This window comes from Amycolatopsis sp. NPDC058340 (genome assembly GCF_042723975.1).
Classification (GTDB): domain Bacteria; phylum Actinomycetota; class Actinomycetes; order Mycobacteriales; family Pseudonocardiaceae; genus Amycolatopsis.
On the sequence record NZ_JBHXIB010000016.1, the window covers coordinates 1 to 56,571 of the forward strand.

The 56,571-nt window shown below is 69.8% G+C and carries 49 protein-coding genes (1 of these 49 only partly in view); 20 read left to right on the forward strand and 29 right to left on the reverse strand.

Annotated elements, in window-relative coordinates:
• Positions 1-390: DUF222 domain-containing protein (locus ACFWIW_RS19815; protein ID WP_378369758.1), on the reverse strand; the 390-nt coding region annotated here is incomplete at its 3' end.
• Between the two features lie 155 nt (positions 391-545).
• The gene (locus ACFWIW_RS19820; protein ID WP_378369759.1) at positions 546-1,604 is read right to left on the reverse strand and encodes an FAD-dependent oxidoreductase; all 1,059 of its coding nucleotides are present in this window, start codon (positions 1,602-1,604) and stop codon (positions 546-548) included.
• Positions 1,605-1,685: 81 nt separating this feature from the next.
• Here ACFWIW_RS19820 and ACFWIW_RS19825 point away from each other — a divergent pair, with 81 nt between their 5' ends.
• Positions 1,686-2,249 (forward strand): TetR/AcrR family transcriptional regulator, encoded by a 564-nt coding sequence (locus ACFWIW_RS19825; protein WP_378369760.1) that lies wholly within the window; start codon positions 1,686-1,688, stop codon positions 2,247-2,249.
• Here the strand turns inward: ACFWIW_RS19825 and ACFWIW_RS19830 are convergent.
• The 6 genes from ACFWIW_RS19830 to ACFWIW_RS19855 form a co-directional block, all read right to left on the reverse strand.
• Positions 2,246-3,247, reverse strand: coding sequence for a TerC/Alx family metal homeostasis membrane protein (locus tag ACFWIW_RS19830; RefSeq protein ID WP_378369761.1), 1,002 nt, complete (start codon positions 3,245-3,247; stop codon positions 2,246-2,248). The genes ACFWIW_RS19825 and ACFWIW_RS19830 overlap by 4 nt on opposite strands.
• Positions 3,248-3,257: 10 nt before the next feature.
• Positions 3,258-4,172 carry a LysR family transcriptional regulator gene (locus ACFWIW_RS19835; RefSeq protein WP_378369762.1) on the reverse strand — a complete coding sequence of 305 codons (915 nt, stop codon included), beginning with the start codon at positions 4,170-4,172 and terminating at the stop codon, positions 3,258-3,260.
• The gene (locus ACFWIW_RS19840; RefSeq protein ID WP_240593031.1) at positions 4,169-5,350 is read right to left on the reverse strand and encodes a glycine C-acetyltransferase; all 1,182 of its coding nucleotides are present in this window, start codon (positions 5,348-5,350) and stop codon (positions 4,169-4,171) included. Before ACFWIW_RS19840 ends, ACFWIW_RS19835 begins: the two co-directional genes overlap by 4 nt.
• Positions 5,350-6,381 carry an L-threonine 3-dehydrogenase gene (gene tdh, locus ACFWIW_RS19845; RefSeq protein WP_378369763.1) on the reverse strand — a complete coding sequence of 344 codons (1,032 nt, stop codon included), beginning with the start codon at positions 6,379-6,381 and terminating at the stop codon, positions 5,350-5,352. The genes ACFWIW_RS19840 and tdh overlap by 1 nt, the downstream gene beginning before the upstream one ends.
• A gap of 70 nt (positions 6,382-6,451) precedes the next feature.
• On the reverse strand, positions 6,452-7,132 hold the full coding sequence (locus ACFWIW_RS19850; protein WP_378369764.1) for a GNAT family N-acetyltransferase: 681 nt from the start codon (positions 7,130-7,132) through the stop codon (positions 6,452-6,454).
• 55 nt (positions 7,133-7,187) lie between these two features.
• Positions 7,188-7,871 (reverse strand): TetR/AcrR family transcriptional regulator, encoded by a 684-nt coding sequence (locus tag ACFWIW_RS19855; RefSeq protein ID WP_378369765.1) that lies wholly within the window; start codon positions 7,869-7,871, stop codon positions 7,188-7,190.
• Between the two features lie 88 nt (positions 7,872-7,959).
• Between ACFWIW_RS19855 and ACFWIW_RS19860 the strand changes: the two genes are divergently transcribed.
• On the forward strand, positions 7,960-8,715 hold the full coding sequence (locus tag ACFWIW_RS19860) for a sigma-70 family RNA polymerase sigma factor (RefSeq protein WP_378369766.1): 756 nt from the start codon (positions 7,960-7,962) through the stop codon (positions 8,713-8,715).
• A 2-nt stretch (positions 8,716-8,717) separates the two neighbouring features.
• Here the strand turns inward: ACFWIW_RS19860 and ACFWIW_RS19865 are convergent, their stop codons facing one another.
• Positions 8,718-10,457 (reverse strand): ABC transporter ATP-binding protein, encoded by a 1,740-nt coding sequence (locus ACFWIW_RS19865; RefSeq protein ID WP_378369767.1) that lies wholly within the window; start codon positions 10,455-10,457, stop codon positions 8,718-8,720.
• A gap of 73 nt (positions 10,458-10,530) precedes the next feature.
• Between ACFWIW_RS19865 and ACFWIW_RS19870 the strand changes: the two genes are divergently transcribed.
• Together ACFWIW_RS19870 and ACFWIW_RS19875 are read left to right on the forward strand one after the other, a co-directional pair.
• Positions 10,531-11,100, forward strand: coding sequence for a TetR/AcrR family transcriptional regulator (locus tag ACFWIW_RS19870; RefSeq protein WP_378369768.1), 570 nt, complete (start codon positions 10,531-10,533; stop codon positions 11,098-11,100).
• A 52-nt stretch (positions 11,101-11,152) separates the two neighbouring features.
• Entirely contained in the window at positions 11,153-12,034 is an 882-nt protein-coding gene (locus tag ACFWIW_RS19875) for a CPBP family intramembrane glutamic endopeptidase (protein WP_378369769.1), read from the forward strand.
• Positions 12,035-12,098: 64 nt separating this feature from the next.
• Here the strand turns inward: ACFWIW_RS19875 and ACFWIW_RS19880 are convergent, their stop codons facing one another.
• Positions 12,099-13,148, reverse strand: coding sequence for an NAD(P)-dependent alcohol dehydrogenase (locus ACFWIW_RS19880; RefSeq protein WP_378369770.1), 1,050 nt, complete (start codon positions 13,146-13,148; stop codon positions 12,099-12,101).
• 88 nt (positions 13,149-13,236) lie between these two features.
• On the opposite strand from ACFWIW_RS19880, the gene ACFWIW_RS19885 reads away from it, so the two are divergent.
• On the forward strand, positions 13,237-13,839 hold the full coding sequence (locus ACFWIW_RS19885) for a TetR/AcrR family transcriptional regulator (RefSeq protein WP_378369771.1): 603 nt from the start codon (positions 13,237-13,239) through the stop codon (positions 13,837-13,839).
• 89 nt (positions 13,840-13,928) lie between these two features.
• Positions 13,929-15,284, forward strand: a complete 1,356-nt coding sequence (locus ACFWIW_RS19890) for an MFS transporter (RefSeq protein WP_378369772.1) — start codon at positions 13,929-13,931, stop codon at positions 15,282-15,284.
• Positions 15,285-15,290: 6 nt separating this feature from the next.
• On the opposite strand, the gene ACFWIW_RS19895 is transcribed toward ACFWIW_RS19890, so the two are convergent.
• The 6 genes from ACFWIW_RS19895 to ACFWIW_RS19920 form a co-directional block, all read right to left on the reverse strand.
• Positions 15,291-15,746 carry an ATP-binding protein gene (locus ACFWIW_RS19895; protein ID WP_378369773.1) on the reverse strand — a complete coding sequence of 152 codons (456 nt, stop codon included), beginning with the start codon at positions 15,744-15,746 and terminating at the stop codon, positions 15,291-15,293.
• A 100-nt stretch (positions 15,747-15,846) separates the two neighbouring features.
• Positions 15,847-16,458, reverse strand: a complete 612-nt coding sequence (locus ACFWIW_RS19900; protein WP_378369774.1) for a TetR/AcrR family transcriptional regulator — start codon at positions 16,456-16,458, stop codon at positions 15,847-15,849.
• Complete coding sequence (locus tag ACFWIW_RS19905) at positions 16,458-17,291, reverse strand: class I SAM-dependent methyltransferase (RefSeq protein ID WP_378369775.1); 834 nt, start codon at positions 17,289-17,291, stop codon at positions 16,458-16,460. Before ACFWIW_RS19905 ends, ACFWIW_RS19900 begins: the two co-directional genes overlap by 1 nt.
• A 72-nt stretch (positions 17,292-17,363) precedes the next feature.
• On the reverse strand, positions 17,364-18,194 hold the full coding sequence (locus ACFWIW_RS19910) for a hypothetical protein (protein WP_378369873.1): 831 nt from the start codon (positions 18,192-18,194) through the stop codon (positions 17,364-17,366).
• Complete coding sequence (locus ACFWIW_RS19915) at positions 18,151-19,521, reverse strand: sensor histidine kinase (protein ID WP_378369776.1); 1,371 nt, start codon at positions 19,519-19,521, stop codon at positions 18,151-18,153. The genes ACFWIW_RS19910 and ACFWIW_RS19915 overlap by 44 nt, the downstream gene beginning before the upstream one ends.
• A complete protein-coding gene (locus tag ACFWIW_RS19920; protein ID WP_378369777.1) occupies positions 19,518-20,189 on the reverse strand; it encodes a response regulator transcription factor in 672 nt (223 codons plus the stop codon). Before ACFWIW_RS19920 ends, ACFWIW_RS19915 begins: the two co-directional genes overlap by 4 nt.
• Positions 20,190-20,290: 101 nt before the next feature.
• Here ACFWIW_RS19920 and ACFWIW_RS19925 point away from each other — a divergent pair, with 101 nt between their 5' ends.
• Both ACFWIW_RS19925 and ACFWIW_RS19930 read left to right on the forward strand, forming a co-directional pair.
• Entirely contained in the window at positions 20,291-20,980 is a 690-nt protein-coding gene (locus tag ACFWIW_RS19925; RefSeq protein ID WP_378369874.1) for an ABC transporter ATP-binding protein, read from the forward strand.
• Entirely contained in the window at positions 20,980-23,391 is a 2,412-nt protein-coding gene (locus ACFWIW_RS19930) for an ABC transporter permease (RefSeq protein ID WP_378369778.1), read from the forward strand. Before ACFWIW_RS19925 ends, ACFWIW_RS19930 begins: the two co-directional genes overlap by 1 nt.
• 25 nt (positions 23,392-23,416) lie before the next feature.
• On the opposite strand, the gene ACFWIW_RS19935 is transcribed toward ACFWIW_RS19930, so the two are convergent.
• Complete coding sequence (locus ACFWIW_RS19935; protein WP_378369779.1) at positions 23,417-25,477, reverse strand: YhgE/Pip family protein; 2,061 nt, start codon at positions 25,475-25,477, stop codon at positions 23,417-23,419.
• Positions 25,477-28,173, reverse strand: coding sequence for an MMPL family transporter (locus ACFWIW_RS19940; RefSeq protein WP_378369780.1), 2,697 nt, complete (start codon positions 28,171-28,173; stop codon positions 25,477-25,479). Before ACFWIW_RS19940 ends, ACFWIW_RS19935 begins: the two co-directional genes overlap by 1 nt.
• A 116-nt stretch (positions 28,174-28,289) precedes the next feature.
• Here ACFWIW_RS19940 and ACFWIW_RS19945 point away from each other — a divergent pair, with 116 nt between their 5' ends.
• A complete protein-coding gene (locus ACFWIW_RS19945; RefSeq protein ID WP_378369781.1) occupies positions 28,290-28,943 on the forward strand; it encodes a TetR/AcrR family transcriptional regulator in 654 nt (217 codons plus the stop codon).
• A gap of 4 nt (positions 28,944-28,947) precedes the next feature.
• Here ACFWIW_RS19945 and ACFWIW_RS19950 read toward each other — a convergent pair whose 3' ends face one another.
• Positions 28,948-29,418 (reverse strand): hypothetical protein, encoded by a 471-nt coding sequence (locus ACFWIW_RS19950; protein ID WP_378369782.1) that lies wholly within the window; start codon positions 29,416-29,418, stop codon positions 28,948-28,950.
• Between the two features lie 218 nt (positions 29,419-29,636).
• Between ACFWIW_RS19950 and ACFWIW_RS19955 the strand changes: the two genes are divergently transcribed.
• Both ACFWIW_RS19955 and ACFWIW_RS19960 read left to right on the forward strand, forming a co-directional pair.
• Positions 29,637-30,377 carry a carbonic anhydrase family protein gene (locus tag ACFWIW_RS19955; RefSeq protein ID WP_378369783.1) on the forward strand — a complete coding sequence of 247 codons (741 nt, stop codon included), beginning with the start codon at positions 29,637-29,639 and terminating at the stop codon, positions 30,375-30,377.
• 136 nt (positions 30,378-30,513) lie between these two features.
• Positions 30,514-30,954: a hypothetical protein gene (locus ACFWIW_RS19960; RefSeq protein WP_378369784.1), complete on the forward strand. Its 441-nt coding sequence runs from the start codon at positions 30,514-30,516 to the stop codon at positions 30,952-30,954.
• On the opposite strand, the gene ACFWIW_RS19965 is transcribed toward ACFWIW_RS19960, so the two are convergent.
• The 4 genes from ACFWIW_RS19965 to ACFWIW_RS19980 all read right to left on the reverse strand — a co-directional run bounded on the left by ACFWIW_RS19965 (position 30,926) and on the right by ACFWIW_RS19980 (position 36,146).
• Positions 30,926-33,829: a BTAD domain-containing putative transcriptional regulator gene (locus ACFWIW_RS19965; protein ID WP_378369785.1), complete on the reverse strand. Its 2,904-nt coding sequence runs from the start codon at positions 33,827-33,829 to the stop codon at positions 30,926-30,928. The two genes, ACFWIW_RS19960 and ACFWIW_RS19965, sit on opposite strands and share 29 nt — an antisense overlap.
• Positions 33,829-34,491, reverse strand: a complete 663-nt coding sequence (locus ACFWIW_RS19970; RefSeq protein WP_378369786.1) for a response regulator — start codon at positions 34,489-34,491, stop codon at positions 33,829-33,831. The genes ACFWIW_RS19965 and ACFWIW_RS19970 overlap by 1 nt, the downstream gene beginning before the upstream one ends.
• On the reverse strand, positions 34,488-35,654 hold the full coding sequence (locus ACFWIW_RS19975; protein WP_378369787.1) for a sensor histidine kinase: 1,167 nt from the start codon (positions 35,652-35,654) through the stop codon (positions 34,488-34,490). The genes ACFWIW_RS19970 and ACFWIW_RS19975 overlap by 4 nt, the downstream gene beginning before the upstream one ends.
• A 120-nt stretch (positions 35,655-35,774) precedes the next feature.
• Positions 35,775-36,146: an MmcQ/YjbR family DNA-binding protein gene (locus ACFWIW_RS19980; protein ID WP_378369788.1), complete on the reverse strand. Its 372-nt coding sequence runs from the start codon at positions 36,144-36,146 to the stop codon at positions 35,775-35,777.
• Positions 36,147-36,260: 114 nt separating this feature from the next.
• Here ACFWIW_RS19980 and ACFWIW_RS19985 point away from each other — a divergent pair, with 114 nt between their 5' ends.
• From ACFWIW_RS19985 to ACFWIW_RS19995, 3 genes are read left to right on the forward strand one after another with little or no spacing between them, the layout of a single operon-like run.
• Complete coding sequence (locus tag ACFWIW_RS19985; RefSeq protein WP_378369789.1) at positions 36,261-37,475, forward strand: SGNH/GDSL hydrolase family protein; 1,215 nt, start codon at positions 36,261-36,263, stop codon at positions 37,473-37,475.
• Between the two features lie 45 nt (positions 37,476-37,520).
• Positions 37,521-38,906, forward strand: a complete 1,386-nt coding sequence (locus ACFWIW_RS19990) for an FAD-binding oxidoreductase (RefSeq protein WP_378369790.1) — start codon at positions 37,521-37,523, stop codon at positions 38,904-38,906.
• A 26-nt stretch (positions 38,907-38,932) separates the two neighbouring features.
• Positions 38,933-40,195 carry a class I SAM-dependent methyltransferase gene (locus ACFWIW_RS19995; protein ID WP_378369791.1) on the forward strand — a complete coding sequence of 421 codons (1,263 nt, stop codon included), beginning with the start codon at positions 38,933-38,935 and terminating at the stop codon, positions 40,193-40,195.
• A gap of 3 nt (positions 40,196-40,198) precedes the next feature.
• Here ACFWIW_RS19995 and ACFWIW_RS20000 read toward each other — a convergent pair whose 3' ends face one another.
• Entirely contained in the window at positions 40,199-41,809 is a 1,611-nt protein-coding gene (locus ACFWIW_RS20000) for a thiamine pyrophosphate-binding protein (protein ID WP_378369792.1), read from the reverse strand.
• On the reverse strand, positions 41,806-42,582 hold the full coding sequence (locus ACFWIW_RS20005) for a cyclase family protein (RefSeq protein ID WP_378369793.1): 777 nt from the start codon (positions 42,580-42,582) through the stop codon (positions 41,806-41,808). The genes ACFWIW_RS20000 and ACFWIW_RS20005 overlap by 4 nt, the downstream gene beginning before the upstream one ends.
• A 101-nt stretch (positions 42,583-42,683) precedes the next feature.
• On the opposite strand from ACFWIW_RS20005, the gene ACFWIW_RS20010 reads away from it, so the two are divergent.
• Positions 42,684-43,160 (forward strand): GNAT family N-acetyltransferase, encoded by a 477-nt coding sequence (locus tag ACFWIW_RS20010; RefSeq protein ID WP_378369794.1) that lies wholly within the window; start codon positions 42,684-42,686, stop codon positions 43,158-43,160.
• A 168-nt stretch (positions 43,161-43,328) separates the two neighbouring features.
• Positions 43,329-44,573 (forward strand): DUF222 domain-containing protein, encoded by a 1,245-nt coding sequence (locus ACFWIW_RS20015; protein ID WP_378369795.1) that lies wholly within the window; start codon positions 43,329-43,331, stop codon positions 44,571-44,573.
• A 53-nt stretch (positions 44,574-44,626) separates the two neighbouring features.
• Here ACFWIW_RS20015 and ACFWIW_RS20020 read toward each other — a convergent pair whose 3' ends face one another.
• The 3 genes from ACFWIW_RS20020 to ACFWIW_RS20030 form a co-directional block, all read right to left on the reverse strand.
• A complete protein-coding gene (locus tag ACFWIW_RS20020) occupies positions 44,627-45,970 on the reverse strand; it encodes a deoxyguanosinetriphosphate triphosphohydrolase family protein (RefSeq protein WP_378369796.1) in 1,344 nt (447 codons plus the stop codon).
• 126 nt (positions 45,971-46,096) lie between these two features.
• Complete coding sequence (locus ACFWIW_RS20025) at positions 46,097-46,960, reverse strand: sigma-70 family RNA polymerase sigma factor (protein WP_378369797.1); 864 nt, start codon at positions 46,958-46,960, stop codon at positions 46,097-46,099.
• 9 nt (positions 46,961-46,969) lie between these two features.
• Positions 46,970-47,884 carry a glycoside hydrolase family 16 protein gene (locus ACFWIW_RS20030; protein WP_378369798.1) on the reverse strand — a complete coding sequence of 305 codons (915 nt, stop codon included), beginning with the start codon at positions 47,882-47,884 and terminating at the stop codon, positions 46,970-46,972.
• A gap of 121 nt (positions 47,885-48,005) precedes the next feature.
• Here ACFWIW_RS20030 and ACFWIW_RS20035 point away from each other — a divergent pair, with 121 nt between their 5' ends.
• From ACFWIW_RS20035 to ACFWIW_RS20045, 3 genes are read left to right on the forward strand one after another with little or no spacing between them, the layout of a single operon-like run.
• Entirely contained in the window at positions 48,006-48,716 is a 711-nt protein-coding gene (locus ACFWIW_RS20035; protein ID WP_378369799.1) for a GntR family transcriptional regulator, read from the forward strand.
• A gap of 52 nt (positions 48,717-48,768) precedes the next feature.
• The gene (locus ACFWIW_RS20040; RefSeq protein WP_378369800.1) at positions 48,769-52,164 is read left to right on the forward strand and encodes a TM0106 family RecB-like putative nuclease; all 3,396 of its coding nucleotides are present in this window, start codon (positions 48,769-48,771) and stop codon (positions 52,162-52,164) included.
• Positions 52,161-52,451 carry a hypothetical protein gene (locus ACFWIW_RS20045; RefSeq protein ID WP_378369801.1) on the forward strand — a complete coding sequence of 97 codons (291 nt, stop codon included), beginning with the start codon at positions 52,161-52,163 and terminating at the stop codon, positions 52,449-52,451. Before ACFWIW_RS20040 ends, ACFWIW_RS20045 begins: the two co-directional genes overlap by 4 nt.
• 73 nt (positions 52,452-52,524) lie before the next feature.
• Here the strand turns inward: ACFWIW_RS20045 and ACFWIW_RS20050 are convergent, their stop codons facing one another.
• On the reverse strand, positions 52,525-55,611 hold the full coding sequence (locus ACFWIW_RS20050) for a BTAD domain-containing putative transcriptional regulator (RefSeq protein ID WP_378369802.1): 3,087 nt from the start codon (positions 55,609-55,611) through the stop codon (positions 52,525-52,527).
• A gap of 106 nt (positions 55,612-55,717) precedes the next feature.
• On the opposite strand from ACFWIW_RS20050, the gene ACFWIW_RS20055 reads away from it, so the two are divergent.
• Positions 55,718-56,571, forward strand: partial view of an alpha/beta fold hydrolase gene (locus ACFWIW_RS20055; protein ID WP_378369803.1) — the 5' portion only. It continues 16 nt past the right edge of the window; the window shows 854 of its 870 coding nt (coding positions 1-854); the start codon lies at positions 55,718-55,720; its stop codon lies off the right edge, out of view.

Here is a 56,571-nt window from a genome sequence, read left to right on the forward strand (position 1 = left end):
GTCCTCGTCGGACAACCACGCCGTGGCCGCGGCGACCTTCATCGCCCCGAACCCGCCCACCTTCCCCTGATCCAGCAACCCCAGCGTGCGCGGCAGGCGGGTCGTCAACGCCTCAGCCGTCGACACCAACCCAGCAGCATGACCGTCCACAACAGACAGAGCCAACGCTACCTCCTGCACCACACTGGCGGCACCGTCACGGTGACGGCTCAACCGCCCCAACGCGCGGAACCGGACAGCCTCCAACCGCGCGATCCCCTCCGACGCCGCCACCGCGACATCCACGGCATCGTCGTCCCCCAGCGAATCCAGCGAAGCATTGACCTCCCGAAGAGCTTCCGGCGACGTGATTTCCTTCAATAGCGCCACAGTGGCGTTGAGAGTGTCCACACCCAGAACGTACAACCGACCACCGACAGTTTCCGGCGACGAAACCGTCGCCGATTTCCGGCAACAGCCATTCCCACCGAGAAACCCGACGAGACCGAGCGGCACACGAAACCCATGCGACCAGATTGCATGGAACATTCCGTTGCACAGCAAAGCTAATCGCGATCGAGCAATCCCTGAGCTCCGTTCTCCAGCCGCCGCGCGATCTCCGCCGACCGCGGCAGCATCGTCCCCTCATAAACCCGGACGGCCTCACCCAAACTGGCCGAACCAACCAGCGCGAGGGCGAGTTCGCAAGCGTCGACCATGGCCAGATTGACCCCGACACCCAGCGGCGGCATCAGATGAGCGGCATCGCCGAGCAGGGTCGCCCAAGGCCTGTGCTCCCACGCGTGCGGGACGGGCAGGGCGAACAACGGCCGGTCGATGTACGGCCCGTCGTTGTCGGTGATCATCCTCAACAGCGACGGCGACCAGCCGGAGAACGCGTCGAGCAGCCGAGCGCGGATCTCCGAAGTGTCGCCGCCGCCGACCCAGTCCGCCGGCATCCGCTGGATGATGTAGACCCGGATGTGGTCACCGCTGTTGCGCTGGGCGAAGAGGCATCGCTCGCCGTCGGCCGCCATCGCGCTGCCCTGGCCGACGAGTTCGTCGAGTTCGGGATGCGCGTTCCGGACGTCGTCGAACCACGCCTCCAGGAAGGTGATCCCGGTGTATCCGGGCACGGCCTCCGACACCGCCGGGCGGACCCGCGACCACGCGCCGTCGGCGCCGATGACCAGGTCCGTCTCGACCGTCGTGCCGTCCGTGAACCGAAGGCGCCCAGGAGCTTCGACACGGTCCAGCGTCCGTCCCCAATGGACAGTGTCCGGCTTCAGCGAGTCCAGGAGCAGGCCACGCAGCTGACCGCGGTCGATCTCCGGCCTGAACAGGTCCCCTTCGGCCGGGACATGGTGTTCCATAAGCCGCCCGGCGGGATCCAGTTTGCGCATCTCCTGCCCTTCCGGACGGGCGAGTGCGAAGAACTCGTCGAGAAGGCCCGCTTCGCGCAGAGCCAGCTGCCCGTCGTCCGCGTGGAGGTCGAGGGTGCCGCCCTGGTTTCGAGCGTCGGGATGGGGGTCGCGGTCGTAAACCGTCACGGGGACGCCGTGCTGCTGCAGGATGCGGGCGCAGGTCAGGCCGCCGGGGCCCGCTCCGATGATGCTGATCGTCATGAACCCAGAAAAGCAGAACGAGTTGAAAAGTGCAACGAGTCAACTTAGTGACCGTGACAACTCATGGGGTAGAGTGCGCGCATGGAGACACCGGGACGGCGTGAACGCAAGAAGGCGGCCACCCGCCAGGCATTGGCGGACGCCGCGCTGAAGCTGTTCCTGGAGCGCGGCTACGACCAGGTCAGCATCCGTGACATCGCCGAGGCGGCCGACGTCTCGACGACGACGCTGTTCAAGCACTTCCCCGGCAAGGAAGCGCTGGTCTTCGACGAGTCACAAGACCGCGAGGCACGCCTGGTCGCCGCCGTCCGGGAGCGCGAAGAGGGCCAGAGCATCGTCGAGGCGTTGCGCGAATACGTGCTCACCACCTGGCTTCCGATCACGACGCACCCCCAGTACGCCGAGTTCACCGCGCTGGTGAACGGCACCCCCGCCCTGCAGGAGTACGGCGAGCGCATGTGGACCCGGCACGCCGCGGCCCTCGGCGCCGCCATCGCCGAAGAGACCGGCGTGAGCCCCGAGGACATCGCTTGCCGCGCGCTCGCCCGCTTCGTGCTGGACATCCCGGCCCTCACCCGAGGCCGAAAGGATCCGCGAGACGACGTCGAAAGGATCTTCGATCTCCTGGAGGCAGGCTGGCGCTAGTCCTCTTCGGACGCGGGGCGGGAGCCTCGCAGCGAGCCCGGATGCGCCTTGGCGGAGGGATCTTTGCGGGTCTTGAGCAGGCTCGCCACCGTCACCACCACGAGGATGCCGATGATCACCGACAGGCTGACCGGCGTCGAGATTTCGGGAACGCTCTCGTCGATGTCCACATGGGCCCAGTGCAGGATCAGCTTGATCCCGATGAACCCGAGGATCACCGCGAGCCCGGCGGACAGGTACACCAGGCGATCGAGCAGCCCCTTCACGAGGAAGTACAGCGCCCGCAGGCCCAGCAGCGCGAACGCGTTGGCCGCGAAGACCAGGTACGGCTCGTCGGTGACACCGAAGACCGCGGGGATCGAGTCCAGCGCGAACAGCAGGTCGATCCCGCCGATCGCGAGCAGCACCACCACCAGCGGCGTGCCCACGCGCTTTCCCTCGACCCGGGTGAACAGTTTGCCGCCGTAGTACTCGTTCGACAGCGGCAGCAGACGGCGCGCGGACCGCACCACCACGTTGTTCTCGACGTCCGGATCCTCGTCGCGATGCCGGAACAGCTGGACGCCGGTGTAGATCAGCAGCAGCCCGAACAGCAGGAACATGAAGGAGAACAAGGAAAGCAGCGTCGCACCGAGGGCGATGAAGATCGCGCGCATGATCAGGGCGACGACGATGCCGAACGTGAGCACCTTGTGCTGGTGTTCTTCGGGTACCGCGAAGGTGCTCATGATGATCACGAAGACGAAGAGGTTGTCGACCGACAGGCTCTTCTCGACGATGTAACCGGCGAAGTACTGCTGCCCGAAGTCGCCGCCGTGCGCCAGCGTCAGCCAGACACCGAACGCCACCGCGACCAGGATGTAGCCGATCGACCAGGCCACCGCCTCGCCGAAGCCGACCTTGTGCGGCCGGACGGCCGCGAGGATGAGATCGAGTGCCAGGAGCCCGAGCACCAGTCCGATCGTGACGATCCAGGTGAGGGCATCGATCTGGAGCATGCCCAAGATCCTAAGCGCGACTCCCCGGCCCCGCATTCGCATGACGCGGCGCCGCGTCCAGCAGCGCGGCGAGCACGGTCTTGAGCAACGGGTGGTCCGCGCTCCCGCGCCGGACGGCCGCGAACACCCGGCGCAGCGGCGGTTCGCCGCGCAACGACACGGCGACCGCACCGGGAACCGGGGCGAAAGCGTTGCGCGGCACCAACGCCACCCCTTCACCCGCGGCGACCAGGGTGGTGATCGCGTGGAAATCGTCGGAGACGTGCCGGATCTCGGGGTTGGCGCAGACGATCATCAGCACGTCGCGGCACGGATTGCCGGGTTTCGGCGCGATCCACTCGTCGTCGGCGAGATCGTCGATGTCCACTTCGGACGCCCCGGCGAGCCGGTGCGCGGTGGGCAGCACGACGTCGAAGGGCTCCACGTACAACGGGAACCGGGTGAGCCTGCTTTCATCCGTCCGTGGCGAGAGCCGGTACTCCTCGGTGATCGCCAGATCCACCTCGCCGTCGAGCAGGAGCGGGATGCTCGCATGCCCCTCGACGTCCTGCACCTGCATGGTGACCCCGGGCGAACCGGCGCGCAGCGAGGCGATCGCCGGCGCGACGACCATCGTGATGGCGGAGGCGAAACTCGCCAGCCGCACCAAGCCCTGGACGCCGGAATCGAGCGCGGCCAGGGTGGCCTGCGCCCGTTCCAGTTCGGCGGCGACGGCGTTGGCGTGCACCACCATCAGTTCACCCGCCGGGGTCAGCGAAACCCGTCTGCCCCGGCGGCGGAGCAGCTGCTGGCCGCACTCGGCTTCGAGGGCGGCCAGCTGCTGGGAGACCGCGGACGGCGTCAGGTGCAGCGCCTGTCCCGCCGCCGTCACGGTGCCGTGGTCGGCGAGGGCGCGCAGCACGCGCAGCCGTCGCGGATCGATCATTCGCCCATCATGGACCTTGCCGTCACGAACGCGTCGACGGCCCGGTTGACGTCGTCGGTCGAGTGCGCGGCCGACATCTGCGTCCGGATCCGCGCCTTGCCGTGCGGCACCACCGGGTACGAGAAGCCGATCACGTAGATGCCCTGGTCGAGCAGCAGATCCGCCATCTTGCCGGCCTTGGCGGCGTCACCGATCATCACCGGGATGATGGGGTGCTCACCCGGGAGCAGATCGAAACCCGCCTCGGTCATCCGGCGCCGGAACAGCTCGGTGTTGGCGCGCAGCTTGCCCAGCAGGTCGCTGGAGGAATCCAGCAGTTCCAGCGTGGCGAGCGCGGCCGCGGTGATCGACGGCGCCAGCGAGTTCGAGAACAGGTACGGCCGCGAACGCTGCCGCAGCATCTCGACGATCTCCGCGCGGCCGGAGGTGTAGCCGCCGCTCGCGCCGCCGAGTGCCTTGCCGAGGGTGCCGGTCAGCACGTCGACCTTGTCCTGCACGCCGAACAGCTCCGGCGTTCCCCGGCCGGTCGGACCGGTGAAGCCGACGGCGTGCGAGTCGTCCACCATCACCAGCGCGTCGTACCGCTCGGCCAGCTCGCAGATCTCGTCCAGCGGGGCGAGGTAGCCGTCCATCGAGAACACGCCGTCGGTGGCGATCATCCGGTACCGCGCGCCGGACGCCTCCTTCAGCCTTGCCTCCAGATCCGCGACGTCGCGGTTGCGGTAGCGCATCCGCTTCGCCTTGCAGAGCCGGACGCCGTCGATGATCGACGCGTGGTTGAGCTCGTCGGAGATGATGACGTCCTGATCGGTCAGCAGCGTCTCGAACAGCCCGGCGTTGGCGTCGAAACAGGAGCTGTAGAGGATCGTGTCCTCGGTGCCGAGGAACTCCGACAGCTTCGCCTCGAGTTCCTTGTGCGGCTGCTGGGTCCCGCAGATGAACCGCACCGACGCCATGCCGAAGCCCCAGCGGTCCAGCGCCTCTTGCGCGGCCTTGATCAGCTTGGGGTGGTCGGCGAGGCCGAGGTAGTTGTTGGCGCAGAAGTTGAGGACGTCGCCGTCACCGACACTGACCGAAGCCCGTTGCGGCCCCTGGATCACCCGTTCGCCCTTGTACAGCCCGGCTTCCCGGATCTCGGCGAGCCCGGCCTTGAGGTCGTCGCGCATCGCGCCGTACATCAGTTCTCCGTCCAGTCCAGAATGACCTTGCCGCAGCGGCCTTCCCTTGCCGTCGCGAACGCCTTCTCGTATTCGGTGTAGCCGAACCGGTGGGTGATCACCGGCGAGATGTCCAGCCCCGCCTGCAGCAGGACGGACATCGAGTACCACGTCTCGAACATCTCGCGTCCGTAGATCCCCTTGAGCTGGATCATCTTCAGCACCACGGACGCGATGTCGACCGACACCTCGGAAGCGGGAAGGCCGAGGAGCGCCACGCGCCCGCCGTGCGACATGTTCGCGATCATGTCGCGCAACGCCTCGGGCCGCCCGCTCATCTCCATGCCGACGTCGAAGCCCTCCGCCATGCCGAGCTTCAGCTGCGCGTCGGCGATGGTCGCGGAGGAGACGTCCAGCGCGAGGTCGACGCCGACCTGGCGGGCCAGTTCGAGGCGGGGCTCGCTGACGTCGGTGATGACGACGTTGCGCGCGCCCGCGTGGCGCGCGATGGCGGCGGCCATGATGCCGATCGGGCCGGCGCCGGTGACCAGCACGTCCTCGCCGATGACGGGGAAGGACAGCGCGGTGTGCACGGCGTTGCCGAGCGGGTCGAAGATCGCGGCGATGTCGAGATCGACCTTGGTGCGGTGCACCCAGGCGTTCATCTCGGGCAGGACGGCGTACTGCGCGAACGCGCCGTCCGTGTGCACGCCGAGGCCCTTGGTCCTGGCGCACAGGTGACGCCGGCCCGCCTTGCAGTTGCGGCAGCTTCCGCAGACGAGGTGCCCCTCGCCGCTGACCAGGTCGCCCACCTTCACCGTGGTCACCGACCGGCCGATCTCGACCACCTCGCCGACGAACTCGTGCCCGATGACCAGCGGCGCGGCGATGGTGCGCGCCGCCCAGTCGTCCCAGGAGTCGATGTGCAGATCGGTGCCGCAGATCCCGGCGCGCAGCACGCGGACCGCGACGTCGCCGGGGCCGACCGCGGGGTCCGGAACGTCGGTGAGTTCCAGCCCGGGTGCTCGGTCGGCTTTGACCAATGCCTTCATGGCGCGAAGTCTGGTCCGCCCGTGCTGTTCAGTCCATCGCGAGTTTCTGAAATCCCTCGTTAGAGCAACTTCACAAGGAGCCCGGCACCCGAACGGTCACGAAGTCCGGCCGCGGCACCACTTCGAAGCCGATCGACCGGTACAGGCGGACGGCCGAGGTGTTCGCCGCCGCCGCGTGCATCATCGGGCGCTCGCCACGGGCGCGGATCCCCGCCGCCACCGCGCGGATGAGCCGGGTCGCCAGTCCTTGGCCGCGATACGCCGGGTCGGTGCAGACGGCGCTGATCTCGGTCCAGCCCGGCGGGCGCATCCGCTCCCCCGCCATCGCGATCAGCTCGCCGTCGCGCCGGATTCCCAGATATGTCCCCAATTCGATGGTCCGTTTCCGGAACGGCCCCGGTTTGGTCCGCTCCACGAGGTCGAGCATCTCCGGGACGTCGTCCGGCCCCAGCAGGACCGTTTCGGGATCTTCGGCGGCTTCGAGCGCGACGTCGACCAGCCGGACTCCGGCGATCCTGCCGAGGACTTCCCACTCGGCCGGGACGGGGAGCGTGTTGTGGACGGTGACCGTCTGGCCGGGTCCCGCCAGCGCGGCGACGTCGGCCCACACGCCGTCGTCCGGTTCCGGCGGCAGGGCGAAGAACGGCGCGACGTCGACCTGGTAGCGCAGGACCTGGCCGAAGCGCTCCGCGAAGCGGGCGTGCGGGCCGGTCAGCGAAGCCCAGGCCGGGTCGTCGAAAGGGGTGACCATGACGGCTCCGACATCGGCGGGCGGGCTTTCATTCCCGCTCCCACATGCTGAACGCTCAGCCGCCCGGCACGAGCAGCGGCGAATGCGGGTCGAGTTCGACCCCGCGTTCCCGGAGCGTGTCGTCGATGACCCGCCAGATCCACCGCACCAGCTGGCTCGCGAGCTCCGCGAGCTCGATGCCGCCCGGATTCTCCAGCCAGCGCGCGGCACTCGTGTCGACGAGGCCGACCAGCCCGAAGGCGAGCGGTTCGGCGATCCGGCCGTCGAGGTCGAAGGTGTCGAGGTAGTGCTTGAACAGGGTGGAGAGCTGCCGGGCGATGGCCGTCCTGACGTCGGTGATGGCATCGCCGCCGCGCCGTCCGGCCTGGGAGTGCCTGGCGAGGTAGCGGTAGAGGTTCCCGTGTTCGGCGAGCCAGCCGGTATGGGCGCCGACCGCCATGGTGATCAGCTGCATCGGCGTCCCGCTCGGGTCCCACAGCGGGGCCAGTTCGGCGGTGATGAGCCGGACGGCGCGGTCGGCGATCGAGCGCTGCAGATCGGCGGCGTCGTCGAAATGCTTGTACACCCGGGTTCTCGCCACCCCCGCCTCGTCGGCGATCTGTTCGGTGGAGACCTCCGGACCGTGCGCGGCGATCGCACGCAACGCCGCGTCGACGAACTCCCGTCGGCGGCGCTCACGCTGTCCCGCCCAGCGCGCCGCGCGGCCGTCCGGCCGAGGCACGTCGGCTTCAGGCGTCATCCCCCGGAGTTTATCGGCGGCCGCTTAACGGGTACACTGCCGTACCCGATACTTTGGGTATGCAAATCGGCCCGTCCGGGAGACCGCGATGAGGGAAGACGTCGACACCACAGCGGACGCCACCCTGCTCGACGCCTACCGAGCCGGTGACATCGCCGCCGGCGAGACACTTTTCCGGCGGCACGCCGAGCCGCTCCGCCGGATCGCCGCGGGCTGGGTCGCCGAGCCCGCCGAGCGGGACGACCTCGTGGCCGAAGCCTTCGTACGCGTGCTGAGCGTCATCCGCGACGGCGGCGGACCGCGCGAGAACCTCCGCCCCTATCTCGCGGTCACCATCCGGAATCTCGCCGCCAAATGGAGCCGTCACCACAAACGGGTCGAGCTGTACGGCACGACCCCGGCGGTCGAAGAGGCCGCCGGAGTCGTGGGCGCCGAAGAACTCCTCATCCTCCGCGCGAACGCCCACCTGGCGTGGACCGCGTATTGCGCGCTGCCCAGCCGCTGGCGGACCGTGCTGTGGCGGACCGAAGCCGAAGGCGATTCCCCGAAGGTGGTGGCGCCGCTGCTGGGCGTGTCGCCCAACGGCGCCTCCGTCCTCGCCTTGCGGGCCCGCGAAGGGCTGCGTCAGGCGTTCTTGCAGGCGCAGGTGCCCGAAACGGGAACGCCGTGCTGCCAGGAAGCGCGGCGCCGGATGGGCGCGTGGCTCCGCGGCGGCGTGCCGGGACGCCGGGCGGATCTGATCACCGCGCATCTGGCCGGCTGCGAACCCTGCCGTACCGTCGCCACCCGGCTCGACGAGGTCAACCGCGAGATGCCGCCGGGCGTCCGCGCCGTCCCCGCCTGAGCTCAACCGGGTACCGGAGCGGTCTCCCCCGCGATCCTCAGCGCCTCCACCAGTTCCCGGTACAGCGTGTCGGTGGCGAGCAGGTGCTCGTGGCTTCCGCTCGCCCGGACACGGCCCTCCTCCATCACCACGATGGTGTCCGCGTCGATCACCGTGGACAGCCGGTGCGCCACGGTGACCACGGCGCCCTCGCGGGCCAGCCGCCGGATGCAGTCGTGGATCGCGCTCTCGGTCCGGCCGTCGACCTGCGCGGTCGCCTCGTCCAGCAGCACCACGTCCGGGGTGCGCAGGATCGCCCTGGCCAGCGCGATCCGCTGGCGTTCCCCACCGGACACCGACGTCGACGACAGCGGCGTGTCCAGTCCGTCGTCGAGTGCGGCGATCTTGTCGCTCAGCCGGACTTCGGCGAGCACCCGCCGTACTTCTTCCTCGGTCGCGTCCGGATGGGTGAAGAGCAGGTTCTCCCGGATCGTCCCCGGCACGATCGGCGTCTCCTGTTCGACGTAGGCCAGCCGGGACCGCACGTCCGCGTACGGCAGGTCCGCGTACTCGCGCCCGTCCAGCAGCAGGGAACCCGACTCCGGCCGCACGAACCGCATGATCAACGACAGCATCGTCGTCTTGCCCGCGCCGGACGGCCCGACGATCGCGGTGTGCCCGCGTCTCGGGATCTCCAGCGAAACGTCGCGCAGCGCCGGGTCGCCGCCGTAGCCCGCGGTCACGCCGCGCAGTTCCAGCACCGGGCCGTCCTGGCCACCGGCGGGTTTCGTCCCGACAGGCGCCCCGTCCTCCTCCACGTCCAGCGTGTCCATCTCCCGGATCCGCCCGGCCGCGGCGATCCCCGCCTGCAGCGCGGTCATGTTCTGGCTCAGTTCGGTGATCGGCTCCATCAACGCGAACGCGTACAGCAGGAACGCGATGAGACTCGACACTTCGAGCAAGCCCGCTTCGACCCGCCAGGCGCCGAGACCGAGGATCACCAGGATCGCGCCCTGGATCCCCGTCCAGGCCACCACCCAGGCGACGGCCTCCCGCCGCACCGCGCGGACGCCGTGCACCGTGGCGGCTTCCGCGTCGACAAGGATCCGCTCGGCCTGCCGGGTTTCGGCACGGCTCGCCTTCACCGTGCGGATCGCCCGCAGTGCGCCTTCGAGGACACCACCGAGCCTGCCAAGGCTGTCCTGCGCCTTCTCCTGTTCCTTCGCGATCGCGGGCATGAGCCAGGCGAACAGCGCGACGACCACGAGCACGGCGGCCACGGTCGTCGCCAGCAGCACCGGGTCGAGCACACTCATCAGCACCAGGGTGCCGACGAGCATCACCACGCCGTTGATCAGGCCGATCACGCTGGACGACGCCGCCTCGCGCAACAGCACCGTGTCCGAAGTGACACGGGTGACCAGCTCACCCGTCGGCCGTTTCGTGATCGCCGGGATCGTCGCACGGAAGAACCGCCGCACCATCGATTCCCGCACCCTCAGCACCACCCGCTCGCCGATCGTGCCGAGCAGGATCCACTCCGCCAGCCAGATCACCGCTCCCACCAGCATCAGGCCGAGCAGCGCCAGCACCGGACCGGCCAGCGACGCCGACGAACCGAGTGAGTCGAGCACCCATTTCGTGACCATGGGCGACGCGAGACCGGTCGCCGAACCGAGCAGGGCGAGCACCAGGCCGATCGCGAGTGCCCCCTTGTGCGGCCGCGCGAACGACCACAGCACCTTCAATCGTGGAGTCTTCATGGTTCCTAATGGAACACGCGTGTTCTAAAATCGTCAAACGAGTTCCATATCGGGAGCGAGGTACGGTACCGCCATGATTGAGGGTGTGGTCACCGAGACGGGTGTGCGGGCGAGGACCCGGCGCGCGATCCTGGACGCGGCCATCGAGACGTTGATCAAGCAACCGAGCGCCACGCTGGCGGATATCGCGGCGGCGGCGAACGTCGGGCGCACCACGGTGCACCGGTACTTCGCGGAGCGGTCGGACCTCATCGACGCCATCAGCCACGACGCCCTCGACAAGATCTCCCGGAGCACCGAACGGGCCCGGCTCGACGACGGTCCGGCCCCGGACGCGCTGGCGAGGCTGTGCCAGGAGTACTTCGAACACGGCGACGTATTCCAGCTGCTGTTCACCATGCCGGATCTGGTGACGCGGCCCGAATGGACGGAGGAGAGCGAGGACGACCGTCGCCTGCTGCGGCTCGTCGAACGCGGGCACGCCGAGGGTTCGATCGATCCGGCGATGACGAAGGAATGGTTGCTGCAACTGCTCTGGAGCCTGCTCTACACGGCATGGGAGCTGACGCGGGAGAAGACGCCGAAGCACGAGGCGCTCACTTTGTGCCTGCGCAGCCTGGAAAAGATCATCGCGGTCGGCTGAAGTCCTCCGAAGTGATGACGCGGACTCGCGCCGCTTCGAAGATCCTGGCCCGGTGACAGAAAAGACCGGTACCCGCCCGGGTGCCGCCTGGGGGATCCTCATCGGCGGGCTCGCGGTGTTCGCCGCCGCGCCCGCACTGCTGCTGGCCACCGGGCACGACGCGATCAAGCCGTCCGCGGATTCGGCAAAGGAGCTTTCCCTCGCGGGCGCCCTGATCCCCGCGCTCGCCGGGATCCTGCTGATCCACGGGATCCCGCTCCACGCGCCGAAACTGCTCCCCGAGGTCACCGACCGGCGCGGGCTGGGCAGACAGGCGACGGCCTTGGCGCTCATCGCGTTCCTGTGGCCGCCGGCGTTGTACCTGGTCTCGGCGGCGGGACAGCAGGCGCTGGTCCGCGACATCTGGGCGCTCGCGAAACCGCTGGTGTTCCTGGCACTGCCGTTGATCCTGCTTCGAGCCCTGCCCGCGCGGGATTCCTTCCGGCTCATCTGGGGGCCGCGTCAGACCTGGCAGTGGCTCGCGCCGATCCCGGCGGTGCTCGTGTTCGGCTGGCTCTACGTCCTCGGCCCGCTCGCGCCGCCGCTCCCCACCGCGGAGGACTATCCGGACCCGGTATACCTGGCGATCGGCGCGACGCTGACCTTCTTCACCGCCAACGTCCTCGAAGAGGTGTTCTTCCGCGGCATGCTGCAGACCCGGCTGGAGGCGCTTTTCGGGCGGTGGCCGGGGATCCTGCTCTCGGCGCTGCTGTTCGCGTGGCTGCACCTGCCGACGCACGGACAGGGATCACTGCCGCTCACCCTGGGCGCGATCGTGGCGTTCCAAGGATTCTTCGGCCTGTTCACCGGCTACCTGTGGTCGCGCTACCGCAACCTGTGGGCGCCGATCGCCGCGCACACCGCGATGAACACGCTGCCGCTGCTGCTGATGTGAGGCGCCTCGTGAGTGGCAAGGACGGTTCTAACCGTCCTTGCCACTCACGAGACGGCCGAGCGGGTCAGGCGCCGATGGTCGCCGCGTCGATGACGAACCGGTAGCGGACGTCGCTGTTCTCGACCCGGTCGTAGGCCACGTTCACCTGGTCGGCCGAGATCGTCTCGATCTCCGCACCGATCCCGTGCTCGGCGCAGAAGTCGAGCATCTCCTGGGTCTCGGCGATCCCGCCGATCATCGAACCGGCGAGCACCCTGTTCCCGCCGAGCAGCGAGAAAGCGTTGTAGGACAGCGGTTCGCCGGGCGCGCCGACGTTCACCATCGCGCCGCCGACGCGCAGCATGCCGAGGTAGGAGTCGACGGGAAGCGTCGCCGAAACGGTGTTGAGGATCAGGTCGAAGCGGCCGCGCAGCGTCTTGAACGTCGACGCGTCACCGGTCGCGAAGTAGTCCTTCGCGCCCAGCTTCAGACCGTCCTCCTGCTTCTTCAGGCTCTGGCTGAGCACGGTGACCTCGGCGCCCATGGCGACCGCGATCTTGACCGCCATATGCCCGAGCCCGCCGAGGCCGACGACGGCGACCTTCTTGCCCGGCCCGGCGCCCCAGCGGTTCAGCGGGGAGTAGGTGGTGATGCCCGCGCACAGCAGCGGGGCGGCGACGTCGAGGCCGATCCCTTCCGGGATCCGGCAGACGAAAGCGTCCTTCACGACGATCTGGCGGCTGTAGCCGCCGTAGGTGTTCTCGCCGTCGAAGCCGACGCCGTTGTAGGTCTGGATGTTGCCCTTGACGCAGAACTGCTCGGTGCCCGCGAGGCAGTATTCGCACTCGCCACAGGAATCGACCATGCAGCCGACCCCGACCCGGTCGCCGACCTGGTACTTCGTCACGCCGGAGCCGACCGCGGCGACGACGCCGGCGATCTCGTGACCGGGCACCATCGGGAAGATCGCGCTGCCCCAGTCCTCCTTCACCTGATGGATGTCGCTGTGGCAGATCCCCGCATACGCGATGTCGATCAGCACGTCGTCCGGACGCAGGTCGCGACGCTCGATCGTCGTCGGCGACAGGGCGGCGCCCGGGGACGGCGCGGCGATGGCGTGCGTGGTCGTCGTCATGAAACCCTCCGAGAAACAGTGAGACCATGTAAGAGGTCACTTACAACTAGCGTAAGAGGGCTCTTACATATTCCGCGACCGGGACGGTGTGATCCACGACATGGGCGGCAAGTACCATCACGGCGACCTTCGCGCCGAACTCGTGCGGGTCTCGCTCGACCTGATCGCCGAGCAAGGTCTCGGCGCGTTCTCCGTCGCCGAGGTCGCCAGGCGCGCGAAGGTCAGCCCCGGCGCGCCGTATCGCCACTTCCCGGACAAGGAAAGCCTGCTGGCCGCGATCGCCGCCAGCGTCGCTTGCCAGCTGGCGGACAGGGTGCACGCCGCCATCGAGGCCGAGGCCGAACCGGTCGCGGCGCTCGCCGCGGCCGCCGGCGCGTACACGGAGTATCTGATCGAACGCCGCGCCGGGATGAACATCATCTACTCGGATGGCTTGCAGGGCCCGGAACACGCCGCGTTGCACGAGCAGACGCGCCGCCTGACCGACCAGTTCGTCATGCTCTGCCTCACCGTCGCCGACCGGCCGGAGGACGGACTCGAACTGATGGAGCAGTTGTTCACCCAGGCGCACGGTTACGGCACGTTCTACCTCGACGGAGTGTTCACGAAACAGGGCTACTCCACGGAAGTCGTCGTCCGGAAATCGGTCGAGGCCGCTCGGGCCGCCATCGAGGGACGCACGAAAATGTGACGTGATTCACGTCTGATTTGTCCGATTACCGGGGCTCCCCGCGCCGACAGGATGCGAAGCGCAATCCTTTCGACAGCGAGGAGAAACGCGTGAGCATCGGGCAAGATGTCGGATCGTGGCGGGAACTGGGCCGCCATACGAGCACCGCGGCGGTACTGGCGGGTGGCGTGCTCGTCGGCGCGATCACCATCTATGTGGCGGCGAGCCTGCTGCCGACGGCGATCCAGGACATCGGCGGACGGTCGTTGTACGCCTGGACCATGACGGCGTTCCTGGTCGCCCAGGTCGTCGCGACCATGCTGGTGGGACAGGCGCTTTCGCGCTTCGGCGGCAAGGGTTCCTATCTGCTCGGTTTCGGCGTCTTCGCCGCGGGTTCGGTGGTGTGCGCGGCGAGCCCGTCGATGCCGGTCCTGCTGCTCGGCCGCGGGACGCAAGGTCTCGGCGCCGGTCTGCTGACCGGACTGGGTTTCGCCCTGATCCATTCGGCGCTGCCGCCTCGGCTCTGGAGCCGGGGCAGCGCGCTGATCTCCGCGATGTTCGGGGTCGGCAACTTCGCAGGCCCGGCGCTCGGCGGGTTCTCGGCACAGTTCGGTTCGTGGCGTTCGGCGTTCGTGGTGCTGGCCGTGGCGGCGGCCGTGCTGGCGATCTTCGTGCCCCGGGCGCTCCCCGACGGCGAACGCCCGGCGCAGGCACCGCCGGTCCCGGTCGTTTCGCTGTCGCTGATCGTCGGCGCCACCGGAGCGGTGAGCGTGGCCGGGATCCTGTCCGGCGTCGTCGCGATGACCGCCCTCATCACGCTGGGTCTCGTCCTCGTGGGCACGTTCCTGGTGACGGAGAACCGTTCGGCGGCGAGTGTGCTGCCCGCTTCGGTCTACCGCCGGGGTTCGAGGTCGCGGTGGATCTACCTGACCATCATGGTGCTGGCGTCCGGCGTCGCGGTGGAGACGTTCCTGCCGCTGTTCGGCCAGCGGTCGGGCGGGCTTCCGCCAGCGGCGGCGGGATTCTTCGCCGCCGCGTTGTCCTTGGGCTGGTCGGTGAGCCAGCTCGTCAGCGCTTCGGCCCGCAAGCCACGACGGCTCGTCCTCGCCGGTCCGGCCTGTCTCGCCATCGGGTTCGCCGTGCTGGGACTGCTGCAGGCCGACCAGCCGCCGCTGGCCGTCGTAATCGCCTGGCTGCCGGTGCTCTTCTTCGGTGGCACGGGAATCGGCATCGCGATGCCCCATCTGTCCGTCGCGGCGATGACCTCCGCCCCGGACGGCGAGGGCGGACAGGCGGCGGCCGCGATCGCGACGGTGCTCACGATGTCGACCGCGTTCGGCGCGGCGGTCGCCGGCCTGCTGGTCAACCTCGGTGGCGCTTCGATGGTCACGTCCGCGAGGTGGCTGCTGTTCGGCTTCGCCGCCATCGCCGTCCTCGGCCTGTTCACCGCACGCCGCGCCGTCTGAGACCGGTCAGGCCCGGGAGCGCTTCACCCGCGGGAGCGCTTCCGGGCAGCCGCCGTCGCACCGGATATGCGCCCAGACGATCTTCCCGCCGCGCACCGGCTCGCGCCGGACGCCCCATTGCACGGCCACCCCGTCGACGACGAGGAGACCGCGCCCGCGGGGATCCTCGATCTGCGAACAACGCGCCCGTGGCTGTTCGACGCTGACATCCGCGACCTCGATCCGCACAGCGCACGGCGAAACGCCTCGCCACAGCTGGATGTGGCGTGCGCCACCCCCGTGCACATAGGCGTTGGCGACGAGTTCCGTCGCCGCCAGCAGGACGTCGTCGCGATGACCCTCGCCCAGATCGGGAAGGCATCTGACCACCCAGGCGCGCATGTCCGGCAACGCCCGTGGCGTCGTGGCCCGCAGGTCGAGCACCCAGGTTCCCGGCACCGGATGCTCCGCGACATTGATCATGGAGCCACCCTTCCCCTCGCGCGCGGCCTCCCTGCTGAAGCCGCAAAACGGGGTTACCCAGAACGGGCGCCGATCAACCCGTGCCGGACCCGGCACCGGATCAGCGGACCGCGATACCCTCCAGCACCGTCTTGACCACGGCTTCCGCGGCCGGCGCGGTGGTCACCTCCGGGCCGTGCGGGAGCAGCGCGGCGAGCACCGCTTCGTGACAGACACCGACCAGCATCGCCGCCGCCGCGTCGACATCGCCGCTCAGCCTGCCGAGTTCCTTTTCCGCGCGCAGATATCCGGCGAGACGGTCCCGCCAGGTCTCACCGTCCCCGGCCAGCTCCCCGAACCGCGCGAGCACGGCGGGACGGGCGAGCAGCCCGGCGAACGCGGGCAGGATCTCCTTGTGCAGAGCCAACCCGTACGCCAGCTGGGCGCGGAGATTGCCCTCGACCGTAGCCGAACCCGGTGCGGGCAGCGCGCCGAGCCCGGCTTCCACTCTCCGTACGTGCTCGGCCAACGCCTCGGCCAGCAACTCCTCCTTGTCGGCGAAGTGGTTGTACAGCACGCCATCGGCGACCCCGGCCGCCCGCGCGATGGCCCGGACCGTGAGTTCCGCGGTGCCGTTGGCGGAAATCAGATCCGCGGCCGTGCCGATCAGATGCTCGCGCAGGCTTCGGCCGTCTCCGGTGTCGCGCAGTGCCGCCGCTTTCCTCGGTGACATCAGGATTTCGCCGTGACCAGCCACGCGGCACCGCGTAGCCGCACACCACCGGGTCCGTCGAAAGGCCCGAGTGCGGCCGAGAGCGCTTCTCGCGCGCCACTCGCCGCTTCTTCACCGACCTGGCCGAGGTGATACTTGACCGGGCCCCAGTCCGCGATGAACCCGGCGGCGTCGGCCACGTCGCTTCCCCAGACCTGATCCGCCTCGACCCGGGTGGCCGTGACGTCGAGGAATCCGGCGTCCGTCAGCACCGAACGAGCCCGTTCGGGGTCGGCGAACGCCGTCGGGCCGGTGCCGTCCTCGCCGGTCGGCGTCGGCAGGAACGGTGACAGCGCACCGAAAACGGAGCCGAGATCGGTTCCGGCGAGTGCTGTCATGCACAGGAACGCGAGCTTGCCGCCCGGTTTCAGCGCCCGGCGGACATTCGCGAAGGCGGCGACCGGATCCGCGAAGAACGTCACCGCGAACCGGCTGAGCGCGACGTCGAAAACCCCTTCCCCGAACGGGAAGACCTGGACGTCGCCCTGCTCGAATCCGACGTTCGCGACGCCTTCGGCCTCCGCGCGCGCCCGCGCCGTGGCGAGCATCGGCGCGGACAGGTCGATCCCGGTCGCGCCCCCGAACGGGGCGCGGACGGCGGCGAGCCGGGTGACCTGTCCGTTGCCGCAGCCGATGTCGAGCACCCGGTCCCGCTCGCCGATCCCGGCGGCGTCGAACAGGAATTCGTTGAAGCCGCTGTTCACCGCGTCGTAGCGCTCGTCGTGCGCGGCCCAGTGCCGCCCCTCGTAACCGTTCCACGCGTCGGACTGCGCGGTGTTGACGATGCCGGACATCCCAGAACCCTCCTCCGTTATGAACACATGTTCATGAACACGTGTTCATAGTGCCGACGCCCGGTCCGGCCGTCAAGCGATCGCGACGGTGAAGTCGGCGGTGCGGACCTTTCCTTCGTGCTGGAAGTCGAGGAACAGCCGGTAGGTACCCGCCGTCGGGAACCCGGCGAAGAACGTCACCTCGGGCCCCGCAGCGGTCCGGCCGTCACCGGGTTCGCCGTCGGGATGGACGTGGAGATACGCGAGGTCGCCAGCGCGCAGCGCGACCAAGTGCCCGTAGGCGCCCAGATACGGCTGGAGATCGGTGACCGCGCGGCCGTTCTTGGTGACCGTGAGGGTCACCTTCGACGGCATTCCCGGCATGGGTTCGCCGTCGAGGTGGACCCGGTAGCCGTCGGTCTCCGCGACGCGCGAGGCCGGGTATTCGACAGGGCGGAAGTCCCCGCCGGCGAAGAGGTCGGCCCCCAAGGTGATCCCCTCGCCGCCACGGGGCTTGAAGTCGGCGAAGACGCGGTAGACCCCGGCGTCGGCAACGGTCAGCGGAACCGTCCAGACGCCATCTTCGCCGAGTTCGGGGTGGATGTGCTGGAAGCCCGCGGTGTCGCGGCGGACGACGATGAGGTGCAGCCGCTTTTCGTGTTCGACGTCGTAGGCGGTCACCGGCATGCCGTCGGCGCCAAGGATCCGGAAGGTGAAAGGAGCCGTCTTTCCGGGGATGAGCGTCGTCGTGGTGGGCGCGAGGGTGTAGCCACCCTTGGTCGACGCGAGCCCGGCGGGTTCGTGGCCGTGCGTGCCGTGTGTCGTTGCGTTCATGAACCCAACATACATACCCCTAGGGGGTACTGGATGGCGATGCTCGTCACATACCCCCAAGGGGTAGCCGTACGACCAGTCGCGCCCCAGTGGCGCCGTCCTCCGCCCGGAGCGATCCGCCGTGCCGGACGGCGATGTCCCGAGCCAGCGTGAGACCGAGCCCCGTACCGCCCGCGTCGCGCGCGCGAGCGTCGTCGAGCCGGGCGAACCGATCGAAGACACGCTCGCGGTCGGCGACGGGGATGCCAGGGCCGTCGTCGACGACTTCGAGGACCGCCTCCCCCGCCTCGCACCGGAGCCGGACCGTGACGGCCGACCGCGCGTGCCGCACGGCGTTGTCGAGCAGGTTCCGCAGCAGGCGTTCCAGCTGGACGGCTTCGCCGGGCACCGGCGCCGCACCGTCCACTTCGGACACGACCGCGGGGCCGGGTTCGAGCGCGCGTTCGGCGACCTGCTCGCCCACCAAGTCGGCGAGGTCGACGACGTCTTGCGGGATCTCCGCCGGATCGACGGCCAGCTGCAGGAGGTCCGCCGTGATGCGCTGCAGCCGCTGGACGTCGAGCAGCGAACGGCGGGCGACGGCGGGCCAATCGGCTCGATCGGCGTGGGTGAGCGCGACCTCCAGTCCGGCACGGAGGTTCGCGAGCGGGCTGCGCAGTTCGTGGCTGGCGTCCGCGACGAAGCGTTCCTGCCGGTCGTAGGCCTGCTGGAGCCGGTCGAGGGTCTCGTTCGTGGTGGTCGCCAGCCGGGCGACCTCGTCACGGGACGGCGGCACCGGTACCCGGCGGTCGAGCCCGCTCCCGCTGACTTCGGCCAGTTCCCGGCGGATCGCCTCCACCGGCCGCAGCGCCCGCCCCGCCGCGAGCCACGCGGCCAGCGCGGTGATCAGCACCGCGAGCGGGACGAAGAAGACCAGGGTGTCGTCGAAGGTCGCCAGCGTCCGGAGCGTTTCCCACGGAGACACGAACAGGTAGACCGTGAACCGGCGCCCGTCCCGGTCGGTCACCTTGCCCACCACGGTGTATTCGCGATATTCACGCCACTGTGGATGGTCGCCGGGTTTCAGGGTGGCCTTCGTGGTGACCGTCCAGTCCGCGGGTGAACCGGCGGGAGCGGGCGGCAACGGCGTCCACGCGGGATCCCAGCGGTGCAGGTTCTCGCTGCTCGCCACCTCCCTGCCCGATTCGTCGACCACCTCGAACACGGCGTCCCCGTAGAGCCGTGCCGGTTGCCCGGAACGGTAGGCCTCGGCGAGAGCGTCCAGCTGGACCCGTGTCGCGGCGACGGCGCTGTCCGAGAGCTGCTTGCCCAGCAGTTCGCGGGTGCCCAGCCAGCCGAGGGTGAACACGACCGCGCACAGCAGCGCGGCCGAAAGCGCGGTGCTCCGGCGCACCGACACCGGCCACCATCCGCTCATCCGTCCTCCAGCCGATAGCCCGCGCCGCGCACGGTCGCGATGGTGCGCCGCCCGAACGGCGCGTCCAGTTTGCGCCGCAACGCGCTCACGTAGACCTCGACGATGTTGGGATCGCCCCGGTACGCCAGATCCCAGACCTGATCGAGGATCTCCCGTTTCGTCACCAGCTGACCGCCGTGCCGGAGCAGGCATTCGAGAACCGCGAACTCCTTGGTGGTCAACGAAACCGGCGTCCCGGCGCGGCGGCACGTCCGCTTCGCCGGGTCGAGCACGAGGTCCCCGAACTCCAGCACACCCGCCGAGCCGGCCCCACCCCGGCGCAGGAGCGCCCGCAGCCGGGCGGTGAGCACGACGTAGGAGAACGGCTTGCTCAGGTAGTCGTCGGCGCCGGTGTCGAGCGCTTCGGCTTCGTCGTACTCGCCGTTCTTCGCGGTCAGCATGAGGATCGGCGTGGTCACCCCGCGCTCCCGCAGCGCCGCGCAGACGCGGTAGCCGTTGAGCTTCGGCAGCATGATGTCCAGGATGATCACCTGGTACGGGTACAGCTGCGCGAGTTCGAGCCCTTCCAGTCCGTCGTGGGCGAGGTCGACCGCGTAGCCGTCGGCTTCGAGTCCCCATTGGAGGGTCTCGGCCAACCGCCGTTCGTCTTCCACCACGAGCACGCGCATACCTCGATCTTCGCAGATCACCACCGCTGTTCCTGAAGCGTTCTTCAGGTTGTTTCAGGAACCGTTCAGGTGGTTCCGGCCATGCTCGCGACATGCACACAATGGACGGTCCCGCGGTGAGCGCGACGGATGTGGTGAAGGTCTACGGCCGGGGCGACACGGCGGTACGGGCGCTGGATCACGTGTCGCTGGAGTTCCCGCGCGGCCGGTTCACCGCGATCATGGGTCCCTCGGGATCGGGCAAGTCGACCCTCATGCACTGCCTCGCCGGCTTGGACACCGTCGACGCCGGACGCGTCCACATCGGACGGACCGAGCTCACCGGCCTCTCCGACGCCGAGCTGACCAGGCTGCGCCGCGACCGGATCGGGTTCGTGTTCCAGTCGTTCAATCTCCTGCCGACCATGACCGCCGAGGAGAACATCCTGCTCGGGCTCCGGCTCGCGGGCAGGCGCCCGGATCCGGCGTGGTTCGACACCATCGTCGGCGCCCTCGGTCTCCGGGAGCGCCTCCGGCACAAGCCCGGTGAGCTGTCCGGTGGCCAGCAGCAACGGGTCGCGTGTGCCCGCGCGCTCGTCGGGAGGCCCGACGTCGTGTTCGCCGACGAGCCCACCGGCAGCCTGGATTCGAAATCCGGCGCCGAAGTGCTGGGCTTCCTGCGCGCCTCGGTCCGGGAACTCGGCCAAACGGTGGTCATGGTGACGCACGACCCGGTGGCGGCCTCGTACACCGATCGCCGGGTGCTGCTGGCCGACGGCCGGATCGCCGAGCTCACCGGTCAGGTGGCGTGATGCTGCGAACCGTGCTGGCCGGGCTCAAGGCCCGGCCGCTGCGGCTGCTGCTGTCGGCCGTCGCCGTCACGCTGGGCGTGACCTTCGTGGCCGGATCGTTCGTGCTCACGGACTCCGTCGGCGCCGGACTGCGGGAAGCCGTCGCCTTCGAGACACGCGGGGTGGACGTGTCGATCACCGCCAAACGGGGTGCCCTCGACGACGCGACGCTCGCGAAGGCACGGCAGGTGCCGGGTGTCGCCGCCGCGGAGGGCAGGGCCACCGTCGGCGCGCCCGTGATCGGACCCGACGGGCGCCCGCGCGACGCCGCCGCGACCGCGCTGAGCGCCGATGAGGGGCTGCGCCCGTACGACCTCGCGGAAGGCCGATTTCCGCATAGCCCGGGCGAAATCGCGATGGAGCGGAACAGTGCCGAGGGCTTCCCGCTCGGCGGGCCGGTGACCGTGCTGGACGAGACCGGCGGCCGTCACCCGCTGACGCTGGTCGGCACGTTCAGCCGTCCGACCGACGCCGGTCTCGGCGGGGCGAATCTTGTGGTGCCCCAGGAAACCTTGCGACGGCTGAGCCCGGCGGCGACGTTCGGCGAGATCGTCGTGCGCGCCGCCCCCGGCGTCGGACAGGCCCGGCTGGCCGCGGAGCTGAAGAAGGCACTGGGCGTTCCCGCGATCACCGGGAAGGAGGCCGCCGCCCGGTTGCTCGCCGAAACCGCGCCGAACACCGCCGGCCTGGCGGAATTCTTCACCGGCTTCGCGGTCCTCGCCATGGTCGTGGCCGCGATGGTGATCACCAACTCCTTCACCATCCTCGTCACCCAGCGGGCCCGCGAGCTGGCGCTGCTGCGCTGTGTCGGTGCCGGGAAACGGCAGCTCTTCGTCAGCGTGCTGGCCGAAGCGGCGGTGGTGGGGGCGATCGCGTCCGTCGCCGGGCTGTTCGGCGGTCTGGGTGCCGCCGCCGCGTTGCAGGCCATCGCCGGTCAGGAGACCGTCCATCTCCCGTTGACCGCGCGGACGGTGGCCGCCGCGATGGCCATCGGCGTCCTGGTGACCGCGCTCGCGGCGGCGATCCCGGCGTGGGCGGCGACACGGGTCGCCCCGGTCGAAGCGCTTCGGAAGCCCGCCGGATCCACGCGCTCCGGTCGTCCGCGCCTGATCGTGACGGGGCTCCTCCTCGCCGCCGCCGTGGGTTCGGGGACGGTGGCCCTTCGGTCCTCAGTGGACGATGGCGCCGGGTTGGCCTTGGTGGCCATGGTCGCGCTGCTCGGAGCGACACTGGCCGCCGGGCCGCTGATCGCGGGACCGGTCGTCCGGACGCTCGGGCGGCTCGTGCCGGGACGGGCCGCCGAACTGGGCGCGCTCAACGCCGGCCGCGACCCCAAACGCACCGCCGCCAGCGCCGCCGCGCTCACCATCGGCCTCGCCGTCGTCGCACTCGCGACCACCATGGCGGCCGGCGTCGAAGCAGGCCGGAGCCGGGGACTGGACGAGCAGCTCGCCGCCGACTTCACCGTCACCTCGGTGCTCACGACCCGGCCCCTTCCCGCCGCGCTCGCGGGCACCGTCGCGGCCGTGCCCGGCGTGACCGCCACCGCGACCCGCTGGTCGTTCCCGGGCGACCTCGGCGAATACGGGAAGTTCCAGCTGACCGCGGTCAGCGGTGATCTCCTGCGCCCCAAGGTGCTTTCCGGCCGTCTCGACCGGCTCGGCCCCGGCGAGATCGCCATCGCCAAGGACCTCGCCGAGCAGACCGGGCTCGCCGTCGGTGACACCGTGCGTTCCCTGCGCGTGGTGGCGGTCTACGACGCCGTGGACGCACCGGGAGCCGATCTGGGCTTCGCGCTGGTCGATGTCACGGAGCAGCGGAGGCTCGACCCGACCGGGGAGACCTACGACGGGAGCGTGCTCGTCAAAGTCACCGATCCCGATCGGGCCCGGCCCGCGCTGGAGCGAGCGCTCTCCGCCTCGCCACTCGCGAAACTGAGCAGCGTCGGCGAAATCAAGGAAGAGGAGGCCGCGCCGCTGCGGGAGACCCTGAACCTCCTGTGGGCACTGACCGGGCTGGCGGTGTTGATCGCCTTCGCCGGGATCACGAACACGCTCTCCCTCTCCGTTCTGGAGCGGACGCGCGAATCGGCGTTGCTGCGCGCGCTGGGTCTGACGCGCGGCGGGCTCGGTGCCGCGCTGACCGCGGAGTCGGTGTTCGTGGCCGTCCTCGGTTCCGTTTGCGGTCTGTCGGTGGGGATCGCCTCCGCGTGGCTGATCACGGAAGTGGCATCGGGCGGCGGTGAGGCGATCGTGTTCGCGCCGCCGTGGGGCCGGTTGGGGGTGCTGGTGGCGGCGGCCCTCGTCGCGGCTCCCCTGGCGGCCTTGGCCCCGGCGCGGCGGGCGATGCTCGTGAGTGTCAAGGACGGTTAGAACCGTCCTCGGCACTCACGAGTACCTAGGCCAGCCGCAGATCTCGTCCGGGCAAGGACCGCCGCCGGTCGGTCACCATGATCATCGCCAGTGTCCCGATTCCCAGCCACACCACCAGCTGCACGATCCCCGGCGTCAGTCCGTCCGTCCCGGTCAGCAGCGACCGCAACGCCACCAAGGCGCCGTTGGTCGGCAGGATCCCCAGCACGGTCCCGAAAAAGCCGGGCACGGTCGAAACCAGCGAAGCGCCGACGGTGAGTACAAGGATCGCGAGGGCGGCGAAGCGGCCAGGACGTTTGAAGATCGCCACCAGCGCTTGATTGACGACGGTGAACGTCCCGGCCGCGAGCACGAGCACCACCAGCAGGGTCACCGCCTTGCCGAAGCTCAGGCCGAGGAACGCCCAGAACACCCCGGTCAGGATCAGGGCGGTGAGCACCGCGAGTGTCGCGCCGGGGACGGCCGCGGCGAGGATGATGCGCCAGCTCGGCTCGCGGGTGGTGAGCACACTCGGCGGCACCGCCCGGATCACCTGGTACGTCGCCAGCGCGCAGCCCCACAGCGCCAGCACGAGGATCAGCGCCACCGCGCCTTCGCCGAACGATCCCGAGCCAGCCGTGTCGGCGATCGCGGGGGTGGCGGCGACCTGCTTGAGATGGTCGCGTTCGGCCTGGGTGTAGTCGGGCACCTTGCCCCGGCCGTCGTCGAGCCCCTTGGCCAGTTCCGAGGCACCCGATTCGGCGCGCTCGGCACCGTCGGCGGCCGAACGGGCGCCGGTGGCGAGTTCACCGGCACCGGTGGACAACGTCGTCGCGCCGCCGGCGAGCTGACCGGAGCCGTCGGCGAGCCGCCGTGCCCCGGAGTCGGCGGCCTTGACCCCGGCGTCGAGTTTCCGCGCGCCGTCGGCCGCCGTGCCGATGCCGCCCGCGAGTTCCTTCGACTTGTCCGCGAGCTGCCTGTTCCCGTCGGCGACCTTCTGCGAGCCCGCCGAAAGGTCTTGCACCGCTTTCTTCGTCCGGACGACGGCGTCGCGGATTTCGGCGCGTTTGCCGTCGAGGATCGTGGCGTCGGCCGTGAGCTTCTCCGAAGCGGCTTTGAGATCGGCGCAGAATTTCGTGTCCTGATCGCATTTCCGGGCCAGCTCGGCGAACTTCCGCGCCGAGTCGCCCGCCGAAGGAAGCGCGTCGATGATCCGCACGACCTTGTCCGCCAGCGGTGAGATCGTGTCGGCCAGCTGTTTGTTGCCGTTCGCGACCTGCTGGGCCCCGTCGGCCAGTTCCCTGGTCAGCCGGGGCAGCTGCGCGGTGTCCTTCTCGGCCTGGGTCAGCCCCGACGACAACCGGCCGGAACCGGTGGCGAGCTGCCCGGTGCCGTTCGCGAGCTCGCGCGCGCCGTCCGCCAACTGACCCGCCGCACCGCTGAGCTTTCCCGCCCCACCGGCGAGTTCGCCCGCGCCCGCGGCGAGCTTCCCGGTCCCGTCGGACAACTGCCGCAGCCCGACGACGAGCTGGCCGCCGCCGTCGGCCGCCTTCACCAATTGCTGGTGGATCGAGGAGAATCCGACGTACAGATTGTCCACATAGGTCTCGACGATCTGCCGGTTCAGCGCGGTGAGCGTCGCGTTCGCGACCTCCCGGCTCGCCACCGGGTCGATCAGGCCGGTGCGCTGTGACGTCTCGACGCGCATGATCGCCTGCTTCGCGTCGAGCGGCTTGCCCGACGTCGACGTGGCTTGGGCGGAGAAGTCGTGCGGAATCGTCACGACCGCCGAGTACGTGCCGTCGGAGATGCCCTCCTTCGCGTCCTCGGCGTCGGTGAGCACCCACGTGTACGCGGAATCCTCGCCGTGCACGAGGTTTCCGGCCAGTTCCCGGCCGAGCGGGATCAGCTGTCCGTTCACCGTCACCGGCTCGTCTTCGTTGACCACGGCGGCCTTGGCCGCGCCGTGGTTGTCTTCGGGCGACCAGAACGCCCACGCCAGCCCGAGCGCGACGATCACCGGCACGAGCACGATCCCGAGCCAGGTCTTCCAGGTCAGCGGTCCGATGGCGGTCGCACGGGCGGAACCGGTGAAGAAGCGGGACATCAGCGGACCTCGGCGGGGACGGGGGCGGGTGTCATGGCGAGACCCGCGACGGCGGTGGTTGGCAGCAGATCCCGCACGAGGGCGAGGCTCTGGCAGGACACCGCGAACGTCGCGGCCCGGCTCGCGAACGCGGCCCGCAGCTCCGCGCGCTGAGCGGTGGCGACGACGGTGTCCAGGTCGTCGAGGAAGACGAGCGCGACACCGTCTTCGAGCGCGCGGCGGACCTCGCCGGCGGGGTCGTCGGTCTCCTTGCAGGCGACGAAGGCCACGTTCCGCCGGACGGCGTGCGCGTGCTGCGGCAGCACCCGGCCGAGGACCTTCAGATCGCCGCGCACATTCGGGACACGACCGGCGAGCGCGTAGAGCAGGGCACTCTTGCCCGCCGGGCCGGAACCGTGCACGGCGAGGATCTCCCCCGGGCCGAGATGCAGTCCGACGTCGCGGAAGATCGTGCGGCCCCGGTCGTCGTCGGCCCGGAGACCGGCGGCACTGATCACTTCCGCCGAGCCGGGCGCGGGCCAGTCGGCGAGCCGGAGTTCGTGGACGAGACCGTCGCCCTCGGCGTCGAACACCGGGAGTTTGCGGTCCAGCCACGGCGGCAGCCCCCAGGCACGCGGGCCCAGCAGCGCGAGGATCGCCGGGACGAGCGTCATCCGCACCAGGAAGGCGTCCACGAACACCCCGACCGCGAGACTGAACGCGATCGGTTTGATCGTGGCGCTGCCGTCGGGCACGAAGGCGGCGAACACGCCCAGCATGATCACCGCCGCCGCGGTCACGACCCTCGACGCGGACACGAAACCCGTCTCGATCGCCTTGTGCGCGTCGCCGTGATGGACGTAGTCCTCCCGGATCCGCGACACGAGGAACACCTCGTAGTCCATGGCGAGTCCGAAAAGGACACCCATCAGGATGATCGGCAGGAAGCTGATCACGCTGCCGGTGCGGGTGACGCCCAGCGCCTCGGCCAGATGCCCCTGCCCGAACACGAACGACGTCGCGCCGAACGCCGCCCCGATCGAAAGCAGGTAGCCGAAGGTGGCCTTGAGCGGCACGAGGATCGAGCGGAACACCATCGCCAGCAGCACGAGCGAGAGCCCGACGACCAGGATGCCGAACGGCAGCAGCGCGTCACCGAGTTGCGTGGAGACGTCGATGCCGACGGCGGTGAACCCGGTGACGGCGGTTTGCACGCCGTACCGGTCCTTGAACTGCCCTTCCATGGACCGCAGCCGTTCGACGAGGTCGTCGGTCGCCTCGTCGTAGGCGCCGGTCGTCGGCACGACCTGGATGATCGCGGTGTCGCCCTTGGGATTCGGCGTGGCGAGCGGGACGACGGCGACGCCGGGCACCTCGCGGATGTCGTCGGCGATGCCGTTGGTGATCCCGACCGGGTCGGTGGTCGACAGGATGTCCGCGGTGACGACCAGCGGGCCGTTGAACCCGGGTCCGAAATGCTCGGCCACGGCGTCGTAGGCGACCCGCGCCGGAGTGCCGTCCTCGTCGGTCCCGTTGTCCGGCAAGGCGAGCCGGAGATCCAGCGCGGGCACCGACGCGATCGCCAGCACCCCGACGATCAGTCCGATCGTGACCCACGGCGACTTCGTGGCGAGCCGGACCCAGCGGAGGCTGAACCGCGTCTTCTTCTTGGTCTTCCGGGCTTTTCGTGGCTTCTTGGGCCGCAGCCGCTCGCCGGCGAACGCCAGCAGCGCGGGGATGAGCGTGATGGCCACGATCACCGCGACCGCGACACCACCCGCCGCCGCGATCCCCATCGTCGTCAGGAACGGGATCCCAGCGACGAACAAGCCCAGCAGCGCGATCACGACGGTGAGCCCGGCGAAGATGACCGCGGATCCGGCGGTGGCGGTCGCCCTGGCGATGGACTCCTCGACCTCCAGTCCTTCGGCGAGCTGATCCCGGTGCCGCGAAAGGAGGAAGAGCGCGTAGTCGATGCCGACGGCGAGCCCGAGCATGACCGCGAGCATCGGCGCCGTGGAGGACACCGTCGCCACCGAGGTCGCCGCGTAGACCAGCGCCACCGAGACCCCGACGCCGAGGATCGCCGTCAGCAAAGGCATCCCGGCCGCGATGAACGAACCGAACACCATCAGCAGCACCACGAGCGCGATGACGAGACCGATCCCCTCGGTGGGGGTGAGCTTCGGCACCTTGTCCGAGAACGCGTCGCCGCCGGTGAGCACCTCGGTGCCGTGGCCGATCCGGTACTCCAGGTCCTGCGCGATCCCGGCGAGCGCGGTCCGGGTCGACGGCTGGATGTCGGCGAGGCCGACGTCGAGCTGCACGGTGACCAAGGCGGCGCGGCCGTCCTTCGACACCGCGTCGTGCACGGCCGGGTCGAAGGGGTTGACCACCGCCGAGACCTGCGGGGCCCGGGTCAGCTCCGGGACCACGCCGGCGACCGAGTCGCGCACAGCGGCGGAGTCGGCACGCTGTCCTTCGGGAACAAGGACGACCAACTGCGCCGAAGTCCCGCTCACCTGCGGGAAGACGCGGCCGAGGTGATCGAGCGCCTCCTGGGATTCCGAGCCGGGGATCGCGAACGTGTCGTCGGTGCCCTGACCGAACAGCAGCGCCGCGCCGCCGGAGACACACAGCACGACCAGCCACAACGCGGTGACCAGTACGCGCCCGCGGGCGGCGAGCCTGCCGAGGCGGTAGAGGAATGACGACACGATCGGCTCCCGGCACTCGTTGGATACATGGCGTATCGTAATACACGCTGTATCCGATTCACGATGTATCCTGTCCCACAGCCGAGTGAACGGGGCCGATGCGAAAGAATGGCGAGATGACCGAGGAGCGGGGCGCCACCATGACCAGGCGCCGGGCGGACACCCGCCGACGGCTGATCGACGCGGCGTACGAGGCCTTCTCCGAACGCGGCATCCGGGACACCCCGGTCGAGCTGATCTGCGAGCGCGCCGGCTTCACCCGCGGCGCCTTCTACTCGAACTTCAGCTCGAAGGAAGACCTCTTCCTCGCCCTGTTCCAGGAGGAGACCGCGATCCGGCTCGAGCGGTTCCGCGAGGCAACCGAGAGCGTGCTCGGCGACGCCGTCGTCGGCGCGCACGAAGACCTCTCCCCCACGCTCGGGCGGATCGCCGAACTGTTCATGGTCGCGCTCAACGCCGACAAGGACTGGTACCTGCTGTGCGCGGAATTCCGCACCCAGGGCCTGCGGCAGCCGGAGATCCGCGACCGGATCGGCGCCGCGTTCCGGTACTTCCACACCGAGCTGGGCGCGGTACTGGTCGGCACGCTCGACCGGATCGACCGGCGATTGACGATCTCGGCGGACGACGCGGTGCACGTCCTGGTCGCCCTGTACGAACAGGGACTGCAGAACTACCTGCTGGAAGGCGGCGAACTCCCCGCCGACGGCCGGTTCGTCAGCGAACTGATCCCGAAGGTGATGGCGTCGCTCATCGTCCCGGCGAAGTGACCCGTCAGCACCGGGGCGGAAGCCACCCGGGCGTGGTCACCACCCGCTCGGGCGCCACGGGCATCTGCGACGTCTTCGGCCCGAAGACGAAGCCGACGAGCCCGCCGGGGCAGACCCGCACCGCGCCGGGCCCGTCCCGGGTCCCGGATTCGCGCCAGGCCACCGGATCCAGCCCGACCCGCCACACCTTCCAGAACGACGCTCCGTCCCGATGGCCGGTGCAGGGATCGTCCTCGGGCAGGCCCTCGACGCGGCAGACGTAGCGAGAATCGCCGTACGGCCCCGGTCCTTCCCCCAGCCGCACGGCGAGCCCGGATCGCTCGAGCGCGGTCCGCGCGTCACCGGGCGAACCGGACACACATCGCACGAGCACGCCGACCGCGACGGTCACCCCTTCCGTTCCCTCGCAGGCACCTGTTCGCGAAACGGGGTCCACGGCGGGAAAAAGGGCCAGCAGGCTGAGGAGCACAGTCAAGATCGACACCTTCGGATACTAGGGGTGCCCCCCTGGCTGCGCACAGTGAATCTTTCGAGAAGTGCCGACACAAATCACGCTCCGTTTCGCACGAAACGGGAGAATATGTCGGAAATTGCCCTGTTCTGGGGACTTGCGCATTCTCCGGCGCGGGAAAAAGATGTGTTCTTCTCGCGCGCACCACTCCATCGGGTGCGGCTCTTCGAAAGGTTCAGAGCGTGACGCGCAGGCGCCTTGTCGCATTCGTCGTTCCCCTCGCCCTCGCCGGATTCCTGCTCACCGCGGGCGGCACCGCCCACTCGCGGCAGCCAGCCCAGAGCCCGGTCGACATCTCCCCCGGCGCGATCAGGTTCGATCCCACCCTGCCGAGGCTGGACATCTCCTACGGCCACTCGGATCTGGACCTCGAATACATCCGGAAGGACGCGTCGGACGCCGACGGATGCGGCACGAGGAACCGCGAAGAAACCGAAGAGGCCATCGTCAGGCCGGGCACCGGGCACGTCACACTCGCCGGGGTCCGCTACGAACTCGAACAGTTCCATTTCCACACCCCGTCCGAACACCGTTTCCGTGGCCGCACCGATCCGCTGGAAATGCATTTCGTGCACCGAAGCGCCGCCGGGAAACTGCTGGTGATCGGCGTGCCCCTGCGTTCGGGCGCCGAGTCGCCGGTGGATCGCGTCCTGGCGAAACTCGCCCCGGAGTGCGGTGAAACGGTGGCGCTGGCGGACTTCGACCTCGCCACGCTCCTGCCCCGCGACCGGAGCACGCTGCGCTACGACGGATCCCTCACCACGGCCCCGTTCACCGAAGGCGTGCAGTGGTTCCTGATGTCCGAGCAGACCGTCTCGCCGTCGACGGTCGCGCGGTTCCAGGGCCTGTTCGGTGCGGGCAACGCCCGCTCGCCCCAGCCGCTCAACGGGCGGCGGCTGACCGTCGTACCCCAGTTCTCGTGAGTGGCGAGGACGGTTAGAACCGTCCTTGCCACTCACGAGGCGAGAGGTCTCGTTTCATCGGGATTTCATGGCCCCGCCCTACGGTTCCGGGCACGGATCCGCGGCCGCGGACCGGTTGCCCACCGAGGAGACGTGCATGAGCCCGGCGAGCCGGACCCCGTACAACATGGTGACGCCCCGGGACGACGCGCCGAGCCCCGGGCAGCGGGACGGGGTCGTCGGACCGGGCTGGAGCTGGGCGGCGTTCGCCACGCCGTGGGCCGACGGCCGCCCGTCGCCGAAGTACCGGTGGACGCTGTTCGACACCGCCGCCGACGCCGTCGAAGACCTCCGTCGCTGCCTCGAGCACAGCGCAGTCGGCAGGCGCGGCGCCCTCTGCGCCTCCGTGCTCCGCAAACGAGGCGCGGCAAGGGAATTGGTGCTGTGCGACGCCGCGGAGTGGGCTTACGCCGTCCACGAGGTCCGCGCCGGGGTGCATCTGGCCGACGCCGCCGACACCTATTTCGCGCGCTGGCGGGCGAGCATGGCCGGGCACCGTTTCACGATCGTCAACGCCGGAGTACCGACTGTCTGGTGAGGTCCAGGCCTTCCAGCGCGAGGGTGCGCTGAAGGGAATCGCCGTCGGGTCCGATGGTGGTGAGCACCCATTCGAAATGCTCCCTGGCGGCCACCGGATCGCCCGCCGCGAGATGAGTGCGGCCGAGCCGGTTGCGGATCTCGGACTCCATCCCGACGACGGTCTCCTCGGTGACCGCCGTCAGCGCGCGCCGCTGGAGTTCGAACGCCTCGGAGAGATTCCCCAGTTCCAGTTCCGCGGCACCCAGGCGGGCGAGGCTGGTCGCGACCAGCAGGCCGTCCGTGGTCTCTTCGGCGAGTTCGACGGACCGCCGGAGGTCGAGCGCGGCTTCGGCGAACCTGCCGATTTCGAGCTGAACCGTGCCGATATGACACAGCACCCTCGCCAGCATCCCCGCGCTGCCGATCTCCTCGCTCAGCTCACGGGCGCGGCCGAGGTGACCGAGCGCTTCTTCGTGCTCGCCCTGCAGATAAGCGAGATAGCCCAGCGCCGACAACGATCTCTCGGCGAGCCAGCGGTCTTCCACCTCCTCGGCCAAGACCATCACCCGCCGCATCCCGGGGATGGCGAGATCGTGCCGTCCGGCGATCAGGTCCGCCATGGTGAGCCCGCCCAGCGCCCGCGCCTCCACGCCGCGGTCCCCGGAGGACTGGCCCGCGCGCAAAGCGTCGTCGAACCAGCCTCGGGCCCGGTCCAGCTGGCCTTGCATGGCGTAGGCGTAGCCGAGGCAGAACCGCAGCGAAGAGACGAGGCGTTCGTCGTCGGCCTGTTCGGCCAGCGGCAGCGCGATCTGCAGCGCCGTCCGGCATTCGTGGTATCGCTGCTGGCGGGCGAGATAGTCGACGAGCCCCTCGGCGACAGAGCACGCGAGGTCGTGCAGCCCGGATTCGGCCGCCTGGGCCACCACCTCCGGCAGGTCGCCGACGGCGTCGAGCCAGGCGGAAGCGTCACGCTGACCGGTGAACGGCCCTCCCGTCTCCAGCGGGAACCGCGCGACGCCCCATTCGCTCGCCCGGCGAGCGGCGCCGAGATACAAGCCGTACACCCGTTTCCGTGCCGCTTCGGCGGCCTCTTCCGGCATCTCCCCGGCGAGCCGCCGGGCGTAGACCGCCACCAGGTCGTGCAGCCGGTAGCGGCCGCTCGCCGGCTCCTGCACGAGGCTGGCGTCGACCAGGCTTTCCAGCCGCCGTTCGGCTTCGGCGGGCGAGCAGTCCAACAGGGCGGAGACAGAAAGCCGGTCGAACTCGGCCGTCGGCGACAGGCCGAGCACACTGAACGCGTCCTGCTCGGCGGGCCGCAGCTGTTCGTACGACAGGCGCAGCGCCACCTCGACGCTGCGATCCTCGGCGGTCAGCTCGCCGAGCCTGCGCTCGTCGTCCGACATCCGGTCCACCAGATCCTTGAACGTCCACATCGGACGGTTCTGCAGCCGGGCGCCCGCGATCCGCAGCGCGAGCGGCAAACGACCGCACAGCCCGGCGAGCGCGCGCACGGCGAACCGCTCCCCCTCGGCCCTCGGCGCTCCGACGATGCGGCCGAGCAGCCGCTCCGCCGCTTCGAGACCCAGCGCGCCGAGGGAAACGCGGCGGTCGGCGTCCAAACCGGACAGACGGCGACGGCTGGTCACCAGCACCCGGCTGCCCGGCCCGGACGGCAGCAACGGCCGCACCTGACCGGCGGACTCGGCGTTGTCGAGCACCAGCAGCAACCGCAGCTGCGCGGTCGCCGCCCGCCACGACGCGGACAGCTCGTCGAGATCGTCCGGCATGAGCCCGTCTTCGACCCCGACCGCGCGCAGCAGCCGCCGCAGCGCGCGCTCCGGCGTCACCGGCTCACGACCTTCGGTGTAGCCATGGAGATCGACGAACAACGCACCGTCCGGATAGGACTCGCGGAGCCGGTGGGCCGCGCGTACCGCGAGCGTGGTCTTCCCCGCGCCCGCGACACCGTCGACGGTGTCGACCGAGACCGACTCCGGATCGCCGTCCGCCACGAGCAGCGCGAGTTCCCGGTCCCGGCCGACGAGTTCGCCGTTGGCGGCGGGCAGTTCGTTGCGGATCCGGCGAGCAGGCTCCCGGCGCGGGGCGACACCGAGCTGCGCCTCGTCCCCGCGCAGCACCGCCTCCTGTACCTGCCGCAGCTCCTCGCCCGGCTCGACGCCGAGCTGCTCCACCAGCCGCTCGCGGACCTCGGTGAACACCTCCAGCGCCTCCGCCTGCCGCCCGCCGCCGTAGAGCGCCCGCATCAGCAAGGCGGCCAGCGGCTCGCTCGGCGGGTCGGCGGACACCAGCGCCGAGAGCTCGCCGATCACCTCGTCGAACCGTCCGAGTTTCAGCTGGGCCCGCAGTTTCCGGCGCAGCAACAGCAGCTTGCGTTCCTCCAGCCGTCGCCGCTCGCCCTGGACGAACGCGCCGGGCAATCCCGTCAGCGGCTCGCCGTGGAACAGCCGGAGGGCCTCGGCGAAGGTGTCCACCGCGGCGACGAGGTCGCCCGATTCCTCGGCGGCGGCCGCGACGGCGGCGATCTCTTCCAGCCGGACCACGTCGAGGCGCACCCCGCCGCTGGCGAACCGGTAGCCGCCGCGGTCGGACACGATCACCGAGTCCCGCGGCTTCGTCCCCGAGGTGTCCAGGCATTGCCGCAGCCGCCGGACGTACACCGGCAACACGTTCGACTCCGGCGGCTTCTCCCACAGCCCGTCGGTGAGTTCGTAGTGGCTGACGGTCACGTCCGGGCGCAGCAGCAGACCGGCGAGGACGGCCTGCTGGCGGACCGGACCGAGGTCCAGCCGGGTCTCGCCGTGCCAGGCCCGCAACGGGCCGAGCACCTCGAACCGCAGCCTCGAATCCGACATGATCCCCCCATCGTTCCGCATCAGCCCGGCACCACGATCCCGTGGTCGAACGCGTACACGATCGCGGCCGCCCGGTCCCGCAACTGGAGCTTGGTGAAGATCCGGCCGATATGGCTTTTCACCGTCACCTCCGAAATCACGAGGGTCTCGGCGATCTCCGCGTTGGTCAGCCCCCGGCCGATCGCCCTGAGCACGTCCTGTTCCCTCGGTGTCAGCAGTTCCGGTGAGCGTCCGCCGCTGCCGTTCCCGGCGGCCTGCCGGTAGGCGGCGAGCACCCGCCCGGTGACCCCGGGATCCAGCCAGGCGTCGCCCGCGGCGACCGCGCGGACGGCCCGGATCAGGTCTTCGGCGGGAGAATCCTTGAGCACATAGCCCGCCGCGCCCGCCCGCAGCGCGTCGGCCAAGAGGTTGTCGTCGTCGAAGGTGGTGAGCGCGAGCACGGGCGGATGCCCGCCGGTCCGCCGCAGCCTCCTGGTGGCCTCGACACCGCCGACGTTCTTCATCCGCAGGTCCATCACGATGACGTCGACCTCGGCGGCGGCCAGTGCCGCGGGCACCTCCGAGCCGTCGCCGCATTCCCCCGCGATGACGAACCCGTCGCGCCGTCGCAGGATGCGCCGCAGCCCGGACCGGACCAGCTCCTGGTCGTCGACCAGCAGCACCTGGATCTCGGCGGCGGTCACGGTTTGACTCCCGGCACGGTGACCCGCACGATCCACTGCCTGCCGCTCGGCCCGGCGCTGAGATCGGCGCCAAGCTGGGCGGCCCGGACGGCCATCCCGGCCAGCCCCGAGCCGTCCTCGGCGGCGCGGCGGACGGTCGAGGGGAGGGTGTTGCTGACGACGAGGTGCAAACCCGAACGGCCGGCGTTCAGCCGGACCTCCGCGGTCGCGCCGGGGGCGTGCTTGACGACGTTGACAAGTGATTCCTGCACGATCCGGTAGAGGCCCAATCCTTCCGAGGCGCCTACCCGGCCGAGGTCGCCTTCCTGTGTATAGCGCACCGCCAGTCCGGCGCTGCGGGTGCGTTCCACCAGCGTCGCGATGTCCTCCACGCCCGGCAGCGGGGCACTGCCCGACGGGGAGTCGGCGAGCAGGCCGACCGTGCGGCGGATGTCGGCCATCGCGGCGCGTCCCACCTGCTCGGCTTCGGTCAGCGCTTCGATCGCCTCGTCGACGTCGCGGTCCTGCTGCAACGCGTGCCGGGCACCGGTCAGGTGCAGCAGGGTGATGCTGAGCGAATGGCCGACGACGTCGTGCACCTCACGCGCGATGCGCTGGCGTTCGGCGAGCAGGGCCTTGTCGCGGGAGGCGTCACGGTTGTCGCGTTCGGCGTCCAGCACCCTGGTGTACCAGCGGACCATGAGCCCGCCGCTGAGCCCGAGCAGGATCGCGACCATGTAGACCGGCCCGCCGATCAGCCCGCCCCAGATCCCCGCCACGGCCAGCACCGCCTCACCCGCGGCCGTGACGAGGGCGATCCCCCACGTCGTCCGCAGGACACTGCCCGCTTCGGTGGCCGCGACCAGCAGCAGCAGCGGCGCGAAATCCGGGAGTGCCGGCTCGACGAGCAGGACCGCGGCCGCGGCGATCAGCGCCGCCACCCGCGCCCACGGCACCACCCAGCCCGTGACGGCCCAGGCCAGCGGCGTGGCGAGCACGAGCAGCCCGCCCAGCGCGACCGGCTGCGGCGGCACCAACGCGTCCCGCTGCACCACGGCGACCACGGCGAACACCACGCTCAGCAGGGTGGAGGTCGCCGGAACCCACCACGGCAGGCTCAAGCCCGCCCGGGTGAGGCTGGCCTGCACCCGTGCCCGGAACCGGTTCCGCAAGATCTCCAGCACGCCATCAGCCTAGGAAGCGCCGGGAAGCGAGTCATCGTGCGGCGGGCGGCACCCGTCTCCGCCCACGGTAGGAGGCCGGGCGAGCACGGTGGGATGAAATCCGGATGAAACCAGGGTTGGTCATTCCTGGCTGAGCGCGACCCAGTTCAGTTTCTCCTGTTCTCGTTTCGGCAGGCCCGCGACGACGAGGTCGTAGGAGTCCTCGATCATCTCCCGGACGAAATCGTCGGTCAGCGAACCGTCCAGCTCGACGGTGTTCCAGTGTCGTTTGTTCAGGTGGTAGCCGGGGATGATCGCCGGATGCTCGGCGCGCAACCGGACGGCGAGGTCGGGCTCGCATTTGAGACTGATCCGCAGCGGTTTCGCCTTCAGCGGGCCGAGCGCGAACACCTTGCCCGCGACCTTGTACACGTTGATGTCGTCGCCGAACGGGAACTCCTCCCTGGCGCCAGGGAGGCCGAGGCAGAGCTTCCGGAGAGCGGCTGGCTTCATGGCGTTCAGGCTAACCGCGACCACCGACAGAAACCTGTCCCGTCCGGAACGTTGACCGGCTGTCGGTGATTCACTGACGATGGGTGGAGCCGACTGGGTGGAGGCGAAACCGAAATGCGCGTGAAGCAGCTCGCCGTAGCGGGAATCCTGTTGCTGGGCGTCGTACCGGGGGTCGCCGCGGCGGCCCCGCCGTCTCGAGTGGAAAGCGCCGCCCCGAGCGGCTGGGTGGGCACCTGGGCGGCGGCTCCCGCGGCCGGGGTGGCCGGGACCGACAACGGCTACCCGAACTTCTCGATCCGCAACATCGTGCACACCAGCGTCGGCGGGCACGAGGTGCGCGTGCGGCTGTCCAACGCCTTCGGCCGGACGCCGGTGCTGTTCGGCCGCGTGACCGTCGCGGTCGCCGCCGGCCCGGACACCCCACAGGCCGTGCCCGGCACGATGCGCACGCTGACCTTCGGCGGAGACCGCGAGGTCACCGTGCCGCCGGGGGCCGACATCGTCAGCGACGGCACGGCGCTGACGGTGCCGAGGGACGGCGATCTCCTGGTCACCACGTACACGCCGGCGCCGTCGGGTCCGGTCACCTACCACCCGCTGGCGATGCAGAACTCGTACTTCACCCGGAACGGCGACAAGGCGGCCGACGAGTCGGCGGCGGCGTTCCCGGAGAAGACCGCGGTCTGGCACTACGTGTCCGGAGTGGACGTCCGTGGCCGCGGGCTGCGCGGCAGCGTCGTGGCGATCGGCGACTCGATCACCGACGGCGCGAACTCCACCTGGGGCGCGAACCTGCGCTGGCCCGATCAGCTCGCCGACAAGATCAGCGCGCGGACGGGCGTGCTCAACGCCGGGATCAGCGGCAACCGGCTGCTGCTCGACGGCGGCAGCTACGGCGTCAACGCGCTGGCCCGGCTGGACCGCGACGTGCTCGGCCAGTCCGGCGTGCGGACGGCGATCGTGTTCGAGGGCATCAACGACATCCAGCAGACGCCGCACCAGGCGGACCCGGACAAGATCATCTCGGCGTTGAAGCAGATCGCCGGCCGGGCGCACGACCGCGGTCTGCGGGTGCTGGGCGCGACGATCACGCCGTGGAAGGGCTGGGGTTCGTACACGCCGCAGCTCGAGGAGACGCGGCAGGCGGTGAACCGGTTCATCCGGACGAGCCGGCTCTTCGACGGCTACCTCGACTTCGACGCGGTGATCCGCGACCCCGCCGACCCGCAGCGGATGAAACCCGAGTACGACTCCGGCGATCACCTCCACCCCGGCGACAAGGGCTTCACCGCCATGGCGGACGCCGTCCCGCTGTCCGGGCTCGGCTAGCAATCAAGGGCTGCGCCAGGCGGTTCGGTGGGGCACGATGAACTGATGGCGAGCAGCGACAGCGGTATCCGGGAGACGGCGCGGCTGGTCCGGTTCGCGGAACACGAAGCGCGAGCCGAAACCCTCCGGGCACGGCTCGCCGACCTCCACGGCACCATCCGGTTGGCGAAGCGGACGTCGAACCTGTTCCGGGCACGGAAGGCGACCAGCACACCGGGGCTGGACGTCTCGGGATTCACGCACGTGCTCGACGTCGATCCCTTGGCGCGCACGGCCGACGTCGAAGGCATGGTCACCTACGAGCAATTGGTGGACGCGACCCTGCCCCACGGGCTGATGCCGCTGGTCGTTCCGCAGCTCAAGACGATCACGCTCGGCGGCGCGGTCACCGGTCTCGGCATCGAGTCGTCCTCGTTCCGCAACGGGCTCGTGCACGAGTCGGTGCTGGAGATGGAGCTGCTCACCGGCGACGGCCGGATCGTCGTCGCCAGGCCGGACAACGAGCACAGCGAGCTCTTCCAGGGCTTCCCGAACTCGTACGGGACGCTCGGCTACGCGTTGCGGTTGAAGATCGAGCTGGAGCCGGTGAAGCCGTACGTCCGGCTCGACCACGTCCGGTACGACGACACGGAGGAGTACTTCGCGGCGCTCGGTGAAGCATGCCGCAGCGGGTCGGCCGACTTCGTGGACGGAACGGTCTTCGGGCCGGGCGAGCAGTACTTGACCCTGGGCACCTTCACCTCGTCGGCACCGGTGACCAGCGATTACACCTGGCTCGACATCTACTACAAGTCGATCCGCGCCCGCGAGACCGACCATCTGAGCGTCCGGGACTACCTGTGGCGCTGGGACACGGACTGGTTCTGGTGCTCGCGGGCGTTCGGCGTGCAGCACCGGCTCCCCCGGCTGCTGCTGGGCAGGCGGCTGCTGCGGTCGTCGGTCTACTGGAAGGTCGTCGCGCTCGACCGCCGGTTCGGGATCGCCGCGAAACTGCTCAAGCTGCGCCGTCTTCCGCCGGAAGAGACCGTGGTCCAGGACATCGAGGTACCGCTGTCGCGGGCCGCGGAGTTCCTGGACTTCTTCCGCCGCGAGATCCCGATCAGCCCGGTGTGGGTCTGCCCGCTGAAGCAGCGGCCCGGCGGCGTGAACTCGCCACTGTACGAACTGGATCCCGAAACGCTCTACGTCAACTTCGGGTTCTGGTCCGCGGTACCGCTGGACCCCGGTGAGGCCCCGGATACGCACAATCGGCTGATCGAGGCCGAAGTGACCCGGCTCGGCGGGCGGAAATCGCTGTACTCCGACAGTTTCTATGCCGAAGACGAGTTCTGGCGGCTGTACAACGGCGACGCCTACCGGAAATTGAAGACGGCCTACGACCCCGATGGCCGCCTGCTCGACCTGTACGCGAAATGCGTGCGGCGGCGGTGATCGGGCCCGGGAGAAGAGAGACGACCATGGCTGGGACGACCACCGTCGGGAAGATCTTCGAGCGGTTGCTCGGCCCGAGCGCCGAAGTGTCCATCACCGGCTACGACGGCAGCACGAGCGGGCCGGCGGACGCACCCGTGTCGATCCAGGTGCGGTCGCCGCTGGCGCTGACGTATCTGATGTCGTCCCCTGGCGACCTCGGGCTCGCCCGTGCATACGTCGCCGGCGCGCTCGACGTCGACGGCGATCTCTACACGGCGTTGCGCGCGCTCGTTTCCCAGGTCGATCAGCTCAGCGCCGCGGACCGGTTGTGGCTGCTGCGTGAGCTCGGGCCGAGGCACCTGCGCCGCGTCGCCCCGCCCGCCGAAGAACTGCCGAGCCGCGCCAAGCGCGTCTTCGACGGGCTACGGCACTCGAAAGCGCGAGACAGCAACGCGATCTCGAACCATTACGACGTCTCGAACCGGTTCTACGAACTGGTGCTCGGCCCGTCGATGGCCTACACGTGCGCCGCGTATCCGTCCGGCGACGCGTCGCTGGAAGAGGCGCAGGCGCACAAATTCGACCTGGTGTGCCGGAAACTCGGGCTCCGGCCCGGGATGCGGCTGCTGGACGTCGGCTGCGGCTGGGGCGGGATGGTCGAGCACGCCGTCGAGAACTACGGCGTCGAGGCGCTGGGCGTCACCCTTTCGCGCGAGCAGGCGCAATGGGCGCAGAAGGACATCGTGACCAAGGGGCTCGCGGACAAGGCCGAAGTACGGCATCTCGACTACCGTGACGTCACCGAAACGGGTTTCGACGCGGTGTCGTCGATCGGGCTCACCGAGCACATCGGCGCGCGCAACCTTCCGTCGTACTTCCGTTTCCTCGCCGGGAAACTCAAACCGCACGGGCGTTTGCTGAACCACTGCATCACCAACCCGGACACCTCCGTGCCGCACCGGTCACGCGGGTTCATCGACCGATACGTCTTCCCGGACGGCGAACTGGAATCCGTCGGCGAGATCGCCACCGCGATGCACGACAGCGGACTGGAGGTGCGGCATTCGGAGAACCTCCGTGAGCACTACGCCACCACCCTCGGTGCCTGGTGTGCCAACCTCGACGCGAACTGGGACGAAGCCGTCGCCGAAGCGGGCGCGGGCCGGAGCCGCGTCTGGGCGCTGTACATGGCCGCGTGCCGCCTCGCCTTCGAGCGGCGGGAGATCGAACTGCACCAGGTGCTCGGGGTGAAGGCCGGTCCGGACGGCGACGCGGGCATGCCGCTGCGGCCGGACTGGGGCGTTTAGCTTCTAGTGGCGGAAAGCTTCGGCCAGCCACCACGAGCCGCCGTCGTCGGCGATCTTGGCGTCGACGACGAGCGGCGCGTCCCGCGGGCCGTCGAGCCATTCCTTGACGGCGGCGAGATCCTCGGCCGACCGCACGGTGACCCCGGCGCAGCCGAAACCGCGTCCGATCGCCGCGATGTCGGTGTCGGGGAACCGGACCGTCGTCATGTCCGCGGCGCCGAAGTGGTGGATCTCGGCGCCGTACGCCGCGTCGTTGTAGACGATGACGACGAGCGGGATCCGTAGCCGCACAGCGGTTTCCAGCTCGGAGAGGGCCATGTGGAACCCGCCGTCGCCCACCCCGAGCACGGGCAGGCGATCCGGCCGGGCCAGCGCGGCGCCGATCGCCGTCCCGAGGCCGAGCCCGATGCTTTGGAACGCCTGGGTGAAGCAGAAACCGTTCTCGTCGGGGACGGACAGGTACGCGCTCGGGTAGCCCATGAAGTTGCCGGAGTCGATCGAAACCACCCGTTCGGCGGGCAGGATTTCGTCGAGACGGCGGCTGAGCGTGCGCGGGTCGATCCTCCCGCCGCCGGATAGGTCGTTATACGGGACGTCGTTCCATCGTGTGCTTTCGGGGACTTCGCGGTTCCTTCTGTGGCTGCGCCTTTCGAGTTCGGCGTGCACGTCCACGGCCGTGCTGGTGACGTCGCCGACGACGCCCAGGTCGATCGGCCGGTGCGCGCCGAGCGCAGCCTGGTCGACGTCGACCTGGACCAGCCGGGCGGCCGGGCCGAGCAGCGTGCCGTGCCGGGTGGTCCACATGTTCAGCGCGCACCCCCAGCCGATCACGAGGTCGGCGTCCTTGACGAGGTCCGCCGCTCGCGGCGACGAAAAGCCGCCCGAGATCCCGATCGAGAAGGGATCGTCGTGGAAGAGGCCGTGCGCCACCGCCGAAGTCGCCAGCAACGCGCCGGACACCTCAGCGAGTTCTTTGAGTGGTGTGGCGCTCTCCCGTGCGCCGCGGCCGGCGATGAAGACCGGCCGCCGCGCTTCTACGACAAGGCCTGCCAGTTTCGCGATCACGTCCGCGCTCGGGCGGATCGACGCCGGGCCGGGGATTTGCGGTACTGGGACCGCTTCGGGCGCCTGCTGGGCTTGGACGTCGAGCGGCAGGTTGAGCAGGACTGTCCGTCGCTGCTGCACCGCCGTCCGATAGGCGCGGACGGTGTCGGCGACCGCGGTACGCGCGCCGTGCACGCGTTCGGGCACCGCGCCGACCGCGGCCGCGAGCGCGTCCTGGCCGACCCGGAAGTTCGACAGCACCGCCGACGCCGCGGTGTCCCCGGCCAAGACGATCATCGGGGTCCGGCTCTTGGCCGCCTCGGTGATCCCGGTGAGCGCGTTGGTCAGCCCGCAGCCCTGATGGAGACTCAATACTGAGACTCGGCCGCTCATCCGGGCGTACGCGTCGGCCATACTCGCGGCGCCGCCCTCGTGCCGCGCGGCGACGAACCGCGCGCCGCCCGCCCGCAACCCGTTGGTGGCCTCGAAGTTGCCGCTGCCCACGACCCCGAACGCCATGCCGACGCCGAGCTCCGCGAGCGTGCGGCCGACCAGCTCCGCGACGTTCATGCCCGCTCGACCAGCGCGTAGACCCTGGCGGGACTGCCGGAACCGCCGACGATCGGAAGCGGGCTGACGACCAGCAGCGATCCGGTGGGCGGCAGGCTCGCCAGGTTCCGCAACTGCGTCAAGCCGTGTTTCCCCGCGCCCAGGAGGAGTTCGTGGCACGGGAAGGCCGGTTCGAGGGCGAGTGCCTGCCCCGCGTCGGTGCCGACGGTCTCGACCCCGAACCCGGTGATCGGCGCCTCCTCCGCGAGCCAGCGAGCGCACTCCCCTGAAACACCGGGGGTGTGCGGGCCGTTCTCGTCGTTGTTGAGGAAGGTCTCCTGATCATGCGAACGAGCGTCCCAGCCCGTGCGATAGAGCAGCCAGCCACCATCGGGCAATGGCCCGTTCACCCGCTCCCACTCACGGATGTCCTCGACGGAAAGCAGGTAATCCGGGTCTTCGGCCGCGCGGGCCGACGCGTCGAGCACCACGGCCGGGGCGACCAGCGTGCGCAACGGCACCTCGGAGACGTCGTGGCCGTCCTTTCCCGACACCCAGTGCACGGGGACGTCGAGATGGGTCCCGGTGTGCTCGCCGGTGTGGATGTTGTTCCAGTACCAGCGCGGGCCGCGTTCGTCGTACCGGCTGATCTCCTCCAGGCCGAACGGGATCGTGTTCGCGAACGGCTCCGGCAACCGGAGGATCGGGGTGCTCGCGCTCAACGGGGCGGTGAGGTCGACGACCTCGATCGCGCCCGTGGTTATCGCGGAGTTCAGCTGGGCCAACAACGACATGCGTGCCTCCCGGGAATGACTGCGGCGTCTCGGCCACCTTAGGCGGATTTCGGGTTTGATGGGTCGCCTGAGACGTCGCCGATGGACTGAGGAGAAGATCGATGGTCGAGGTGGCACTGCGGTCGGTCGAGGATCGCGACCTGGACACCTTGTACGAGCTGATGCGTGACCCCGAATCGGTCCGGATGGCCGCGTTCGTCGCCAGGGATCCCAACGATCGCGAAGCGTTCGACCGCCACATGGTGAGGTTGCGGACTTCTCCGGACCTCATCGTGCGTGCGGTGACCGGTGATGGCCGCTTCCTCGGCACCATCGGCAGATTCTTCGTGGACGGCGACGCGGAAATCACCTACTGGATCGATCGTTCTGTTTGGGGACGGGGAATCGCCAGCCGTGCCCTCGCGCTGTTCCTGGAGATCGTCGAGGTCCGGCCTTTGTACGCGCGCGCCGCCAGTGACAATCTCGGGTCGCTTCGGGTGCTGCAGAAGGCGGGGTTCAGTGTTGTCGGGACCGAGGTCGCCTACGCGTCCGCTCGGGATGCCGAGATCGAGGAAACCATTCTGCGCCTTGATGCTTGAGGGGTCGGCTTGGGCAAGTGAGGCGTGCGGCGGCGTTGCGAAAGCCACTTTCGCAACGTTGAAGGTTGCGAAAGTGGCTTTCGCAACGTGCCCCACGGGGTATTCGAATGATTTTCGAGAAACCTTTTCGGATTCGCACACTTGTTCGACTGCTGGTATTCTTGTGGGGTGTCCAGTCAACGGATCCTCGAACCGCCGCACGAGTTGTGGCGTGCCGGTGCGCGGGAGCTCGCGCATGGGGTGGTGGAGCGGTTGTCGGTGGTGCGTCAGGCGTTGGCGAAGGTCGGGCAGTTCCTGGCCGAGATCGAGTCCCGGGGTCCGATGGAACTGTTCGGGCACCGCTCGACCGCCGGGTGGTTCGCCGAGACCGCCCGGATCAGCCCCAAAGAGGCCCGCGACACCGTCACCCGGGCGCTGACTGTGAACGAGAGCCGGAATCTGGACGGCACTCCGGCGCCGGCGTTCGCCCCGATTGCCGGTGCGGCGGCGGCGGAGGGTGATCTGGGGCATCAGCAGCTGGATCCGATCCTCGCGGTGCTGAAGAAGATCCCGGCCGATGCCACAGCGGACGACCGGACCGGTGCCGAGCAGATCCTGGTGACTCTGGCCCGCCACGCCGGGCCGCAGGAGATCACCAATGTCGGCGCGGACCTTCTCGCCCACCTCGATCCCGACGGCAACGAGCCTAAGGACGAGGATCTCAAACCACCGTCCCGCGAGGTATATCTCCGCAAACGCGAGGACGGCTGGTGGCGGCTCAACGGCTTACTGGACCCCGAATTCGGGGCCCGCACCAACGCCCTGTTCGAAACCTGGGGACAACGAAGACCCATCGACGAAGACGGCAACCGCGACCCCCGCACCCCCGGCGAACGCCACGGCGACGCACTCTTCGACGCCATCCACTACGCCATGACCAACGACAAAGCCCCCACCCTCTCCGGCGACCGCACCACCATCGTCATCACCATCCCCCTGGAAACTTTGACCTCCGGGCTCGGAGCCGCCTGCGTGGACGGAGTCACCCAGATCACCGCCCGACACGCCCGCATGCTCGCCTGCGACGCGAAAATCATCCCCGCCGTCCTCGGCACCGACAGCGAACCCCTCGACATCGGACGCGCCGCCCGCACCGTCACCCCCGCCCAACGCCGCGCCCTCAACCTCCGCGACCACGGATGCGCCTTCCCCGGCTGCCGACGAAAACCCAAACACTGCGAAGCCCACCACATACTCCCCTGGGGCCAACTCGGCGACACCGACCTCGACAACCTGTGCCTGCTCTGCCGATATCACCACATGGTCATCCACGGACAATCCGGCTGGAAAGTCCACACCACCAACAGCCGACCCGAATTCATCCCACCGCAGTATTTGGACCCGCTACAAACACCCCGCCGCAACCACCGCTGAACCCGAGGGAGCCCGCCGTCCACATGGCGACGGGCCCCTCGGCATGCCCTCACTCAGTTGAACCAGGTTCCGAACATCGAACTCTGCGACCGGCCCGCCAGTCGCTTCCCGAGATCGACGGCCTGTGCCTCGGTGAGCAGACAGATGTAGTCGGTGACGGCCCGGGCACAACGGGCCTCCTTGTCGCCCTTGAAGGTCCCTTTCGCCTCGTCGTCACGCTTGATGTCGCGGTAGATCACACGGAGGTGGATGGGGATCTTCGGACTGTTCGGCGACTTTTCCAGGCACATGAGCAACCGATCGAAGAGCGAACCGATGATTCTCTTCTGACCTTCCTGCTGGATGGCCAGTGGCGGTCTGTCGATCACATAGAACCACGTGAGCTCCTTCAACGCGGCGACCCGGTATTGACTCTCTTCGTCGACCTCGACATAAGGGGCCACGTCCACGAGCCGGACCGCGTCCACGAGCCTGGTGAGATGATTGCTGGTGATCATGTTCATTTGAACCCGGTTCTCGCGAGTGTCCCAGCACTGCGACCTGAGACTTTCACCGAACTCGCCGACGATCGCGTCGATCTGCTCCCGAAAGCGATGTTCGTTGAAACCGTTGATCTTCCTCAACCGTCGGCGACCGTGCTTGAGGATGCGCTTCTTGTCGATCGCGAGGTTGTGCAACGGGATCAGCCCGGCCCGGAAATAGTCCTCGAGGTCATGCGTCGCGTAGCTGATGTCGTCGGCCCAGTCCATGAGGATCGCGTTCGCGGAGCGCAAATCACCACGGCTACCGTCCCGGACCCATTCGAAATCGTCTCGCTCGGTCTGGTAGGCGCCCCATTTCTCGCCGTAGCCACGGTTGGTCCACGATGTGATGGGTTTGGCCGAATCCCGCGGCTTGAGGCGCGGGTACTTGAGGATCGCGTTCAACGTCGCCCGGGTCAGGTTGAGGCCCATGTGCTCCTCCTTCCGCCGGGCGAGCTTCGTCACCACCCGGAAGGACTGCGCATTCCCTTCGAAGCCCTCCAGCCCGGCGATCTGCGCCAAACGCTGATCGAGGACCTCCTCGGCGATGTGCCCGAACGGCGGATGGCCGATGTCGTGCACGAGGCCCGCCGTCTCGACGACGTCCTCGTTCAAGTCCGACTCCGGCGCGAATTCCCCTGGACCGCACTGAGCGCGCAGATGCTGCACGAGTCTTCGGCCCATTTGCGCGACCTTCAAACTGTGCGTGAGCCGGTTGTGCAGCACCAGTTGCTCATTGACCGCGGCGACCTGGGTCACTCCGGCCAGTCTGCGAAACGCGGACGAGTAGAGCACTCGATCACGATCGCGCTGGTACGCGTCGCGATAGGTCTCCTTCTCTTGAACTTCGTGGCGCCGGGCAATTCCCTTCGACATGGTCCCTCCTCGTCATGACTCAAAGAGCCTTGAAAAGGAGGCGGAGAACGACAGAGAACCGTTAACGCCCGGACCGGAGAGACGGAACCATCGGTATTCGTTCGCGACCGAACCGCAACCCCCGGCTCAGTCCACCATCATCAAATCCAGCCCCCGCACCCGTTCCCGGTCCGCGATGACGTCGATCTCGCTGATCTTCCCGTCCACGAACACGAACGCGAGCACCACCGAAGGCCGTCCTTCGTTTGCCATCACGAGGCCGATGTCGCCGTTCACCAGCGCGAGCTGGGTGACCGCCGCCCGCACCGAAGCGGCCGCCGCGCCGCGTGCGACCACGCTGGCGCCGCGCAGGTAGATCGGCTCGCGCGACGGGCCAGCCGCCTTGTCCGCGCGGAGGACGACGTCGGGATGCAAAAGCTCGAGGAGCGCCGCGAAGTCTCCGCCGCGGGCCGCGGCCAGGTAGGCGTCGACGACCTGGCGCCGTCGCGCGAGGTCCGGTTCCGCGGCGGTGGGGCGGCCCTGGACACGGCGCCGGGCCCGGCTCGCGAGTTGCCTCGCGGCGGCCGGGGTGCGGTCGATCAGCGGGGCGATCTCCTCGAACGGCACCGCGAACATGTCGTGCAGGACGAACGCGAGCCGTTCGGCGGGGGCCAGCGTGTCCAGGACCACCATCATCGCCAGCCCCACCGAATCGGCGAGCACCGCGTCGGCGGCGGGATCGACCATGGAGTCGGCGGGCTCGGAGAACGCGGCGTCGAGCGGTTCCTCCCGCCGGTGGTCGCGCGAGCGCAGCACGTTCAGGCACACCCGTGCCACCACCGTGGTCAGCCAGCCGCCGAGGTTCTCGATCTCCTCCGCGTCGGCGCGGTTCAGCCGCAGCCACGTGTCCTGGACGGCGTCTTCGGCCTCACTGGCCGAACCCAGCATCCGGTAGGCCACCGCCCGCAGCCTGACCCGGTGTTCCTCGAAGCGTTCCGTCAGCCGATCCACCGTTCATATCTAACAGCCACCGAGATCGTCGGTGAACCGCACGCCCGAAGACCGGTACGACGCGGCCCGTTCGGCGGCGGCCTGCGGCGTCAGCACCTCGTTCTTCGCGTAGTAGACCCAGTCCACCTGTTCGAGATAAGTGCTCGTCCCGCCGCTGTGCTGCGTGAGGTCGATGAACCACTGATTCACGTTCAACGACATGTTCTGCCGCGGGTACACGTCGAACGGCCCACCGCGATCGTGGTCGGCCACCAGCGCGCCGTCGATGTAGTACCGCACATGGCCGTCGGACACGGTCGCGACGACGGAGCGCCATCCGTCGATGCTGCGGCGCTGGCTGTCGCTCTTGTTCTCGGCATACCAGGGATCCGGCGTGTAGGTGTGCCAGCTGGTCTGGAAGTTCACCGGGCCCGCCTCGCCCCAGCCGCCGTTGGGCAGGTACTCCGAGAAGTCCAGCTCGCTGTAGATCGGGTCGTTGTCGTAGCGGAGCGGGCTGATCGTGAAGAACGTCTGGTTGATCCGGTCGCCGTCGGGGCCGGACACCGGCGCGTCGGAGAAGCGGATCCGCGCCGCGTACGTCCCTTCGAAGAACCGCCGGTCGGGCTGCATGATCTCGGTCTGTGTCGTCCCCGCGGGCGTGCCGTCGGTGGTGGAGGCGAGTTGCAGCACCTTGTCCCCGCCGGATGTCGGGAACGTGATGCCCTCAGGCGCCCAGCGCGCGCCGCCGACACCGGGGCCGCCCGCGCCGGACCGCACCTGCCAGCCGTGCTGGGCGAGGAGACCGTCGGTGTGCGAGCCGTAGTGGAAGTCGTCGAACAGCGCCCCGCAACCGGCCGCTCCGGCGGCGGCTCCCGGCGCCAGACCCAGTGCGGCGACCGACAGCGCCGCGACGGCGGCGGCGCGGAACTTCCCTGAGGTCGACATCTCGTCTCCTTTACCACTGGTCAGTTTCTTTCCACCGTCGCCCGGTGAAGTGGTAAAGTCAATAGGTCTAGACAACTTGTCCACCAGCCAATTCACGCTGACCACTGGGTAGGCTGTGGTCATGCGGCGAACAGAGGTCAAGGATCGGCTACGCCAGCTCATCGAGCGGCGGCAGCCGGGTGAGGTCCTGCCTTCGGAACGCGCGCTGAGCACCGAAATCGGCGTCTCGCGCCCCACCTTGCGGGCCGCGATCGACGAACTGGAACGCGACGGTCTCGTGGTCCGCGAGCACGGCCGCGGCACGTTCACCGCGCCGCGCAAGATCTCCCAGGACCTCCTGCCCGCCACCGGCGGCGAGCAGTTCGCCCCGCCCGCCGAAGGCCACTGGACGAGCCGCGTGATCGACTTCGCCACCACCCCGGCGGGCGCCCGGCTCGGCAAACGGCTCGAGGTCTCGCCCGGCCACACCCTGGTCGCGGTCACTCGCGTCCGCGTCGTCGAAGAGGCGCCGATGGCGATCGAGCGGATCCTGGTCCCGCGCGACCTCGTGCCCGACATCACGGCCGCGGGTTTCGAGTCCGGCTCGTTCTACGAGCTGCTCCGCACGCGGTACGAGGTCGTGCCCGCGACGGCCGTGCAGATCATCGAACCGACCGTCACCGACGCGGGCGAGTCCGGCCTGCTCGGCGTCCCGCAGCACTCCCCCGCCCTGCTGTTCGAACGCACCACCCGCGACGACGGCGGCCGCGTGATCGAGTACACCCGCTCGATCTACCGGGGCGACCGCTACCGGATCACCTCGCGTCTGACGTTCGACCACACCTCGGGCTGACTCCGGCGCGCCGGGGCCGTCGCCGCGCGAGTCCGTGTAAGACTCCCGGGCGATGTACACCCCGTCCGATCTCGCCGACCTGCTCGAATGCGAGCACCGCAGCCTCCTGAACCAGGCGCTGGCCGCCGGCCTGCCGGGAGCGCCACGGCCGGGCTCCGGGCCGGACCAGCTGGCGGTCACGCACGGGCGCGCGCACGAGGCCGCGACGCTGGACAAACTGCGCGGCGAGCGGAGCGCCGTCGTCGAGATCGACGAACGTGATCCGGCCGTCGCCGCGAAGGCCACCGAAGAAGCGCTTCGGGCCGGTGCTCCGGTGATCTACCAAGCGGTCTTCCACGACGGCGAGTTCTCCGGCCGGGCCGATTTCCTGATGCGGGACGACGAAGGCCGCTACGAGGTCTACGACACGAAGCTGGCCAGGCACGCGAAGCCCGCCGCGGTCGTCCAGCTGACCGCGTACGCCGACGCCCTGCGCCGGGCGGGCTGGCCCGCCGGTCCGCGAATGCATCTCCTGCTGGGCGATCACAGCACGCGGTCGTTCCGCGTCGACGACTTCCTCCCGCTGGTGGACCGGCTCCGCGCCCGGCTGCGGAACCGGCCGCCCACCCTGCCGGTCCGGCTCTGGGCCGACGAGCGGCCCGCGTGCGGCGGCTGCTCCTATGCCGCGCACTGCGCGAGCGCCCGCGAAGCCGACCGTGACCTTTCGCTGGTCGCGGGGATGCGCGGCGACCAGCGGCGCAAACTCGTCGCCGCCGGGCTCGGCACCATCGACGCGCTCGCGGCCGCCGCACCGGAAGACCGCCCGCGCGACATCTCGACGACGTCGTTCGCCACGCTGCGCGCCCAGGCCGCGATCCAGGTCCGGCAGGACGAGACCGGGCAGATCGCCTACGAGGTCATCGATCCGGACGCGCTGGCCGAACTGCCGCCGCCCGCGCCCGGTGACGTCTTCTTCGACATGGAAGGCGACCCGTACGCGCTGGCGGGCGAAGGGCTCGAATACCTCTTCGGCGCCGTGACCGACGACGGCGGCACGAAGTTCACGCCCTTCTGGGCGCACAACCGGTCGCAGGAGAAGCGGGCCTTCGAAGAGTTCGTCGACTTCGCCACCGCGAGGCTCGCCGAGCATCCCGGCTCGCACGTCTACCACTACGCGCCGTACGAGGTCACCGCGATCAAGCGGCTCGCCGCCGTGCACGGGACCCGGGAGGACGCCGTCGACCACTTGCTGCGCAGCGGCGGCCTGGTGGACCTGTATTCCGTGGTGCGCAAGGCACTCCGGGTCTCGCAGCGGTCGTACTCGATCAAGTATCTCGAACCGCTCTACATGCCGGAGGCTCGCGACGGCGACGTCAAGACGGCGGTGTCGAGCATCGAGGCCTACGAGGAATACCTGACGCTGACCGCCTCCGGCGAGACCGAGCACGCGGACGAAGTGCTGCGAGGGATCAGCGACTACAACGAATACGACTGCGTCTCCACACTGCGGCTGTTCGAGTTCCTGCACAAGGTCCGTGCGGAGAAAGGGATCGCGCTCGCCGAGCCGCCCGAAGAGTCCGATGTGGACGCTCTGCTCCGCCAGACCGAAGAGGACGTCGCGGCCCAGAAACGCGCCGAACGCGCGGCGCAGCTGGCCGTGCTGGTCGATCCTCTCCTGGAGGGCCTGCCCGACGATCCGGCCGAGTTCACCGGCGAGGATCGCGCCCGCGCGCTGCTGGCCGCGTCGGTCGGCTACCACCGCCGCGAGACGAATCCGGCGTGGTGGGAGTACTTCCGCCAGCTGGCCGCGCCGCTCGGTGATCTGGAGACCGACAACGCCTGCACCGTCCCGGTTTCGCTGGAGGCCGGGGAATGGGTGCCGCCGTCGGGCCGGGTCCGCAAGGCGAAGCGCTCGCTAGTGCTCCGCTGCGACCCGGACCGCCCGCATCCCTTCGCCCCCGGCGACGACGTCCGCCTGCGGTACGGCGCGGCCGCGCGCGACGCGAAGGTCGTCTCGGCCACCGCCGTGGAACTGACGCTCGAAGAAGGCTGCCCACCCGACGAGACCACCGCCGACCGGCCGGTCGCGGTGCTGCCCGGGAGCCCGGTCCGCCCCTCCCCCAAGGACGACGCCGTCGCGGACCTGGCCCGTCTGGTCGTCGACGGGCTGCCGACGCTGCCCGCGCATCCCGGCGTCGATCTGCTCCGGCGCACGACACCCCGGCTTCGCGACGACAAGTCCCTGCCCGAGCCCGGGACCGACCTGGTGAACACGGTGATCGAGGCCGTCGAGGCGCTCGATGGCTCCACACTCGCCGTCCAAGGCCCGCCGGGCGCGGGCAAGACCTATCTCGCCGGCAGGCTCATCGCGAAACTCGTGCGCGCGGGCAAGACGATCGCCGTCACCTCGACCAGCCACAAGGCCGTGGAGAACGTGCTGTCCGCCGCGCTGAAGAACGCGCCGGATCTGCCGTGTGCGAAACGCGCCAAACGCACCCCGGATCCGGCCGCGCCGTGGGAGCAGCCGAAGACCAATCCCGCGCTGGTGAAGTGGCGCGAGGAGCACGACACCGGCCATCTGGTCGGCGGCACCGCCTGGACGTTCGCGAACGCCGCGATCCGGGAGGAGCCGTTCGACCTGCTGATCATCGACGAGGCGGGCCAGTTCGCCCTCGCCGACGCGCTCGCGGTGTCGATGTGCGCCAAGAATCTTCTGCTGCTGGGCGATCCGCAGCAATTGCCGCAGGTCGTACAGGGCACGCATCCCGCGGGCGCCGAGGCGTCCGCGCTCGGGCACCTGATCGGCGAGGCCGACATCATCCCGGCCGAACTCGGGTACTTCCTCGACGAGACCCGGCGGATGCATCCGGCCGTCTGCGCGCCGGTGTCGCGGCTGTCCTACGCGGGCCGTCTGCACTCGCATCCCTCGGCCGCCGAACGGGCGATCGACGGCGTCGAATCGGGCCTGTACCTCGCCGAGGTCGACCACCACGGCAACACGACGCGGTCGGTCGAGGAGGCCGAGGCGGTGACCGCCCTCGTCGCCGAGCTTCACGGCCGCGCCTGGACCGATCACGGCGAGGCCCGGCCGCTCGGCGACGAGGACATCCTGGTCGTGGCGCCGTACAACCTGCAGGCCCGGGTCGTCGCCCGCGCGCTGGACGAGGCCGGGCATCCCGGCGTGCGCGTGGGCACGGTGGACCGGTTCCAGGGGCAGGAGGCGCCGGTGGTGATCACCACGATGACCTCGTCCTCGGCGGTCGATCTGCCCCGTGGGCTGGACTTCCTCCTCTCCCGGAACCGGCTCAACGTGGCGCTCTCGCGGGCACAGGCGCTCGCGATCGTGGTCTGTTCACCACGGCTCGTCGAGGCCGACATCCGCACGGTCGACCAGATGCGGCTGGTTTCGGGCATGCTCGGGTTGATGACCGAAGCCGTGCCATGGCACGCAGGACGGAGTGGACGATGACCGAGAAGAACCCGGACAAGGAGATCCTCGACGCCGAGATCGTCGAAGAGTCGCCGACCGCGCCGATCGAGGTCCCGGAGCCGGACTACAGCGAGGGCGGCGTTCCCTCGTTCGACCACGTGCGGGATCGGATCGAGCAGCGGTACACGACGTCGCTGGGCTCGACCGAACTCGCCGGCCTCGGCGGCAAGGAAGACGTCGCTTCGCTGGACAAGAAGATCGCCGACCGCGACAAGGCCGCGAAGGACAAGCTGGCCGAGATCCGCCGCGCGATGCGGGAGCAGTGACGGTGATCGAAAACCGCACTCGCGTGATCAGACGCAGCCACCGAGTTCGCCTTCCAATCACGTGAGTTACGCCTTAACGACCCCAATGCGGTGAGCCTGCCTTCGCCGCGATGGCCCGCGCCTTCCGGTAGTGCCCGGCGGCGGCTTCCGGCAGACCGAGTGCCGTGGCCAGGTCACCGAGGTAGCAGGCGACCGGGCGGAGGGTGAGCATCCCGCTCCCGGCACCGGCGATCTCGCCCTCGGCGGGCAGAAGCTCCGCGTACAGGCGTTCCATCGCCGTCCGGTCGCCGAGCTCGATCGCGACCACGGCGTGCAGACAGGTGCGGGCCTCGAACAGCAGGTCCCGGGGCGAATCCGGGATCGGCGGCACCGGACGGCACCAGCTTTCGTAAGCGCCGTAGCTCTCTTCTCGCGCTTCCGGTGGCAAACCACGCTGGATCCGGTCGCAGAACAGGGCGAACGCGAGGATCCCGTTGTCCACTCCGGACATGGCCGTTCCGGCGAGCCCCGCCGCCGCGGCACGGTAGGCGGCTTCCCCACCGGGGCCGGTCATCGCGGTCCGCATCGCGCGATACCACCGGGTGAACACGCCGACCAGCGGAAGCCCGTACTTCTCGCCGAGCCCGTCCGCGGCCGCGGCGTGCCGGTCCGCGGCCGCGAAATCCGCGAGCGCGCTCTTCGCCTGCAGGAGCACGAGATGGCCGAGCACCTCGAACGTCACCAGTCCGTGCCGCGTGGCGAGGTCGACCAGTTCGGTGCCGATCGCCGCCCGCTCGGGGGCGAGCCCCGCGCGGTCGAAGGACTGCAGGAACCGGGCGTTGAGCGCGAACGCGAGCAACGCCGGGTCATCGAGCCCGCGGGCGAGTGCCTCGGCCTCCCTGGCCGCCTCGCGAGCCCGCGCCCCGCCCTCGTTGCGCAGGTCGACCGCGAGCGTGGCCAGCAGGCGGCACCGCTCGGTCCGGCGTCCGGCCGGCAGCGCGGCGAGGGTCCGCTCGACGGCGCCCGCGATCCGGGACGCGAGTTCCCTGTCGTCGCTTTCGGTCCAGATGGCGGGAACGTCGAAGGCGCCGATCATCCGCGCGGTCAGCAGCGGATCGTCCAGCTTTTCCGCCAGTTCCAGCGCTTCCGCCCGATGCCGCCGGGACTGGCCGAGGCCACCGGCGACGGCCGAAGCGCGCGCCTTGCCCATGATCAGCTCCAGCCGCTTCTCCGGATCGGAGCCGCCGGATCGGTCGTACGCGCTGAGCGCGGCATCCCAGAGTCGCGCCGCTTCCGTTGAGGCGAAACGACTTTCGGCCTGTTCCGCGGCTGCTCGCGCGTACCGGGCGGCACGGTCGCCATGCTCCCCGGACAGCAGGAAATGGTGCGCCAGCGCGTCGACGTCGTCCGGGCGAAGACGTTCCAGTACCTCGGCTGTCCCGCCGTGTTCGCGCGCCCGCCGCGAACGTGAGAGGTCGTGGTAGAGCGTGTCCCGCACGAGCGCGTGCGCGAACCGGAACCGGTTCGGCGCCCGCTCGGCCAGGATTCCTTGCCTGGCCGCGATCTCCACCGCGTCAAGGGCGGTTTCCCCCACCAGGGCCTCGAGCACGTCCAGATCGACGTCCGTACCGATCACCGCCGCGCGCCGCACCACACCGCGGACCTCGTCCGGTAACGCGTCCACCCGGTGCCGGACGACGTCGCGGACTCCCGGCGGCACCGCGGCCAACGCGGCCTGCCCCTCGGCGGCCAGCAGGCGGGCCAGTTCACGGACGAAGAACGCGTTCCCGCCGCTGCGCCGGTGGATCGCCGCGGCGGTTTCCGGATCGACGTCCTCCCCGATCGTGGCCCTGACCAGCGCGGCGACCTCGGTCTCGGGCAGCCCGCCGAGATAGATCCGCGCCGGCTCGTGGCGGGCGGCCCGGCCGAGGAAATCCGTCAACCGCGCGGGCGGGTCGGTGCCGCGATAGGTCGCGACGATCAGCACCGGCTCGTCCAGTACCGAGGTCAGCAGCGCCAACGTCTCCTCGCCCGCCCAGTGCAGGTCGTCGAGGACGAGCAGCAAGGGAGCGGCACCGGACAGATAGGAGGCGACCGCCCGGTGCCATCGCCAGCGCGCGGCCAGGGGATCTTCGATCGCCGGGTCCGCGACCGGTGGCGCGCCGTATCCCGCGTCGGCGAGCGTGGCGAGGATCCGGGTCCAGGCGTAGGCGGGCGGCGCGCCCTCGTCGTCGGGGTTGTTTCCCCAGGCCGTGGTCCAGCCACGCGCGGCGAGACGGGCGGAGAACGCCTCGGCGAGCGCTGTCTTCCCCACCCCCGCCTCACCCGACACGAGCACCAGCCGCGACCCCTCCGAGGCCTCTTCGAGCCTGGCCAGTTCCGCGTCCCGCCCGATCAACGGCCGCTCGCGGATCGTGGGCACGGACGGCCGGAGCCGGGGCGCTTGCGCCAGGATGTCGGCTTCCAGGTCTCGCAGGCCCGCGCCGGGGTCGATGCCGAGCTCGTCGGCGAGCCGTTCCCGCGTGGCGCGCAACACCGCCAGGGCGTCGCCTTGCCGCCCGGAACGGTAGAGCGCCAAGGCCAGCAGCCGGGAACCGTTTTCTCGCAAGGGATACTCGCGGACCCGTGGTTCCAGTTCGGGGACGATCTCGGCGGCCCGGCCGAGCGTGAGCAGGGCTTCGGCACGGAGTTCACCGGCCAGCAACCGGAGTTCGGTGAGCCGGGAGACCTCGCCGAGCGCCCAGCCTTCCTCGGCGAACCCGGCGTACGCGGGGCCGCGCCACAGCGCGAGCGCGGTGTCCACTTGGGACAGTGCGGCGTCCGCCCGGCGGGCGTCGAGGAGCTCACGGGCCGTGGCGACGCCGGCCTCGAAGTCCCACGCGTCGACGGAATCCGCGTGCAGCGCGTAGCCGCGGGCGACCGTGACGAGCAGCCGCGCGGGCTCACGGGGCGCGCGATCCGGTTCCAGCGCGCGGCGCAAGGCACCGACGAAGGTCTGGACCGCGCCGACCGCACCCTCGGGCGGCCGTTCCCACAGGTCGTCGACCAGGCGTTCCACCGGCACGACCCGGCCGCGGGCGATCAGCAGCCTGGCCAGCACCGCGCGGTGCCGCGGGCCCTTGAGCCCGACTTCGCCTCGTCCGTCCTCGGCCACGAGCGGGCCGAGCACCCCGAACCTCATCGTCACCTCCTTCACCGGCGGTGATCATCGTGCCCCGGACGCTGACCGGGTGCTGATTCGGGCCGGGGACGCTGGCTGTCATCACGGAACGACCAGGAAGGTACCCATGCGCATCACCGGATTCGACTACCAGCGCGTGCCCGTGGCGGACGGCGTGGCACTCGACGTCGCCGTCGCCGGGACGGGCAGCCCGATCGTGCTGTTGCACGGCTTCCCCCAGACCCACCTGATGTGGCGGCACGTCGCGGCGGATCTGGCGGCCGATCACACCGTCCTCTGCCCTGACCTGCGAGGATACGGTGAAAGCGACAAGCCCGCCGACACCGGCGACACCTACTCGAAGCGGTCGATGGCGGCCGACGTCGTCGCCGTCGCGAAGGCCTTCGGCCACGACCGGTTCGCCCTCGCCGGGCATGACCGCGGCGCGCTGGTCGCCCTGCGGGCGGGGCTCGACCACGCGGACAGGGTGAGCCACCTCGCGATCCTCGACGTGCTGCCGACGCTGGACATGTGGGACGTGCTGCACGGCGCCGGTGCCGCGGTCGGCTTCCACCTCTACCTGATGGCTCAGCCGCCCGGATTGCCCGAGCGGCTGATCGCCGGCGCGCCCGACGCGTTCTTCGGTCACTTCCTCGACGCTTGGACCCGGAACGGCGATGCGATCCCCGCCGACGTCCGTGCCGCGTACCTGGAGGCGTCACGGAAAGCCGTGCCGTCGATCGTCGCCGACTACCGCGCGTCGGCGGGGATCGACGTCGAGCACGACGAGGCGGACCGCGCGGCGGGCAACCGGCTCACCATGCCGCTCACCGTGCTTCAGCAGGACTGGGGCGCCGTGCTCGGCTACGACGCCGTCGCGCTCTGGCAGGCGTGGGCGACGGACCTGGACCACCGGACGGTCACCTCGGGTCACTTCATGGCCGAGGAATCACCGGCGGACGTGGTGAAGGCGCTTAGGGA

Excerpts from the sequence above, each read along its gene's own strand:
- ACFWIW_RS19820 (WP_378369759.1), bottom strand. The coding sequence starts at position 1,604 with ATGACGATCAGCATCATCGGAGCGGGCCCCGGCGGCCTGACCTGCGCC.
- ACFWIW_RS19825 (WP_378369760.1), top strand. The coding sequence starts at position 1,686 with ATGGAGACACCGGGACGGCGTGAACGCAAGAAGGCGGCCACCCGCCAG.
- ACFWIW_RS19830 (WP_378369761.1), bottom strand. The coding sequence starts at position 3,247 with ATGCTCCAGATCGATGCCCTCACCTGGATCGTCACGATCGGACTGGTG.
- ACFWIW_RS19835 (WP_378369762.1), bottom strand. The coding sequence starts at position 4,172 with ATGATCGATCCGCGACGGCTGCGCGTGCTGCGCGCCCTCGCCGACCAC.
- ACFWIW_RS19840 (WP_240593031.1), bottom strand. The coding sequence starts at position 5,350 with ATGTACGGCGCGATGCGCGACGACCTCAAGGCCGGGCTCGCCGAGATC.
- tdh (WP_378369763.1), bottom strand. The coding sequence starts at position 6,381 with ATGAAGGCATTGGTCAAAGCCGACCGAGCACCCGGGCTGGAACTCACC.
- ACFWIW_RS19850 (WP_378369764.1), bottom strand. The coding sequence starts at position 7,132 with ATGGTCACCCCTTTCGACGACCCGGCCTGGGCTTCGCTGACCGGCCCG.
- ACFWIW_RS19855 (WP_378369765.1), bottom strand. The coding sequence starts at position 7,871 with ATGACGCCTGAAGCCGACGTGCCTCGGCCGGACGGCCGCGCGGCGCGC.
- ACFWIW_RS19860 (WP_378369766.1), top strand. The coding sequence starts at position 7,960 with ATGAGGGAAGACGTCGACACCACAGCGGACGCCACCCTGCTCGACGCC.
- ACFWIW_RS19865 (WP_378369767.1), bottom strand. The coding sequence starts at position 10,457 with ATGAAGACTCCACGATTGAAGGTGCTGTGGTCGTTCGCGCGGCCGCAC.
- ACFWIW_RS19870 (WP_378369768.1), top strand. The coding sequence starts at position 10,531 with ATGATTGAGGGTGTGGTCACCGAGACGGGTGTGCGGGCGAGGACCCGG.
- ACFWIW_RS19880 (WP_378369770.1), bottom strand. The coding sequence starts at position 13,148 with ATGACGACGACCACGCACGCCATCGCCGCGCCGTCCCCGGGCGCCGCC.
- ACFWIW_RS19895 (WP_378369773.1), bottom strand. The coding sequence starts at position 15,746 with ATGATCAATGTCGCGGAGCATCCGGTGCCGGGAACCTGGGTGCTCGAC.
- ACFWIW_RS19900 (WP_378369774.1), bottom strand. The coding sequence starts at position 16,458 with ATGTCACCGAGGAAAGCGGCGGCACTGCGCGACACCGGAGACGGCCGA.
- ACFWIW_RS19905 (WP_378369775.1), bottom strand. The coding sequence starts at position 17,291 with ATGTCCGGCATCGTCAACACCGCGCAGTCCGACGCGTGGAACGGTTAC.
- ACFWIW_RS19915 (WP_378369776.1), bottom strand. The coding sequence starts at position 19,521 with ATGAGCGGATGGTGGCCGGTGTCGGTGCGCCGGAGCACCGCGCTTTCG.
- ACFWIW_RS19920 (WP_378369777.1), bottom strand. The coding sequence starts at position 20,189 with ATGCGCGTGCTCGTGGTGGAAGACGAACGGCGGTTGGCCGAGACCCTC.
- ACFWIW_RS19925 (WP_378369874.1), top strand. The coding sequence starts at position 20,291 with ATGGACGGTCCCGCGGTGAGCGCGACGGATGTGGTGAAGGTCTACGGC.
- ACFWIW_RS19930 (WP_378369778.1), top strand. The coding sequence starts at position 20,980 with ATGCTGCGAACCGTGCTGGCCGGGCTCAAGGCCCGGCCGCTGCGGCTG.
- ACFWIW_RS19935 (WP_378369779.1), bottom strand. The coding sequence starts at position 25,477 with ATGTCCCGCTTCTTCACCGGTTCCGCCCGTGCGACCGCCATCGGACCG.
- ACFWIW_RS19945 (WP_378369781.1), top strand. The coding sequence starts at position 28,290 with ATGACCGAGGAGCGGGGCGCCACCATGACCAGGCGCCGGGCGGACACC.
- ACFWIW_RS19960 (WP_378369784.1), top strand. The coding sequence starts at position 30,514 with ATGAGCCCGGCGAGCCGGACCCCGTACAACATGGTGACGCCCCGGGAC.
- ACFWIW_RS19965 (WP_378369785.1), bottom strand. The coding sequence starts at position 33,829 with ATGCGGAACGATGGGGGGATCATGTCGGATTCGAGGCTGCGGTTCGAG.
- ACFWIW_RS19980 (WP_378369788.1), bottom strand. The coding sequence starts at position 36,146 with ATGAAGCCAGCCGCTCTCCGGAAGCTCTGCCTCGGCCTCCCTGGCGCC.
- ACFWIW_RS19985 (WP_378369789.1), top strand. The coding sequence starts at position 36,261 with ATGCGCGTGAAGCAGCTCGCCGTAGCGGGAATCCTGTTGCTGGGCGTC.
- ACFWIW_RS19990 (WP_378369790.1), top strand. The coding sequence starts at position 37,521 with ATGGCGAGCAGCGACAGCGGTATCCGGGAGACGGCGCGGCTGGTCCGG.
- ACFWIW_RS19995 (WP_378369791.1), top strand. The coding sequence starts at position 38,933 with ATGGCTGGGACGACCACCGTCGGGAAGATCTTCGAGCGGTTGCTCGGC.
- ACFWIW_RS20000 (WP_378369792.1), bottom strand. The coding sequence starts at position 41,809 with ATGAACGTCGCGGAGCTGGTCGGCCGCACGCTCGCGGAGCTCGGCGTC.
- ACFWIW_RS20005 (WP_378369793.1), bottom strand. The coding sequence starts at position 42,582 with ATGTCGTTGTTGGCCCAGCTGAACTCCGCGATAACCACGGGCGCGATC.
- ACFWIW_RS20010 (WP_378369794.1), top strand. The coding sequence starts at position 42,684 with ATGGTCGAGGTGGCACTGCGGTCGGTCGAGGATCGCGACCTGGACACC.
- ACFWIW_RS20020 (WP_378369796.1), bottom strand. The coding sequence starts at position 45,970 with ATGTCGAAGGGAATTGCCCGGCGCCACGAAGTTCAAGAGAAGGAGACC.
- ACFWIW_RS20030 (WP_378369798.1), bottom strand. The coding sequence starts at position 47,884 with ATGTCGACCTCAGGGAAGTTCCGCGCCGCCGCCGTCGCGGCGCTGTCG.
- ACFWIW_RS20035 (WP_378369799.1), top strand. The coding sequence starts at position 48,006 with ATGCGGCGAACAGAGGTCAAGGATCGGCTACGCCAGCTCATCGAGCGG.
- ACFWIW_RS20040 (WP_378369800.1), top strand. The coding sequence starts at position 48,769 with ATGTACACCCCGTCCGATCTCGCCGACCTGCTCGAATGCGAGCACCGC.
- ACFWIW_RS20045 (WP_378369801.1), top strand. The coding sequence starts at position 52,161 with ATGACCGAGAAGAACCCGGACAAGGAGATCCTCGACGCCGAGATCGTC.
- ACFWIW_RS20050 (WP_378369802.1), bottom strand. The coding sequence starts at position 55,611 with ATGAGGTTCGGGGTGCTCGGCCCGCTCGTGGCCGAGGACGGACGAGGC.